The sequence below is a fragment of the Methylophilus sp. Leaf414 genome, from assembly GCF_001425425.1.
In the GTDB taxonomy this organism is placed as follows: Bacteria; Pseudomonadota; Gammaproteobacteria; order Burkholderiales; family Methylophilaceae; genus Methylophilus.
In genome coordinates this window covers 461,373-518,012 of sequence record NZ_LMQQ01000001.1, presented here as the reverse complement: position 1 = coordinate 518,012, position 56,640 = coordinate 461,373, and the positions used below count along the sequence as shown (strand labels likewise).

At 48.3% G+C, this 56,640-nt stretch carries 60 protein-coding genes, 1 tRNA gene and 1 pseudogene (2 of these 62 running past the window's edge); 46 read left to right on the top strand and 16 right to left on the bottom strand.

What is annotated here, in order from left to right:
• A protein-coding gene (locus ASG24_RS02505; RefSeq protein WP_055867481.1) for an ABC transporter substrate-binding protein crosses the window boundary here: on the top strand, positions 1-945 show its 3' portion. Its footprint begins 510 nt before the window's first position; 945 of the gene's 1,455 nt are visible here — the last part of the coding sequence; its start codon lies beyond the left edge, outside the window; its stop codon occupies positions 943-945.
• Here the strand turns inward: ASG24_RS02505 and ASG24_RS02500 are convergent, their stop codons facing one another.
• Complete coding sequence (locus ASG24_RS02500) at positions 946-1,635, bottom strand: VIT family protein (RefSeq protein ID WP_055867478.1); 690 nt, start codon at positions 1,633-1,635, stop codon at positions 946-948.
• A 124-nt stretch (positions 1,636-1,759) separates the two neighbouring features.
• On the opposite strand from ASG24_RS02500, the pseudogene ASG24_RS02495 reads away from it, so the two are divergent.
• The 11 genes and pseudogenes from ASG24_RS02495 to ASG24_RS02445 all read left to right on the top strand — a co-directional run.
• Positions 1,760-2,236: pseudogene (locus tag ASG24_RS02495) on the top strand (L,D-transpeptidase family protein); the annotation flags it as partial.
• 97 nt (positions 2,237-2,333) lie between these two features.
• Positions 2,334-3,245, top strand: coding sequence for a nickel ABC transporter permease (gene nikB / locus ASG24_RS02490; protein ID WP_055867473.1), 912 nt, complete (start codon positions 2,334-2,336; stop codon positions 3,243-3,245).
• A complete protein-coding gene (locus tag ASG24_RS02485; protein ID WP_055867470.1) occupies positions 3,242-4,039 on the top strand; it encodes an ABC transporter permease in 798 nt (265 codons plus the stop codon). Before nikB ends, ASG24_RS02485 begins: the two co-directional genes overlap by 4 nt.
• Complete coding sequence (locus tag ASG24_RS02480) at positions 4,036-4,728, top strand: queuosine precursor transporter (protein ID WP_055867468.1); 693 nt, start codon at positions 4,036-4,038, stop codon at positions 4,726-4,728. The genes ASG24_RS02485 and ASG24_RS02480 overlap by 4 nt, the downstream gene beginning before the upstream one ends.
• A gap of 47 nt (positions 4,729-4,775) precedes the next feature.
• Positions 4,776-5,903 carry a class I SAM-dependent methyltransferase gene (locus ASG24_RS02475; protein ID WP_055867466.1) on the top strand — a complete coding sequence of 376 codons (1,128 nt, stop codon included), beginning with the start codon at positions 4,776-4,778 and terminating at the stop codon, positions 5,901-5,903.
• 48 nt (positions 5,904-5,951) lie between these two features.
• A complete protein-coding gene (gene nagZ / locus ASG24_RS02470; RefSeq protein ID WP_055825997.1) occupies positions 5,952-6,998 on the top strand; it encodes a beta-N-acetylhexosaminidase in 1,047 nt (348 codons plus the stop codon).
• 83 nt (positions 6,999-7,081) lie between these two features.
• Positions 7,082-7,981: a lipid A hydroxylase LpxO gene (lpxO, locus tag ASG24_RS02465; protein WP_055867463.1), complete on the top strand. Its 900-nt coding sequence runs from the start codon at positions 7,082-7,084 to the stop codon at positions 7,979-7,981.
• 125 nt (positions 7,982-8,106) lie between these two features.
• Complete coding sequence (locus ASG24_RS02460; protein ID WP_055825994.1) at positions 8,107-8,793, top strand: Bax inhibitor-1 family protein; 687 nt, start codon at positions 8,107-8,109, stop codon at positions 8,791-8,793.
• Positions 8,794-9,025: 232 nt separating this feature from the next.
• A complete protein-coding gene (locus ASG24_RS02455) occupies positions 9,026-11,590 on the top strand; it encodes a TonB-dependent receptor (protein ID WP_055867459.1) in 2,565 nt (854 codons plus the stop codon).
• Between the two features lie 398 nt (positions 11,591-11,988).
• A complete protein-coding gene (locus tag ASG24_RS02450; RefSeq protein WP_055825990.1) occupies positions 11,989-12,843 on the top strand; it encodes a PEP-CTERM sorting domain-containing protein in 855 nt (284 codons plus the stop codon).
• Between the two features lie 99 nt (positions 12,844-12,942).
• Complete coding sequence (locus ASG24_RS02445; protein WP_055825989.1) at positions 12,943-13,749, top strand: PEP-CTERM sorting domain-containing protein; 807 nt, start codon at positions 12,943-12,945, stop codon at positions 13,747-13,749.
• Positions 13,750-13,846: 97 nt separating this feature from the next.
• Here ASG24_RS02445 and tadA read toward each other — a convergent pair whose 3' ends face one another.
• The 3 genes from tadA to ASG24_RS02430 are packed head-to-tail and all read right to left on the bottom strand — an operon-like array spanning position 13,847 to position 15,738.
• A complete protein-coding gene (gene tadA, locus ASG24_RS02440) occupies positions 13,847-14,323 on the bottom strand; it encodes a tRNA adenosine(34) deaminase TadA (protein ID WP_055867455.1) in 477 nt (158 codons plus the stop codon).
• A 5-nt stretch (positions 14,324-14,328) separates the two neighbouring features.
• The gene (locus ASG24_RS02435; protein ID WP_055825985.1) at positions 14,329-14,784 is read right to left on the bottom strand and encodes a phosphate-starvation-inducible PsiE family protein; all 456 of its coding nucleotides are present in this window, start codon (positions 14,782-14,784) and stop codon (positions 14,329-14,331) included.
• 36 nt (positions 14,785-14,820) lie between these two features.
• On the bottom strand, positions 14,821-15,738 hold the full coding sequence (locus tag ASG24_RS02430) for a LysR family transcriptional regulator (protein ID WP_055867451.1): 918 nt from the start codon (positions 15,736-15,738) through the stop codon (positions 14,821-14,823).
• 105 nt (positions 15,739-15,843) lie between these two features.
• On the opposite strand from ASG24_RS02430, the gene ASG24_RS02425 reads away from it, so the two are divergent.
• The 23 genes from ASG24_RS02425 to ASG24_RS02315 all read left to right on the top strand — a co-directional run bounded on the left by ASG24_RS02425 (position 15,844) and on the right by ASG24_RS02315 (position 36,217).
• A complete protein-coding gene (locus ASG24_RS02425) occupies positions 15,844-16,554 on the top strand; it encodes a pirin family protein (RefSeq protein WP_055825981.1) in 711 nt (236 codons plus the stop codon).
• A 39-nt stretch (positions 16,555-16,593) separates the two neighbouring features.
• Positions 16,594-17,166, top strand: a complete 573-nt coding sequence (locus ASG24_RS02420; protein WP_055867447.1) for a flavodoxin family protein — start codon at positions 16,594-16,596, stop codon at positions 17,164-17,166.
• A gap of 24 nt (positions 17,167-17,190) precedes the next feature.
• On the top strand, positions 17,191-17,763 hold the full coding sequence (locus tag ASG24_RS02415; RefSeq protein WP_055867443.1) for a YceI family protein: 573 nt from the start codon (positions 17,191-17,193) through the stop codon (positions 17,761-17,763).
• A gap of 95 nt (positions 17,764-17,858) precedes the next feature.
• Entirely contained in the window at positions 17,859-18,938 is a 1,080-nt protein-coding gene (locus ASG24_RS02410; protein ID WP_055867440.1) for an alkene reductase, read from the top strand.
• A 138-nt stretch (positions 18,939-19,076) separates the two neighbouring features.
• A complete protein-coding gene (tpiA, locus tag ASG24_RS02405) occupies positions 19,077-19,859 on the top strand; it encodes a triose-phosphate isomerase (RefSeq protein WP_055867437.1) in 783 nt (260 codons plus the stop codon).
• Positions 19,860-19,924: 65 nt separating this feature from the next.
• Positions 19,925-20,269 (top strand): preprotein translocase subunit SecG, encoded by a 345-nt coding sequence (gene secG, locus ASG24_RS02400; RefSeq protein ID WP_055867434.1) that lies wholly within the window; start codon positions 19,925-19,927, stop codon positions 20,267-20,269.
• A gap of 6 nt (positions 20,270-20,275) precedes the next feature.
• Positions 20,276-20,360, top strand: a tRNA-Leu gene (locus ASG24_RS02395).
• A gap of 174 nt (positions 20,361-20,534) precedes the next feature.
• Positions 20,535-20,864, top strand: coding sequence for an NADH-quinone oxidoreductase subunit A (locus ASG24_RS14565; protein WP_055827261.1), 330 nt, complete (start codon positions 20,535-20,537; stop codon positions 20,862-20,864).
• 15 nt (positions 20,865-20,879) lie between these two features.
• Positions 20,880-21,359 (top strand): NADH-quinone oxidoreductase subunit B family protein, encoded by a 480-nt coding sequence (locus tag ASG24_RS14560; protein WP_055825969.1) that lies wholly within the window; start codon positions 20,880-20,882, stop codon positions 21,357-21,359.
• 43 nt (positions 21,360-21,402) lie between these two features.
• Entirely contained in the window at positions 21,403-21,999 is a 597-nt protein-coding gene (locus tag ASG24_RS02380; protein ID WP_055867431.1) for an NADH-quinone oxidoreductase subunit C, read from the top strand.
• A 26-nt stretch (positions 22,000-22,025) separates the two neighbouring features.
• Positions 22,026-23,279 carry an NADH-quinone oxidoreductase subunit D gene (locus ASG24_RS02375; protein ID WP_055867427.1) on the top strand — a complete coding sequence of 418 codons (1,254 nt, stop codon included), beginning with the start codon at positions 22,026-22,028 and terminating at the stop codon, positions 23,277-23,279.
• A gap of 78 nt (positions 23,280-23,357) precedes the next feature.
• Positions 23,358-23,837, top strand: a complete 480-nt coding sequence (nuoE, locus tag ASG24_RS02370; RefSeq protein ID WP_055867424.1) for an NADH-quinone oxidoreductase subunit NuoE — start codon at positions 23,358-23,360, stop codon at positions 23,835-23,837.
• An 11-nt stretch (positions 23,838-23,848) separates the two neighbouring features.
• Positions 23,849-25,183: an NADH-quinone oxidoreductase subunit NuoF gene (gene nuoF, locus ASG24_RS02365; RefSeq protein ID WP_055825961.1), complete on the top strand. Its 1,335-nt coding sequence runs from the start codon at positions 23,849-23,851 to the stop codon at positions 25,181-25,183.
• Between the two features lie 50 nt (positions 25,184-25,233).
• Positions 25,234-27,666 (top strand): NADH-quinone oxidoreductase subunit NuoG, encoded by a 2,433-nt coding sequence (nuoG, locus tag ASG24_RS02360; protein WP_055867420.1) that lies wholly within the window; start codon positions 25,234-25,236, stop codon positions 27,664-27,666.
• Between the two features lies 1 nt (position 27,667).
• A complete protein-coding gene (gene nuoH, locus ASG24_RS02355; RefSeq protein WP_055825957.1) occupies positions 27,668-28,696 on the top strand; it encodes an NADH-quinone oxidoreductase subunit NuoH in 1,029 nt (342 codons plus the stop codon).
• Positions 28,697-28,731: 35 nt separating this feature from the next.
• Complete coding sequence (gene nuoI / locus ASG24_RS02350; RefSeq protein ID WP_055867415.1) at positions 28,732-29,223, top strand: NADH-quinone oxidoreductase subunit NuoI; 492 nt, start codon at positions 28,732-28,734, stop codon at positions 29,221-29,223.
• A 17-nt stretch (positions 29,224-29,240) separates the two neighbouring features.
• Positions 29,241-29,870 carry an NADH-quinone oxidoreductase subunit J gene (locus tag ASG24_RS02345; RefSeq protein ID WP_055825952.1) on the top strand — a complete coding sequence of 210 codons (630 nt, stop codon included), beginning with the start codon at positions 29,241-29,243 and terminating at the stop codon, positions 29,868-29,870.
• 2 nt (positions 29,871-29,872) lie between these two features.
• The gene (gene nuoK, locus ASG24_RS02340; RefSeq protein WP_055825950.1) at positions 29,873-30,178 is read left to right on the top strand and encodes an NADH-quinone oxidoreductase subunit NuoK; all 306 of its coding nucleotides are present in this window, start codon (positions 29,873-29,875) and stop codon (positions 30,176-30,178) included.
• Between the two features lie 4 nt (positions 30,179-30,182).
• Positions 30,183-32,288: an NADH-quinone oxidoreductase subunit L gene (gene nuoL / locus ASG24_RS02335; protein WP_055867412.1), complete on the top strand. Its 2,106-nt coding sequence runs from the start codon at positions 30,183-30,185 to the stop codon at positions 32,286-32,288.
• Positions 32,288-33,796, top strand: coding sequence for an NADH-quinone oxidoreductase subunit M (locus ASG24_RS02330; RefSeq protein WP_055825946.1), 1,509 nt, complete (start codon positions 32,288-32,290; stop codon positions 33,794-33,796). Before nuoL ends, ASG24_RS02330 begins: the two co-directional genes overlap by 1 nt.
• 16 nt (positions 33,797-33,812) lie before the next feature.
• Positions 33,813-35,258, top strand: coding sequence for an NADH-quinone oxidoreductase subunit NuoN (gene nuoN, locus ASG24_RS02325; protein ID WP_055867408.1), 1,446 nt, complete (start codon positions 33,813-33,815; stop codon positions 35,256-35,258).
• Between the two features lie 7 nt (positions 35,259-35,265).
• Positions 35,266-35,547, top strand: coding sequence for a DUF2818 family protein (locus ASG24_RS02320; protein WP_055867406.1), 282 nt, complete (start codon positions 35,266-35,268; stop codon positions 35,545-35,547).
• Between the two features lie 136 nt (positions 35,548-35,683).
• On the top strand, positions 35,684-36,217 hold the full coding sequence (locus ASG24_RS02315; protein WP_055867404.1) for a phosphatase PAP2 family protein: 534 nt from the start codon (positions 35,684-35,686) through the stop codon (positions 36,215-36,217).
• 41 nt (positions 36,218-36,258) lie between these two features.
• Here ASG24_RS02315 and ASG24_RS02310 read toward each other — a convergent pair whose 3' ends face one another.
• The gene (locus ASG24_RS02310) at positions 36,259-36,900 is read right to left on the bottom strand and encodes an FMN-binding negative transcriptional regulator (RefSeq protein WP_055867401.1); all 642 of its coding nucleotides are present in this window, start codon (positions 36,898-36,900) and stop codon (positions 36,259-36,261) included.
• A gap of 332 nt (positions 36,901-37,232) precedes the next feature.
• Between ASG24_RS02310 and ASG24_RS02300 the strand changes: the two genes are divergently transcribed.
• From ASG24_RS02300 to infA, 3 genes are all read left to right on the top strand, one after another.
• On the top strand, positions 37,233-38,642 hold the full coding sequence (locus ASG24_RS02300) for a PLP-dependent aminotransferase family protein (RefSeq protein ID WP_055867394.1): 1,410 nt from the start codon (positions 37,233-37,235) through the stop codon (positions 38,640-38,642).
• Between the two features lie 281 nt (positions 38,643-38,923).
• Positions 38,924-39,130 carry a cold-shock protein gene (locus ASG24_RS02295; protein WP_018985697.1) on the top strand — a complete coding sequence of 69 codons (207 nt, stop codon included), beginning with the start codon at positions 38,924-38,926 and terminating at the stop codon, positions 39,128-39,130.
• 88 nt (positions 39,131-39,218) lie between these two features.
• A complete protein-coding gene (infA, locus tag ASG24_RS02290; protein WP_055825931.1) occupies positions 39,219-39,455 on the top strand; it encodes a translation initiation factor IF-1 in 237 nt (78 codons plus the stop codon).
• Between the two features lie 90 nt (positions 39,456-39,545).
• Here the strand turns inward: infA and ASG24_RS02285 are convergent, their stop codons facing one another.
• The 4 genes from ASG24_RS02285 to ASG24_RS02270 form a co-directional block, all read right to left on the bottom strand.
• The gene (locus ASG24_RS02285; RefSeq protein ID WP_055867388.1) at positions 39,546-39,794 is read right to left on the bottom strand and encodes a DUF2798 domain-containing protein; all 249 of its coding nucleotides are present in this window, start codon (positions 39,792-39,794) and stop codon (positions 39,546-39,548) included.
• Positions 39,788-40,531, bottom strand: coding sequence for an SDR family oxidoreductase (locus ASG24_RS02280; RefSeq protein WP_055867385.1), 744 nt, complete (start codon positions 40,529-40,531; stop codon positions 39,788-39,790). Before ASG24_RS02280 ends, ASG24_RS02285 begins: the two co-directional genes overlap by 7 nt.
• A 351-nt stretch (positions 40,532-40,882) precedes the next feature.
• Positions 40,883-41,437, bottom strand: coding sequence for a TetR/AcrR family transcriptional regulator (locus ASG24_RS02275; RefSeq protein WP_055867382.1), 555 nt, complete (start codon positions 41,435-41,437; stop codon positions 40,883-40,885).
• A gap of 54 nt (positions 41,438-41,491) precedes the next feature.
• The gene (locus ASG24_RS02270; RefSeq protein WP_055867378.1) at positions 41,492-42,235 is read right to left on the bottom strand and encodes a hypothetical protein; all 744 of its coding nucleotides are present in this window, start codon (positions 42,233-42,235) and stop codon (positions 41,492-41,494) included.
• A gap of 202 nt (positions 42,236-42,437) precedes the next feature.
• Here ASG24_RS02270 and ASG24_RS02265 point away from each other — a divergent pair, with 202 nt between their 5' ends.
• The 6 genes from ASG24_RS02265 to ASG24_RS02240 are packed head-to-tail and all read left to right on the top strand — an operon-like array spanning position 42,438 to position 47,701.
• Entirely contained in the window at positions 42,438-43,484 is a 1,047-nt protein-coding gene (locus tag ASG24_RS02265; RefSeq protein ID WP_055825921.1) for a MoxR family ATPase, read from the top strand.
• Entirely contained in the window at positions 43,481-44,341 is an 861-nt protein-coding gene (locus tag ASG24_RS02260; protein WP_055867374.1) for a DUF58 domain-containing protein, read from the top strand. The genes ASG24_RS02265 and ASG24_RS02260 overlap by 4 nt, the downstream gene beginning before the upstream one ends.
• A gap of 9 nt (positions 44,342-44,350) precedes the next feature.
• Positions 44,351-45,247 carry a hypothetical protein gene (locus tag ASG24_RS02255; RefSeq protein WP_055867371.1) on the top strand — a complete coding sequence of 299 codons (897 nt, stop codon included), beginning with the start codon at positions 44,351-44,353 and terminating at the stop codon, positions 45,245-45,247.
• Positions 45,247-46,212 (top strand): VWA domain-containing protein, encoded by a 966-nt coding sequence (locus ASG24_RS02250; RefSeq protein ID WP_055825915.1) that lies wholly within the window; start codon positions 45,247-45,249, stop codon positions 46,210-46,212. Before ASG24_RS02255 ends, ASG24_RS02250 begins: the two co-directional genes overlap by 1 nt.
• The gene (locus tag ASG24_RS02245) at positions 46,212-46,748 is read left to right on the top strand and encodes a hypothetical protein (protein WP_055825913.1); all 537 of its coding nucleotides are present in this window, start codon (positions 46,212-46,214) and stop codon (positions 46,746-46,748) included. Before ASG24_RS02250 ends, ASG24_RS02245 begins: the two co-directional genes overlap by 1 nt.
• Positions 46,748-47,701 carry a VWA domain-containing protein gene (locus ASG24_RS02240; RefSeq protein WP_055867368.1) on the top strand — a complete coding sequence of 318 codons (954 nt, stop codon included), beginning with the start codon at positions 46,748-46,750 and terminating at the stop codon, positions 47,699-47,701. Before ASG24_RS02245 ends, ASG24_RS02240 begins: the two co-directional genes overlap by 1 nt.
• 35 nt (positions 47,702-47,736) lie before the next feature.
• Here ASG24_RS02240 and ASG24_RS02235 read toward each other — a convergent pair whose 3' ends face one another.
• Both ASG24_RS02235 and ASG24_RS02230 read right to left on the bottom strand, forming a co-directional pair.
• Complete coding sequence (locus ASG24_RS02235; protein ID WP_055867366.1) at positions 47,737-48,894, bottom strand: metallophosphoesterase; 1,158 nt, start codon at positions 48,892-48,894, stop codon at positions 47,737-47,739.
• Between the two features lie 129 nt (positions 48,895-49,023).
• The gene (locus ASG24_RS02230) at positions 49,024-49,887 is read right to left on the bottom strand and encodes a zinc dependent phospholipase C family protein (RefSeq protein WP_055867363.1); all 864 of its coding nucleotides are present in this window, start codon (positions 49,885-49,887) and stop codon (positions 49,024-49,026) included.
• A gap of 144 nt (positions 49,888-50,031) precedes the next feature.
• Here ASG24_RS02230 and ASG24_RS02225 point away from each other — a divergent pair, with 144 nt between their 5' ends.
• Both ASG24_RS02225 and ASG24_RS02220 read left to right on the top strand, forming a co-directional pair.
• Positions 50,032-51,231 carry a glycosyltransferase gene (locus ASG24_RS02225; RefSeq protein WP_200934421.1) on the top strand — a complete coding sequence of 400 codons (1,200 nt, stop codon included), beginning with the start codon at positions 50,032-50,034 and terminating at the stop codon, positions 51,229-51,231.
• Between the two features lie 289 nt (positions 51,232-51,520).
• Positions 51,521-51,844, top strand: coding sequence for a DUF1330 domain-containing protein (locus tag ASG24_RS02220; protein WP_055825905.1), 324 nt, complete (start codon positions 51,521-51,523; stop codon positions 51,842-51,844).
• 109 nt (positions 51,845-51,953) lie between these two features.
• On the opposite strand, the gene pstB is transcribed toward ASG24_RS02220, so the two are convergent.
• From pstB to ASG24_RS02195, 5 genes are all read right to left on the bottom strand, one after another.
• Positions 51,954-52,733, bottom strand: coding sequence for a phosphate ABC transporter ATP-binding protein PstB (gene pstB / locus ASG24_RS02215; RefSeq protein ID WP_055825903.1), 780 nt, complete (start codon positions 52,731-52,733; stop codon positions 51,954-51,956).
• 25 nt (positions 52,734-52,758) lie between these two features.
• Positions 52,759-53,697: a phosphate ABC transporter permease PstA gene (gene pstA, locus ASG24_RS02210; protein ID WP_055825901.1), complete on the bottom strand. Its 939-nt coding sequence runs from the start codon at positions 53,695-53,697 to the stop codon at positions 52,759-52,761.
• A gap of 90 nt (positions 53,698-53,787) precedes the next feature.
• Positions 53,788-54,714: a phosphate ABC transporter permease subunit PstC gene (pstC, locus tag ASG24_RS02205; protein ID WP_055825900.1), complete on the bottom strand. Its 927-nt coding sequence runs from the start codon at positions 54,712-54,714 to the stop codon at positions 53,788-53,790.
• Between the two features lie 106 nt (positions 54,715-54,820).
• Positions 54,821-55,813 carry a PstS family phosphate ABC transporter substrate-binding protein gene (locus ASG24_RS02200; RefSeq protein ID WP_055867360.1) on the bottom strand — a complete coding sequence of 331 codons (993 nt, stop codon included), beginning with the start codon at positions 55,811-55,813 and terminating at the stop codon, positions 54,821-54,823.
• A gap of 120 nt (positions 55,814-55,933) precedes the next feature.
• On the bottom strand, positions 55,934-56,640 hold the 3' portion of the coding sequence (locus tag ASG24_RS02195) for an inorganic phosphate transporter (RefSeq protein WP_055867356.1). The gene runs 295 nt beyond the window's last position; 707 of the gene's 1,002 nt are visible here — the last part of the coding sequence; the start codon falls outside the window, past its right edge — the gene reads right to left on this strand; its stop codon occupies positions 55,934-55,936.

Here is a 56,640-nt window from a genome sequence, read left to right as displayed (position 1 = left end):
GATTTTGGTCATGCACCTGTTGGCAGTGGACCATTCAAACTTAATTGCTGGGATAGCGAGCTGGAGCTCGTCAGGCTCAGTGACGGTCTCAAAGTCAGCTTCAATGAAGTCAAGGACCCAAATGTTCGTGTGCTAAAACTCAAGCGAGGTGAAGCGGATCTCATTCAGGGAGATTTGCCGCCTGAACTGGTGAAATACCTGCAAAAACAGCCGGCTATCACAGTGCAAACCGTGGCTGGCGCCAACTATTCGTATCTCGGCTTGAATGTGCAGGCTGAATTCCTGCGCGATGTCAGGGTCAGGCGTGCCATTGCCTATGCCATTGATACCCAGGCAATTATTGATAAGGTCATGGTCAGCCACAGCCGGCAGGCGAATGCCATCCTGCCGCCAGAACATTATGCTGGTAATTCTGCATTACAGCCTTACAGCTATCAGCCGGAACTGGCCAGGCAGCTATTGCAATCAGCAGGCATCAAACTACCGCTAACGCTGGTATACAAAACCAGCACCGACCCGCAACGCGTGCGATTGGCCACGATTTTGCAGGCACAAATGCAGGCAGCAGGCATTGATTTACAGATTAAAAGCCTGGATTGGGGCACTTTCTTTGCCGATGTGCAAAAAGGTAATTTTCAGCTATCAGGGCTGACCTGGGTGGGTATTAAAACCCCGGAAATCTATAGCAAAGTGTTTGGTTCAGGCAGTGCGCCACCCCAAGGCTTTAACCGTGGCGGTTACCGGGATGCTGAACTGGATACCTTGCTGAAAAATGAAGATTGGCCAGCAGTCACCCGCCGCATTCATGAACAGTTACCGTATATACCGCTCTGGTATGAAGGCCAGTTCGCAGCTTACCGCAGCAGTGTCGAAGCCTACCAGCCGATGCCAGACGGTAATTGGGACGGGCTGGCCAAAGTTGTGTTCCAGCCATCCCACGAATAGTTAAGGGTTTACCCCGAACCAATGGCCAATCAGGGCAGTTGCGGCCATAGCCAGTGCACCCCAAATCACAACACGGCTCATTCCTTTCCACACGCTGGCACCACCGGCCTTCGCAGCTACTGCACCCAGTAATCCTAAAAACGGCAAGGTACTGCAGATTAACCATAGCTGCACTTGCGCATAAGGCGCCAGCCAGGCGATGAGCAAGGGCAGGGCGGCACCGCTGGTGAATGCCAGCGCTGAAGCCATTGCTGCCTGCAAAGGGTTGGCCTGGTTAAAGTCATTCAACCCCAGTTCATCGCGTGCATGCGCGGCCAGTGAATCATGATGCGAAAGTGCCTGTGCGACTTGAATCGCAAGCTCCTGGGGTAATCCGCGCTGGACGTAAATGCCGGTCAGCTCGCGCAGTTCACTATCCGGGTCGTCCCGCAATTCCCTGGCTTCACGGGCAAGGTCGGCTTGCTCGATATCCGTTTGCGAACTGACGGATACATACTCACCAGTCGCCATCGAAAGTGCGCCAGCGACCATTCCTGCAATACCGGTAATCAACAATGCATGATTGCCAGCACCTGCCGCCGCGACACCCATCAACAGGCTGGCGGTGGAAATAATGCCATCGTTAGCGCCCAGCACTGAAGCCCTTAACCAGCCGCTGCGCTGTAAAAAATGCATTTCGTGATGCGGCATAAGCAAAACTCATTAAACGTAATGGCAAAGATTGTAATGTAATTTACCGCGTGAAATAGAGCTGCCATTAAATCAGCGGCCATTCTCAAGGCAAATCCCCGGCAAATCGCTTAGAATAATGTATATGCACATTGAAATATCCATCCCTGCACAGACTTTGACGCTGTTTGACGACAGCGGCAAGCAGCTTAGCCGTTATGCAGTTTCCACTGCCGCTAATGGCGTTGGGTGTGTCAAAGATAGCGGTTGTACGCCATTGGGCAGCCATATTATCCGTGCCAAAATTGGTGCTGATGTGCCTGAGAATACGGTATTCAGAGGTCGCCGGCCGACTGGAGAAATATTTACGCCTGAATTAAAGGAGCAATTCCCTGAGCGTGACTGGATATTAACCCGCATTCTTTGGTTAAGTGGCACAGAGCCTGGCAAAAATCGCCTGGGAAATGTCGATACCATGCAGCGTTATATTTACATACACGGCTCGCCGGAGGCGACTGCGTTTGGTGCGCCTGGCTCGCATGGCTGTGTACGCATGCGCAATGCTGATTTAATTGCGTTATTTGACCAGGTGCCGGTCGGTACTACCGTAAATATTCAAGATCAACCGCCACAAGATCAAAAGCGGCCTAATCTATTGCAAAATGATCAACAGACAGAAGCTCGGGGTGTAGAAGGTCAATCTATTCCCCATGGAGTGAATGATTAAACGCCTCACCTCATTATTGCCAGTGATCATTGGCGTACTCTGTCTGACCTTCGCCTTGTTACATATGGTACCCGGCGACCCTGTCGATGTCATGCTGGGCGAATCCGCCAGCCCGGCAGATCGCGAGTTGCTTAAAGTCCAGCTTGGCCTGGATCAGCCTTTGTATCTGCAGTTTGGGCAATATGTTTCGAACATCTTTAAAGGGGATTTTGGCGTCTCTATTCATACCCAAACACCCATCACGCAATTGCTGGCACAGGCTTATCCTGCAACACTGATACTCGCATTCACTGCATTGAGCATAGGCTTATTGATAGGTATTCCGCTGGGGATATGGTCAGCCCTGAAAGCCGGATATTGGCAGGACGTCATGGTGACCATGGTGAGTATCCGTCTCGCCGCCATGCCCGCATTCTGGCTGGGGCCGGTGTTGATGCTGATATTTGCGGTATGGTTAGGCTGGTTGCCGGTCAGCGGCATGGGTAGTCCTGCCTCCATTATCTTGCCAGCGGTGACCCTAGGCTTAGGCCTGAGTGCCATTCTGACACGCATGACACGCACCAGCCTGCTGGAAGTGTTGAACGAAGACTATATCCGAACTGCACGTGCCAAAGGCCTGAACGAACGGCAGGTGTTATTAAAACATGCATTGCGTGCAGCTTTGCTGCCCCTGGTAACCATCGTCGGTTTGCAAATGGGTAGTCTGTTGGCGGGTGCTGTGATTACCGAAACCATTTTCAGCTGGAACGGCATAGGTCGCCTGCTGGTGGATAGTATAGAGAAGCGCGATTACCCGGTGACACAGGCATGTGTGCTGGTGATTGCATTGAGCTATGTGCTGATCAACCAGGCAACAGACCTCGCTTATCGCTGGCTTGATCCTCGCACCAGAGGCGCACGATGAAAACTTTTTCATTGTCTACGCTGGCTTTCTGGCTGTTTGCAGTCATCATGGCTCATATCGTTGGCACAAACCCCAATCACACCGATCTTGAAGCGATTCTGCAATGGCCCAGCCTGCAACACTGGTTAGGTACAGATGACCTCGGTCGCGATATCCTTGCGCGCGTGATCCGCGGCGTAGAAGTTTCTTTTATGGTCACCGTGATAGTCACCGCAGTGACCATGACCATAGGCATCTGTATTGGTTTGCTCGCCGGTTACAAGGGCGGAAAACTTGATCATGCCTTGATGCAGCTTACCAATATTTTCCTGGCATTCCCCGGTATCTTACTGGCGATTGCATTTGCTGCGGTATTAGGCGCGGGTATTAATAATTTGATCCTCGCCTTATGCCTAACAGGCTGGGTGACTTATGCGCGATTATCCCGTGGGCAAACGCTGGCATTGCGGGAACGATTGCATGTATTGGCGGCAGAGTCACTTGGTGCCAGTTCATTACGGGTGATGCTGTTGCATATATTGCCGCTGCTGATTTCTATTTTATTGGTTGAAGCCGCTTACAGCATGGCCAGCGTCATGATCGCAGAAGCGTCACTGTCTTTTCTGGGGCTAGGTATACAAGCACCGAATGCTTCGTGGGGTGCTATGCTGCGGGATGCAGTCAGGTTTATGCTGGTAGCCCCGCATTATGTGTTGACAGTAGGTGTATGCATGATGAGCCTGATTCTCGCAATTAACCTGGGTGGCGATGTGCTGCGTGACAAACTGGATGTTCGAAGCGAATCCAGATCATGAGAAAGCAATATCGTTATTACGACCTAATCATGGCGGCTTTTGCCGTCGTGCTGGTCTGCTCCAATATTATTGGCCCAGGTAAGATCACCGAGATTCATATGCCGTTGATGGGTGCGCTGACGTTTGGTGCGGGCATTATGTTTTTTCCGATCAGCTTTATTTTTGGAGATATCCTCACTGAAGTGTATGGCTATGCCGCCTCCCGGCGGGTGATTTGGACCGGGTTTATTTGCCTGGCTTTTGCCAGCCTGATGGCATGGGTCATAGTAGCACTTCCACCGGCGCCTGAATGGCACGATCAGGCTGCCTATCAATCGGTATTTGGTTCGACAGCACGTATTGCCATCGCCTCATTAGTGTCATTTGTGGCAGGAGAGTTTGTGAACTCATTTGTCATGGCCAAAATGAAAATCCTCACCAAGGGGCGCTGGTTATGGAGTCGTACCATAGGCTCGACACTATTTGGTGAAGCGGTAGATACGATATTGTTTTTTCCTCTGGCATTTTATGGTTCTGGAGAGTTTCCGGATGCTATGATGCCGCAAATCGTGTTGGCGCAATTTGTCGCCAAAGTGCTGGTTGAAATTGCTTTTACGCCAGTTACTTATAAAATCGTTGCGTTTCTGAAGCGTGCAGAAAATGAAGATTACTACGACACGCATACGGACTTTAGCCCGTTCAAACTTTAACGTGTGCCATCCGTCCTATTTTTATCCATATACCTATCGGAACCCCATTGAACCAAATTAACTGGTACGAAAAAAACAAAACACAAGCCGCTGACTGGCAGTCAGAAGCAGGCAATCTGCCGCCAAAAGCCGTAGTCATCGCAGATGACACGACCAAAGCAGACGAGGCCTATCGTCTGGCGTGCGAAGGCACCGCTTTACTTTACCGTGGCGATTTTCAAAATGCCAAACAATTATTGCAGGCGATTACGCGACGTGTAGATCGCAAACCGGTCAAACCCGCCGCTACGATGCTGGAGAGTTTTCACCAGCACCGTGCACGCCAGATCGGCCGTGCCAACATCACGAATAAAGTGTTGATTGAGCTTAAATACGGGCAATGTGATTTACCGCGTGCACCGGATGTGAAAGCGGCAGTCCAGGGCGCATTGATTGTTGATGAGAAAAAAGACAAATTACCCGCACGCCTGGTACTTTCGTTGCGTGAGCTGTTAGGTATGGTCGGCGCGTATGAATGGCGTAAAAAGGGCGTCCCCATCAACGCGCTGAATGCCAATATCCACGCCCATTACGGGGTGTATTCGCCCGTACGTGGTGAGTATCTGGAACTGATTGACCAGGCGCCACTCAATAATCCTCAGGTTGCATGGGATATAGGCACCGGTACCGGTGTCATCGCCGCCGTGTTGGTGACACGTGGCGTAAAAAATGTCATTGCTACGGATACCAGTCCACGTGCTTTAATCTGCGCTGCAGACAACCTACAGCAACTGAATATGCATACCAATATTCAGATTGTTGAAGCAGACCTGTTTCCGGAAGGCAAAGCCGATTTAATAGTGTGTAATCCGCCGTGGCTGCCAGCTAAGGCCAACACGCCGATCGAGCAGGCGGTATATGACCGCGATAGCCAGATGCTGAAGGGTTTTTTAAGTGGTGTTAAAGCGCATTTAAACCCGGATGGTGAGGCCTGGCTGGTCATGTCAAATCTGGCGGAGCTGATTGGCTTGCGCAAACCAGATGATTTAACCGGCTGGATCGCTGAAGCTGGCTTGCAAGTGATTGAGCGTTTAGACACGCAGCCTAAACATGGTAAATCACAGGATAAGCAGGACCCGCTTTTTGCTGCAAGATCAAAAGAAGTAACCAGCCTTTATCGTTTAAAATTGAGCTAGCCTGGGCCAAACAGGTTAAATCATTCATAGAAAACATCAGGAAACTTTATGTCTTTAGGTCCCGTCATGCTGGATGTTGTTGGCAAAGAACTCACTGCTGATGACATCCGCCGTTTGCAACACCCGCTGGTGGGTGGCGTGATTCTGTTCGCGCGTAATTTTGAGAATGGTGAGCAGTTAAAAGCACTGACCGCCAGCATTCATGCCGTGCGACAGCCGCCATTATTGATTGCGGTCGATCATGAAGGCGGGCGCGTGCAGCGTTTCCGCGAAGGCTTCACAAAAATTCCACCCATGCGTGAGTTTGGCCATATCTGGGACAAAAATCCGCGTAAAGCGAAAGAGCTGGCAGTAGAGGCCGGATATATCCTGGCTGCTGAGTTGCGTGCACATGGTGTGGATTTCAGTTTTACCCCGGTGCTGGATATGGATTATGGCGATAGCCTTGTGATCGGCGACCGTGCGTTTCACCGCGATCCGCAGGCCATTAATGAATTAGCCTTTCATTTGATGCAGGGACTTAAAAAGGGCGGTATGGCGGCAGTTGGCAAACACTTTCCCGGGCACGGCTTTGTGGTCGCTGATTCACATGTCAGTATTCCGGTGGATGATCGTGAGTTTGACCAGATTGCGCAAAACGACATGCAACCTTTCCGCCAGATGATTGATGAGGGTTTGCATGCGATTATGCCAGCACACGTGATTTATCCTAAAGTGGATGAAAAACCTGCCGGTTTCTCGCCGCGCTGGTTACAAAAAGTATTGCGTGAGCGCCTGGGGTTTAACGGCGTGATTTTCAGTGATGATTTGAGTATGGAAGGCGCCACCGTAGCGGGCGATGTGACAGCACGCACACTGGCGGCGCTGAATGCCGGTTGCGATATGGTGTTGTTGTGCAACCGCCCAGATCTGGCGGATGAGTTACTGGAAAACCTCGAATGGAGCATTTCTGCACAAACGATTGCGCGCTTGGCGCGTATGCACGGCGCGCATCACCCGGCAGATATGATTGCGCTACGTGAATCGGCTGATTATGTAGATGCCGTAAAACGGGTTGCGCTGGTGGGCTTAAAGGAAGCAGATTTGTTTGCGTGAAGCCTTTCTAATCACGCCAGGATAAAGTAAGCTAAGCACTTAATTAAAAAGTAATTTTTCAAGCTCAATCATCGGTAATTGCTATGAAATGGATTGTTTTAGGGATATTTTTAGCCTCTGTCAGCTACGTGCACTTTCGCGGCAAGGTGCGGCATAAGTTTTACAGGCAACTGTTTGATCACTCAGGCATTGTGGCGCCCTTTAATGTGTTTTTATACCTATTTTCAAAAGCACCGACGACACCTTACGTGCAAGTCAGCGAGTTTCCAGAACTGAAAGTGATCAGCGACCGCTGGCAGGACATCCTCAAGGAAGCCCTGCATGTGCGCGACCAGGAACGTATTGCCGCCGCTAAAAACAATAACGATGCCGGTTTCAATTCATTTTTCAAAACCGGCTGGAAACGTTTTTACCTGAAGTGGTATGACGCGGAGCATCCTTCCGCCAGCATTTATTGCCCGCAAACAGTGGCTTTGCTGCAAAGTATCCCCAGTGTAAAAGCCGCCATGTTTGCCGAACTGCCACCAGGTGCGCATTTGAATCCGCACCGCGACCCGTATGCAGGATCATTGCGCTATCACCTGGGACTGGCAACGCCGAATAATGACTTGTGCTATATCAAGGTTGATGGCGAAAATTACAGTTGGCGCGATGGGCAAGCGGTGATGTTTGATGAAACTTACATCCACGAAGCGTATAACAAAACCGATGAAAACCGCATCATCCTGTTTTGCGATATCGAGCGTCCAATGCGTTATCGCTGGGCACAGGCTGTGAATCGTTTTTTAGCTAATACCATCGTGACGGCGGCCAGTTCACCCAATGAAGATGGTGACCAGACCGGCGTGATTAACCGCCTGTTTCACTACGCCTGGGTAGTTGGACAATATCGTCGCCGCTTCAAACGCTGGAACCGGACAGTTTATCAAATCACCCGAATCCTGCTAATCGCACTAGTGATTTATGCCATCTGGAAAATTTAGGATAAATAGTCTAAAAGTGATGATTAAACTTGAAACTTTGTCCATTTGCCCTTATCTTAGTTCTTGAAAGTTAAAGAGTTTGAAGTTAAAAGCAATAACGTTTTATTTGAGAGGAAGAAAACATTATGTCTGATATGCAAGTTTTAGGTCGTGAGGGTAATGTATCCGATACGCAGAACCGCGTGTTGCGCAACACATATGCACTACTCGGCTTGAGTATGATCCCAACCGTCATTGGCGCCTATGTAGGCCTGCAAATGAATTTTGGATTTTTGGCGGCGCATCCGTTCATATTCGCAATCGGCTTCCTGGCTGTGATGTTTGGTATGTTCAAACTGATTGCTGTTAACCAGAATAGCAGTATTGGTGTGTGGCTGCTGTTGGCAATGACATTCGCATTCGGCATTATGCTGGGCCCAATTCTCCAGTATGCATTGCATTTACGTAATGGTGCCGAGATTGTAGGTTTGGCTGCAGCGGGTACAGGGATTACCTTTTTAACACTGGCTGGTATCGGCTCATCCCCGGCACGTGACTTCAGTGGCATTGGTAAATTCCTGATGGTTGGCTTGGTTCTGGTGATTGTTGCCGGTTTAGCAAACTTATACTTCCAGATTCCAGCATTGTCATTGGCTATCTCTGGTGTATCAGTACTTATTTTCTCAGCTTACATTTTGTATGACGTAAACCAGATTGTACGTGGTGGCCAGACTAACTATGTAATGGCGACATTGAATCTGTACCTTGATGTTTATAACCTGTTTGTTAACTTGTTAAACATCTTGCTGGCTTTGCTAGGTAACCGTGATTAAGCACTAATCACTAGCAATAAAAAAAGAAACCCGCTACGGCGGGTTTTTTATTGCCTGGTTTTATCTTCTTTATGGCTGGTAGTGGTTGTTAAGAACCATGCTGGTTTACTGTAACCAGAATAAAGTGGCTGTAAAGATAAATTAACACGTAACTATATGATTTTAAATAATAAAAAATTTGTATTCTGATGGATTGATTTTTGCACTGCCTTAGCCAACTGGGGGAGACAGTGTGTTAAATAATAAATTGAAGTTCATGTTGCTTCTGGCAACTTATTCTGGTGTCTTGATCGGAGCGGAACCGGATGCCGAGCCTGTAAACAATAAATCCAAAGCAGCAGAACCAAATGCAACTATCCAGCTAGATGAAATTGAAATCAAGGCCAAGCGTAGACGCATCATCACGCCGTTACCTGGGGTACCGATTGATAAGGCTACCGCAACTACTAATATCCAGAGCGCTACTTCGAAAGAAATAGAAGAAACAAAAGCACTGAATGTCACGGATTTCATGAATAGCACCATGCAATCAGTGACAATCAATGATTACACAGGTAACCCTTTCCAGCAGGATTTAAACTTCCGGGGATTTACAGCATCGCCTCAAATTGGTACCCCTCAAGGTATCTCCGTATACCTGGATGGCGTTCGTGTAAACGAAGCATTCGGAGATGTAATGAATTGGGATTTAATTCCCATGAATGCAATAGAAAGCCTGAGCATGATTCCTGGCTCGAATCCGCTGTTTGGGTTAAATACCCTGGGTGGCGCACTTGCAATTCGAACCAAAGATGGTTTCTCGGATAATTACCTTAGAACACAGTATCTGACCGGTTCTTGGGGCAGGGAGCAGGCACAGTTTTCTAATGGCATTAATAATGGAACCGTGGCTTTGTTCACCGCCTATAACCATTTCAAAGAAGATGGCTGGAGAGATAACTCACCCAGTAACTTGCGCCAATTGTTCAATAAAGGGACGGTGCGTCTGGAAAAAGGAGAGCTTAGCTTTTCTGCGATAAATATTGATACGGATCTGGTCGGTAACGGCATGCTTCCCTACGAAATGGCTGAGCAGGATAGAAAGCAGGTCTTTACCTCTCCAGATGAGGTTAAAAATTCACTTGGACACTATAACTTGAGCGGCAGTTGGTATGTCAATGATGTACTGACGCTTTCAGCCATGGGTTATAAGAGACGGATGATCCAGTCGGCTGTTGGCGCTGATGTATATGATGCATACTATGCCGCCCAACAGGTCTGGGATCCCATTAACTATCCGGGAGCGGATAGGGTCAATGGCATATTTAATTATATGGATCTTAATCAAAAAAGCCAGGGTTACACCCTGCAAGCGGCGCTGGATCTTGAAAAACACCAAATGGTATTTGGGGCTTCAAGGGATTCGAATGACATACGATTTCTTCAATCGCAATTGCTAGGTGAGATCAATCAAGATCACGAAGTGAATCCAGTGAATAATCCTGCGTTTGACCCGGTGTTTGATTTTGCTGTATATCGAAAAATCCTAAGGAATAATCTGACCGGTTCGAGCCGTACGAAGAGTATTTTTCTTTTTGATACCTGGTCGCCCGCCGATAATTTGCATGTCAGTCTTGGTGTGCGCTGGAACTGGACGAATGTTAAAAACTATCTGGAATCCGAGGTCGGTAAAGATCCTTACAACTATGTTCCTGCTGATCTTCAGAGATTAAGATGCGCTGTTCCTGGAGAACCGGCCCAGAACAAAGGATTGTTTACGTGCAGCACCGGAGATTATGATTATCGCAGTTTCAATCCATCTCTCGGGGTGACATGGGAGTTTAAAGAGAATGTTTCGGCTTATACCAATGTCAGCAGAGGGGCGAGAGCACCTACAGTGATTGAACTGGGCTGTGCTAACGATAAAACCAAGGACAATACGGTCGGTAGCACGAATTATCAGCAAGGATGCTCTATTCCTACTTCACTCTCTGCTGACCCTTATCTGAAACAAGTCAGATCGACCGCTTATGAATTAGGCTTGCGTGGTGCAGATACTAACCTTGACTGGAACATTGGATTATTCAGAACTGATTTGACAGATGACATTTTATTTGTCCCGCTTGGACGGAAAAACCGTGGTGTTTTTGATAATTTCGGCCAAACGTTGCGACAGGGGTTGGAAATGGGTGTCAAGTGGGCTTGGGGCAATGACAAGTTCAGCCTGAATTACACATTAATGAAAGCTACCTTTGAGTCGTCTGCGAGACTTGTTAATCCTGCAAATAGTAGTAATAGCCAGAACTCCAATGGCGTGAATGCCCAAGCTTATGTCGATATAAAGCCGGGAGATGAACTGCCTGGGATGCCAAACCATATTATGCAGGCAAGCTGGAATCATCGGTTTAACGATAAATTCGATGCTACTTTATCGATGATAATGCATTCATCTTCTTACGTAAGGGGTAACGAAAATAACGAGCATCAGCCAAGGGATAAGCAGGGCATAGAGTTGTATGACTATATAGGGGATGGCACTATTCCTGGGTATGCGGTATTTAACTTCCGGGCTAATTACAAGGTAAGCCCGGGTATCAATATGTTTTTGAAAGTGGATAATATTTTTGACAGAGAGTATTCAACAGCCGGTAATCTGGCATTAACCCCTTTTAATGCGGCTGGCCGATTCATGACAGGTACAAATCAAGCATCTTCTGAATGGAATAACACAACTTTTATTGGACCTGGTGCACCCAGAGCGGCGTGGATAGGGCTTTCGATAGACTGGAACTGGAAAAACAAAGCCTTTAAAGATTAAAAGCAGAGATGATATGAAGAGTCAGCATTAATTGCTGGCTTTTTCTTGGTTGTTTTCGGCAACCAATCGGTGGTTTATAGCAACCATAAATTATGGGTTGAATTAGCATTTAAAAATTTCCTTAAGTATGTTAATAAAATTTAAATTAATGTCTTCCTGCATAAAAATAAAGTCATTATTTATCAGTCACTTATAAATTATCTTTTCGCCGGGAACTTCCTGTGTAAATTTCTGATAACTGAAAAACCGCTGGCACAGGTTTTGCCACCTGTTAAAGACGAAGCTGCTAGAGATCAATAGATTGTTTTAAAAATGCAGCAGGTATTAGTTTTGTTATCTAGCCATGACAACTGGAATTAGATTGAAAACAAATATTCTTTAAATAAAGGAGATTAGTGATGAAGTTAAAGGCAATATTGTTAGCCAGTATGCTTGCATTAAGCGTAAACAGTGCTTATGCAGGGAATTTTGTATCCTTAACACAAGGTGTGGGCGGAGACCTTTCCCTAGCAAATGGTGGTTTGAAAAACGGTATCAATAATCCGAACAGGGACATTTTCTACATTGAAAATCTGACCTCAACGACTTATCTGAGTGGTTATGAGTACGGTTCAGACAATGGTGTGGTTGCATCTGCATTGAATTATAGAACCTTTGCAACTACTACCGGTAATCCAACGATTTCAACAGGTACATTGACCCTGGTTGACTGGCGCGTGACTGAAAACGTAACGTTGCTACCTGGTATTGCCCAGGCAACCGTGTTTGATTATGTCTACCGTGACAGCGCCGACGGCAAACTTGTATTTGGTACGCGTTACATGAACCTGGTTGATAACGATCAGGAAGTTAACTACCTATATCGCCAGGGCGCAGGTGATAATCCTTCAGTCGCCTGGACATTCCTGTCCGACTTTGATTTGCGTATGTATCAGGCCGGCCAGACAAATGATTTTACTTATGACCCGGTTGTGGATTACACCAACGGTATTGTTCGTCAAAAGGCTGATATCAGTGTTTCAGAAGGTAACCCTTGGTCTGGCTTGTATCTGGTAAAAACCGATGCTGTGAATTATGGCCTCGGCGCTAACGCCATTGGTTACTATCAAGCTGGTGAAGAGGGTCAGTCTGTAGTCGGTGGATTCATGACTGGTTTCATAGCCACTCCTGTACCAGAGGCAGAAACTTATGCCTTGATGTTGGCCGGCCTTGGCGTAGCAGGCGCAGCCGCACGTCGTCGTCAATCAAAATAATGGCATAGACATACTTAAATTATAAATGCCATGAAAAAAAGAGCGGGGAGCCAAGGCTACCCCGCCATCTAAATATCTTAATTGCGAGGAAATAATACTATGAAAGCTACTCTTTTGAAACAATCTTTGGCAGCCGCTGCGATTACTTTTGCAGCTGTAGGTTCTGCATACGCAGGTGATTTCACCACTATCTCTAACAATGGCGCCCGTACCCCAGGCAGTACCAATAACCCTGCAACTGATCCGTTCTTTATTAATGATTTGCCATCTTCCTGGACACTGAAGAACTCTGTCACTACGGATGTTTACTCGCCAGTTGCTGGCAGTACAAGCCAGATTGTTGGACAGTTTGTGGATTCTTTCTGGTATGAAGCTTCAAGTAACTCCTACATCATCGGTACTTATTTCCAGTTAACCAATGATGACCATGGTATTACTGAAATCAACTCTATTGTGCGTAGCGGTTTCGCCGACGCGACCGGTGATTTAAGTGCAGCATGGACTTATGCATCCGGTATCTATAGTGGTGCAGAGGCTGGCTATCGTTTGCGTGATCCTTCTCGTTCTGATTACATTGCCTCCTACAATGCCGGTACGGCTGCTACAGGCGCATACTTTGATGCAGACAAAGTAGCGATCCGTACAGACGTAAGCTTGGGCGAAGATAATCCTAACAGTGGTTTGTATCTGATCAAGTTCAGTGCAAATAACTCAATTGTTGAATGGACATCGAACGCTGTACACATCGTACAAGGTGCATCATCTTCAGAAGGTGGCCGTATTCGTCAGGATATGTTCCTGAGCGGTTTCGCTGTGACTATGGTGCCAGAAGCTGAAACTTATGCCATGATGATGGCTGGTTTGGCGATGATCGGCAGTATCGTTCGCCGCCGTAAATCTGCTTAATTTATCCATGCAGTGACCAATAAACCCGCCCTCGGCGGGTTTATTTTTATGCGTCATGTACGCTTGGTTTTGTTTATATCTTTTGAGTTAGCAAGCGCTAGGGCAAGAGTTTGTCTTGTGCTTTATCCAGGCGACGTTGCCTGAAAAAACTGCTTAACAGGGAGCCACATTCATCACCGATTACATTGCTGGTCACTTCACAGTGATGGTTTAGCTTATTTTCTGCCATCAAATTAATGACACTCCCGCAACAGCCGGTTTTGGGGTCGCTGGCACCGTACACCAGGCGGGAAATACGTGCATGCTGGATAGCGCCGCTGCACATGGCGCAAGGTTCTAAAGTCACATACAACGTACAATCCACCAATCTGTAATTACCCAAGTGTTTGGCAGCTTCCCGCATGGCCTGGATTTCAGCATGTGCTGTCGGGTCATTGAGACTGATAGGGGCATTTCTCCCACGGCCGATCACTTCTCCATTCTTTACTACTATTGCGCCTACCGGCACTTCACCCAGGCTGGCCGCTTCTTCAGCGAGCGCAATGGCCATGCGCATGTAATCTTGGTCTTGCATAAATATTATGTGTTACTGGGTTTATCGGCCAAGCGAATAAGGATATATACCAAGCCCATGGTAAAAGCGCCCGCCAGCCAGATGCCGATTTCCTGGTAGGTTGGGGTGGCATCCTGCACAGGTAGCACGATCAGTTTACGTAGAAACATGACAAGGACGACCTCGACAAAGGTTTCAACCAGTAATTTATGGCCGCGCAGGTAGCGGATTTCTGCTGAGATTAACGCTGATATGGACCACAGCAACATTAATGTACCCAGTGCACGTAAAAAACCATGTACCAGGTTGTTGGTCGAAGCAGCTTCTTTTACATCGATAAAGAACAGCCAGGTGAACATGATGACCGAGATGGCGAGTGCCAGGCCAATGATGATATGAGCCAGGCCGTTGAGCCAAAGCATCGCCTTGATGGCGATGCGGTTTAATGGTTCGAACTCTTCAGGCAGTTGTTCTTGTGACATGCTTTTTCCGTTAGGCAATCCAGCCCAAATGATAAATCATTTGGTGAGTAATTGCTCCAAAGTGAGTTCTGAGAGTTGCTTGAGTAGCCATTGCATGGCTTTGCCCATATCGGCAGGACGTTGATGCCGCCAGGCAATAAAAGTGGGCGCAACTGGTTTGGGTTCAGCCACTTGCTTGATCAGCAACAGACCTTTATCAGCTGCGGCTTGCGCCATTTGTCTGGGTAAATAGCCGATCGCGATACCGGATATCTGTGCTTGCAGCTTGGTCTGCATGTCCGGCACGGTTAGGGTATCCTGGCCGGAAAGTATGCCGGAGGTGCGCGGAGGCAGGTTGCGTGAGCTATCCGCTGCAGCGACTACCCGGTGCTGCACAATATCATTGGCGTCTAATGGTTCAGGCAGCGCTGCCAACGGGTGATGTGGTGCAATGGCAAACACAAATTCCAGTTGTCCTAGCAAATGAGTGCCAAAACCATTGCCGGGGGGGGAATCACCCGGTGCGCCGATTGAAATATCTGCACGGTTGGTCTGCAAGGCATCCCAACTGCCACCGTAGACCTCACGCACAAGTTTAACCCGGGTGCCAAATCCCTGCTGGTAGAACGTTTGTAGTAAATTCAGGATAGGCTGAAAATCGAACAGGTCGCTGACAGCAATCGCAATATCGGTTTCAACACCAGTGGCTATTCTGCGCACCCGGCATTCCAGCGTCTGGGCCGCGTCCAGCAAATAACGGCCTTCTTTAAGCAATTCTGCCCCAGCTGCTGTCAGGGTCGCGCGGTGGCCGCTACGGTCAAATAACTCTATGCCTAAATCTTCCTCAAGCTTGCGTACCGTGTAGGTGAGTGCAGAAGGCACGCGGTATAAAGCTTCTGCTGCTGCCGCAAAGCTGCCTTTGCGCGCGATCATGTCAATTACTTCCAGCGCTTCAATGCTGAGTTTGAGGCTCATAAATGCTTAATCAAAAAAATTGAACAAGTGATGCAAAATGTTTTGCTATCAATGGGGTTAGTGTTTTTTTATCATACATTTAATCTTTCAAACGGAGTGAATAAAATGTTGAACATTCGCCCTTCAAACACACGTGGCTACGCCAATCATGGCTGGCTGGAAAGCTTTCACAGCTTTTCATTTTCCAGTTATTACGATCCGGCCCATATGGGGTTTTCAGTATTACGCGTGATTAACGACGATAAAGTCGCCCCGGCAACCGGCTTTGGCATGCACGGCCATCAGGATATGGAAATCATTACTTATATGCTGGCGGGTGAGCTACGTCATACCGACAGCATGGGTAATGGGTCCGTCATTCGTGCCGGTGATGTGCAGCGCATGACGGCCGGTACTGGCGTGCGTCATAGTGAGATGAATGCCTCTGACAAAACCACCGCGCATTTATTACAGATATGGATTGAGCCTGCGACTTTGAATCTGGCGCCAGGCTATGAAGAAAAAACGATTTCTGTAGAGAATAAATTGAATCGCTGGGCTTTGATCGCCTCGCCTGATGCCTGGGATGGTTCATTGAAAGTTCACCAGGATGTGACTTTGTGCGCCACCGTGCTTGAGGCAGAACATAGCCTGCCTCTGGAAGTGAGCGAAGGCCGCAGCGCTTATATGCATGTTGCCCGCGGTGCAGTTGAGATCAATGGTGAGCGATTAGCCACTGGCGATGCGCTGAAAATTGAAGATGCGACTAAACTGGAAATGCGCGCGCACGAAGAAAGTGAAGTGTTGTGGTTTGATTTACCTGGCAATAAAAAATAGGTTTTAACATTCATTATTTAATATGAAGGGAGTAACAACATGACTCAAGTTTCAATTGTTTATCACAGTGGTTATGGCCATACCGCAGAGCAAGCCAAAGCGGTTGCGCGCGGTGTCGAGAAAGTGGCAGGCGTAAAACTGCATCTTTTTACTGCAGAAGAAGCCCAGCAGCAATGGGATGCACTTAAAGCAAGTGATGCGATTATTTTTGGTAGCCCGACTTATATGGGTTCAGCGTCAGCTGCTTTTAAAGCTTTTATGGAAGCCAGTTCGGAGAAATGGTATGTCCGCGAGTGGAAAGACAAGATTGCAGCTGGCTTCACCACCTCTGCCAGCCAAAGCGGGGACAAGCTTAGTACATTAATACAGTTAGCAGTGTTTGCAGCACAACACGGCATGATCTGGGTAGGACAGGATTTATTGCCGGGGAACAATAGCAGTAAAGGGTCGGTCAACGATTTAAATCGTTTGGGTGGCTTCTTGGGCGCGATGGCGCAGGCGAATGCCGATCAGGGGCCAGAGTTTGGACCGATTCCTAGTGATCTATTAACTGCCGAGCATTTGGGTGAGCGCGTTGCCACGATTGCCAAACGGTTTTCTGAATCTAAATAACAATCCAAATTAGGGAGACATTAAGTGAAAAAGTTATTCTTAGCTGTAAGTCTGTTGGCAGCTTCACAAGCCTGGGCCGCAACCGAAACCTACAATATTGATGCTGCACATAGTTTTGCCAATTTCAGCATCCGCCATGTGGTTGCCAAAACTTCCGGCACTTTTAATGACGTGACGGGTGTGATTACGCTTGATCCGGCCAACTTGAATACGGCTACCGTGCGCGCCACTATTAATGTTGCCAGTGTGAACTCTGGTTTAGCCAAGCGCGATGAGCATATCAAAGCCGACAAGTATCTGGATGCCGCCAAATACACACAGATTCAGTTCGAAAGCACCAAGATTACTGCTTCAAACCAGAATCAGGCCATTTTACAGGGCAAGTTGACCATGCATGGCGTCACCAAACAAGTGGATATCCCTGTTCGCGTATTAGGATACGGTTCTGATCCATGGGGTGGGCAACGCGCAGGTTTTGAAGGGCATGTGACTCTGAAAGCCTCAGATTACGGTTATGGCTGGGCGACTGGTGCCAACTCACCAGTAGGCGATGAGATTGAAGTGACCTTATTGATTGAAGGGGTTAAAGCTAAATAACACAGTAATTAGCAATATGAATACGGAAGCCTGGTTTGGTCAGGCTTCCGTATATTCGTTTCAAGATTCGTAAAATGTAAGTATTGGAGATAAGCATGGCATTAGATTTATTTTCCCCATTAACACTGGGCGCAATCGCATTAAAAAATCGCGTAGTGATGGCACCGCTTACGCGGAACCGTGCAGGTGAGGGCGGCGTGCCGCAGGCTATGAATGTGACGTATTACGAGCAGCGTGCCACAGCTGGCCTGATTATTACAGAAGCAACGCCGATTTCACCAATGGCACACGGTTACCCGGCCTTGCCAGGTATTTATACCGATGCACAGATTGCCGGCTGGAAAAAAGTGACCGATGCGGTGCATGCACAAGGTGGCAAAATCGTGATCCAATTGTGGCATGTAGGCCGTATTTCACATCCTAGTTTATTACCCAACCAGTCTCAGCCTGTAGCTCCTTCAGCAATCAAACCGGCAGGGCAGGCGTTTACCTATCAAGGTTTGCAGGATTATGTCACTCCACGTGCCCTCGAGCTGGATGAGCTGCCCACCATAGTACAGGATTATGTACATGCGACGCGTTGCGCCATCGCGGCCGGTTTCGATGGGGTTGAAGTGCATGCAGCCAATGGCTATCTGCTAGACCAGTTTTTGAGAGATGGATCAAATCAGCGCGAGGATGCTTATGGCGGGTCTCTAGAGAATCGCACCCGATTATTGCTGGAAGTGGTGCAAGCGGTAGTGGACACTATTGGAGCGAACAAAGTGGGTGTGCGTATTTCGCCGGTGAATCCGTTCAATGATATGAAAGACAGCCAGCCACAAAAGACTTTCAATTATGTTGCACAGGCATTGAATCAGTTTGATCTGGCATATTTGCATGCGGTTGAAGGCGGCATTCATGGGGGCGGTGAATCTGAGCCGTTCGATTTTGAGGCACTGCGTAAACTGTTCAACAATGGCTATATCGCTAATCTTGGCTATGACAAAGCGCGTGGCAATGCAGTGATTGCCAGTGGGCATGCGGATGCCGTGGCTTTCGGTGTGCCATTTATCGCGAACCCTGACCTGGTTGCGCGCTATGCGAAAGATGCTCCACTGAATGAAGCCGACTCTTCTTCATTCTATGGAGGCACTGACAAGGGATATACTGATTATCCGTTCTTGAGCGCTTAATGATGTTGCCGGGTCTTATTGCCTGGCTTTATACCTAAGTTTTATCACCAGACTTGTCGCTCACGGTGTGCGGGCGTAGAATTCGCGCAAAGCAAATTCAATGGGCTAACGCTCCGTACATTGTGAGTTAATTTCTGCATGTCTCAACCTGATTCAAACACAAATCCCCATAAGTTAATTGTTGCCAACTGGAAAATGCATGGCAGCCTGGCTTTTAACCAGGCATTGATTGAGGGCTACCTGGAAAGCTTAACTTCGCTTACGCAAACAGATGTTGTAGTTTGCGTACCGTATCCATATCTGGCGCAGGCACAGTCGTTGCTGTCCAATTCACGGATAGGCTGGGGTGCACAGAATCTGGCCAAGTTCGAGCAAGGTGCTTATACCGGTGAAGTCGGTGCGAGTATGCTGCGCGATTTTGGCGCGCAATATGTGATTATCGGGCATTCCGAACGCAGTACGGCGTATTGTGAGTCGGATGAGAATATTGCTGAAAAAATGATGGTAGCCAAACGCCATGGCCTGAAGCCGATTTTGTGCGTCGGTGAAACTCTGCTTGAGCGCGAAGCCGGCGTCATGGAGCGTGTGGTGGGTCGGCAGTTAGAAACGATTATTCGCCTGTTTGGTGGCGAAGCGTTTGCCGATACCATTGTTTCTTACGAGCCGATTTGGGCGATTGGTACTGGCTTGGCCGCGACTGCAGAGCAGGCGGTCGCCATGCACCAGTTTATTCGCGAGTCAGTAGCGAATGCCGATAAATCGGCCTCTGCCAGCTTAAAAATCCTCTACGGAGGGAGCGTAAGTCCACAAAATGCGGTACAATTATTAAATCAGAAGGAAATAGATGGTGCGCTGATCGGCCGTTGCTCGCTAGATGTTGGGCAATTTATAAAAATATGTCAGGCCGTTCCTGTAAAATAGCACCTCTAACTCAATAGCAAACGTGCCAAAAGCATCATTGTTATTACATTATCGGATTAAGGAATATGGAAAACGTCATTCTTGTCATTCATGTGTTGGCAGCAGCTTCAGTGATTGGCCTGGTCTTATTACAGCACGGTAAAGGCGCTGACATGGGTGCAGCGTTCGGAAGTGGCGCCTCAGGTAGTTTGTTCGGGGTTTCCGGCTCTTCCAATTTGCTCAGCAAGCTGACATCGATTTTTATTACAGTATTTTTTGCAACCAGTTTGACGCTGGCATTTTTGTCCAGTCATAAAGCGGGTTCCGGCAGCGTGGTTAAATCCCCGCTGACACAACAGGCTCCGGCCAAAGGCGAGGCAGTTGAACCTGCCAAGCCGGTTGAAAATACACCCAAAGATATTCCCAATTAATTTTTAGCCGTCGTGGTGGAATTGGTAGACACGCTATCTTGAGGGGGTAGTGACGAAAGTTGTGCGAGTTCGAGTCTCGCCGACGGCACCAGCGATGTTCATGCGTGATCTATTAATTCAAGGTTTCGCGACGTCGGCTGGTTGGGAAGTGTTTGCTTGGGCGTGTTTGTTGTGTAGTTGCCAGACCTTTGGGTTTGCAGTGAAATGACTTGTTAACATGATCGATTAAGGCAAATCAGTGTTAGAAAATTATTTCCCGATTTTGATGTTTACCCTGGTGGGCTTGGGCGTTGGCCTGGGGCCGCTTATTATTGGTAAACTCGTCTCTCCGCATCGCCCTGATGCGGAAAAAAACTCTCCTTATGAATGTGGCTTTGAAGCGTTTGAAGATGCGCGCATGAAATTTGATGTGCGTTATTACCTGGTCGCCATCCTGTTTATCCTGTTTGATCTCGAAATTGCTTTTCTTTTCCCCTGGGCGATCGTGATCCAGGAAATTGGCCAGGCTGGTTTTTGGGCGATGATGGTTTTCTTGTTTGTGCTGGTGGTCGGCTTCATCTTTGAATGGATGAAGGGCGCCTTGGAATGGGACTAATAGGATTGGTGCATTATGAGCATTGAAGGCGTACTGGAAAAAGGCTTTGTCACCACCACACTGGATACGGTGATCAATTACACACGTACCGGCTCTTTGTGGCCGATGACGTTCGGCCTGGCGTGTTGTGCGGTAGAAATGATGCATGCCGGCGCGGCGCGTTATGACCTGGACCGCTTTGGTATCGTATTCCGCCCCAGCCCGCGGCAATCGGATGTGATGATTGTTGCTGGCACGCTGGTCAACAAAATGGCTCCAGCGTTGCGTAAGGTCTATGACCAGATGGCCGAACCGCGCTGGGTTATTTCTATGGGTAGCTGTGCCAATGGTGGTGGGTATTACCATTATTCATATGCGGTAGTGCGCGGCTGTGACCGTATTGTGCCGGTCGATGTTTACGTGCCAGGTTGCCCGCCAACTGCAGAGGCTCTGCTGTACGGCATTATCCAGCTACAGAAAAAAATCAAACGTACCAATACGATTGCCCGAACCTGATACGCTCACCAGAATCTAAAAAACTCAGTCAAGAAATCAAACTATGTCCGCAAAACTCGAACATTTATCCGCACAGCTCAAGTTAGCACTGGGTGATGGCGTGATCAAGCTGGAACAAAAGCTGGGCGAGATTACGGTAGAAGTGCATGTTAAACATTTGCTGGCCGTAGCGGATAAATTGAAAACGCACGCGGAACTCAAATTCGAGCAGCTGATTGACTTGTGTGGTGTGGATTATTCTGACTATGCTGACGGGCGCTGGGAAGGCCCACGTTTTGCGGTGGTGTTACATTTGTTATCTGTGAGTTTGAATCAGCGCGTGCGTATCCGCGCGTTTGCGACGGATGATGACTTTCCGTTATTTCCTACCCTGGTTGATATCTGGCCGGTTGCCAACTGGTTTGAACGCGAAGCGTTTGACCTTTACGGCATGATGTTTGAAAACCACCCGGATCTACGTCGCCTGCTAACGGATTATGGTTTTGTCGGCCATCCGTTCCGTAAAGATTTCCCCATGATCGGCAATGTAGAAATGCGTTATGACCCGGTACAGCAACGTGTAGTTTATCAACCCGTTTCGATTGATCAACGCAATAATGTACCGCGCCTGATTCGTGATGAAGGAAAACATCATGGCTAAATCTGGCAAGCTAGGGAATTTTTAGTATGGCTGAAATTAAGAATTACACCATGAACTTTGGCCCGCAGCACCCTGCGGCGCATGGTGTGTTGCGTTTGGTGCTTGAGCTGGATGGCGAAGTGATTCAGCGTGCAGATCCGCACATTGGTTTATTGCATAGGGCCACGGAAAAACTGGCCGAGAACCGCACTTACCTGCAAAGCGTGCCCTATATGGATCGTCTGGATTATGTATCCATGATGGCCAATGAGCATGCTTATGTGATGGCGATTGAAAAAATGCTCGGATTGGAAGTGCCTGTCCGTGCGCAGTATATCCGCGTCATGTTTGACGAAATTACCCGTATCCTAAACCATCTGTTATGGCTGGGTGCTCATGCGCTGGACGTGGGAGCAATGACCGTATTCCTGTATGCGTTCCGTGAGCGTGAAGATTTGTTTGACGTTTATGAAGCGGTTTCCGGCGCACGTATGCATGCAGCCTATTACCGCCCTGGCGGTGTATACCGTGATCTGCCGGAAAAAATGCCGCAGCATGAAACGACTAAATTCCGCAGCGATGCAGAAATCAAGAAACTCAATGAGAACCGCCAGGGTTCCATGCTTGATTTTATTGAAGACTTTACCAACCGCTTCCCGACGTATGTGGATGAGTACGAAACATTGCTGACAGATAACCGTATCTGGAAACAGCGTACGGTCGGTATTGGTGTAGTAACACCTGAACGTGCATTAGCGTTGGGACTGACTGGTGCGATGTTGCGTGGTTCAGGGATTGCCTGGGATTTGCGTAAGAAACAACCGTATGAAGTCTATGACAAAATGGACTTTGATATTCCACTGGGTGTGAACGGTGACTGTTATGACCGTTACCTGGTGCGTGTGGAAGAAATGCGCCAGTCAAACCGCATTATCAAGCAATGTATAGACTGGTTACGCGTGAATCCTGGCCCGGTGATCACCAGTGACAATAAGATTGCGCCGCCTAACCGCGAAGGCATGAAAACCAATATGGAAGACTTGATCCACCACTTCAAGTTGTTTACCGAAGGTTTTCACGTGCCTGTAGGCGAGGCTTATGCCGCCATTGAACATCCTAAAGGTGAGTTTGGTATTTATATGGTTTCCGATGGCGCCAACAAGCCTTATCGCTTGAAAATTCGTGCGCCAGGGTTTGCGCATCTGGCAGCGCTGGATGAAATGACCAAAGGGCATATGATTGCCGATTTGGTGGCGATTATTGGTACACAAGATATTGTGTTCGGCGAAATTGATAGATAAATGTCGATAGGTAATCGGATCGATAAGATGGCCCGGATTTCACACTGGATAAGTCGAAAAGATATTTAAGGTACAAGCATGTTAAGTGCAGAATCGATAGAGAAAATTGAATACGAACTGGGCAAGTATCCCAAAGACAGGCGACAGGCAGCTGTGATGTCAGCCTTGCGTATTGTGCAAATGGAGCGCGGATGGCTGTCCAAGGAGAGTATTTCTGAAGTAGCGAAGTATCTGCGTATTCCGGAAATTGCTGCACTTGAAGTGGCTACTTTTTACAATATGTATGAGCTGGAGCCGGTGGGTGAGCATAAGATCACCATCTGTACCAATATCTCCTGCATGTTGCGCGGTTCGGATGAGATTGTCGAACACCTGCAAAACAAGCTTGGGGTTGGTTTTAATGAAGTCACTGCTGATGGCAAATTCTGCCTGAAAGAAGGCGAGTGCATGGGATGTTGCGGCGGTGCGCCGTTGCTGCATGTAAACAATAGTCAAATGCATGAGTTTCTCACCACTGAAAAAGTGGATGCGCTCATCAATGAGTTAAACAAGGGCTGAAGGAACGGGTCATGGCAAGCACTTCAAATACCCCTGCAAACAAAGCGCCTGTGGTCAAAACAGACCTGGCGGGGCAGACCCTGGTCACCTTACGTACACTGACTGAAGAAAATCCTGCTGCACTGGCAACCTATGAAAAATTGGGTGGTTATGTTCAACTCAAACGATTAGTTACTGAGGGAATCAAAGCACCGGAAATCATCAGCCAGGTAAAAGTCTCTAACCTGCGCGGTCGCGGCGGTGCCGGTTTCCCGACCGGATTGAAGTGGAGCTTTATGCCGCGTTATTACGATGGCACCAAGTATCTGGTGTGTAATACCGATGAAGGTGAACCAGGCACTTTCAAAGACCGAGACATTATCCGCTACAACCCGCACCAGTTGATTGAAGGTATGGCGATTGCCGCCTACACATTGGGCGCGCGCGTAGGCTATAACTATATCCACGGTGAAATCTGGCAGGATTACGAAATATTCGAAGCGGCATTGGCCGAAGCGCGTGAAGCGGGCTATATAGGGGAAAACCTGTTCGGCACCAATTTCAGTTTCGATTTATACGCAGTGCATGGCTACGGTGCTTACATCTGTGGCGAAGAAACCGCCCTGATCGAATCTATTGAAGGTAAAAAAGGCCAGCCACGTTTTAAACCGCCATTCCCGGCCAGTTATGGGGTATTTGGCAAGCCTACCAATGTAAATAATACTGAGAGCTACGCCTCGATTCCGTGGATTATGCAGAACGGCGGCCAGGCGTTTGCAGACCTGGGTGTGCCTAATTCCGGCGGCAGTAAATTGTTTTCAGTCTCCGGCCATGTCAACAAACCAGGTAACTACGAAATCAGAATGGGCACGCCTTTTAAGGACTTGCTCGAAATGGCCGGTGGTATCTGGAAAGGTCGAAAACTAAAAGCGGTTATTCCTGGTGGACCTTCTACGGCGGTTATGCCAGCCAGTGCGATTGAAAATGCCACCATGGATTACGATGGCTTGAGTAAAGCCGGTTCCAGCCTGGGTGCCGGGTCCATGATTGTGATGGATGAAACCACTTGCATGGTTAAAACGCTTAAACGATTAAGCTATTTTTTCTACGAAGAAAGCTGCGGCCAATGTACGCCATGCCGCGAAGGCACTGGCTGGGTATATCGCATTATCGAGCGCATCGTGAATGGCAAAGGCAAAATGGAAGATCTGGATTTGCTGACTGATTTAAGCAATAACATTTCCGGTCGCACAATTTGTGCGCTGGGTGATGCGGCAGCAACGCCGGTGTTGAGCTTTATCAAGCATTTCCGCCCCGAGTTTGAGTACTACATACAGCATGGAAAATCCATGATCGACGGTAAATAAAAATCTATTTTTGAGACCAGCTCAACAAATAAATTTTAGAGATTGCAGACATGTTAAATATTGAAATTGATGGCAAACCACTAGAGGTCGAACACGGCAGCACCATTATTGATGCTGCGGATGCGGTAGGCATTGCCATCCCGCGTTTCTGCTATCACAAGAAACTGTCTGTAGCTGCCAACTGCCGCATGTGCCTGGTACAGGTGGAGAAATTCAATAAACCTTTGCCTGCCTGTGCCACACCGGTCGCCGATGGCATGAAGATTTTTACACGCAGCAAATCTTCCGTTGAAGCACAAAAAAGCGTAATGGAGTTTCTGCTGATCAATCATCCGCTGGATTGCCCGATCTGTGACCAGGGCGGTGAATGTGATTTGCAGGATATCGCAGTCGCCTATGGCGCTTCCGGTTCACGTTACACCGAAGAAAAACGCGTGGTGTTCAACAAAAATATCGGGCCGCTTGTTAGTACCGATATGACACGCTGCATTCAGTGTACTCGTTGTGTGCGCTTCCTCAAGGAAGTTGGCGGTATGCAGGAGTTGGGCTTGGTCAACCGTGGTGAGCATGCAGAAATTACAGCTTACGTTGATCAATCAGTTAATTCAGAATTAAGCGGCAACATCATTGATTTATGCCCGGTCGGCGCGTTAACCAGTAAGCCGTTCCGCTATTCTGCACGTAGCTGGGAGTTAGTGCGTCGTCCTTCAATTGCCCCGCATGATGGCCTTGGTTCTCATGTTGAAGTGCATGTTAAAGATAACAAAGTCATGCGCATACTGCCGCGTGAAAAAGAGTCAATCAACGAATGCTGGTTATCTGACCGCGACCGTTTCTCTTACGAAGGCCTGAACAGTCCGGATCGCCTGAAAGTGCCGATGATCAAGCACAACGGGCAATGGCAGGAAACAGATTGGAAAACAGCGTTGGAATTTGCTGCAGGCCAGCTCAAAGACATTACCAAACAACATGGTGGCGAGGCGCTCGGCGTGCTGGTTTCCCCAAACAGCACCATGGAAGAAGGTTACCTGATCAAGCAACTGGCTGATGGCCTGGGTTGCGGCAACGTCGATTACCGATTGCGCCAGACGGATTTCCGTCTCGATGGTAAGCGTACCGGTACGCCATGGATGGGCTGCAATATCCAGGAAGTTGAAGAGCTGGACCGTATCCTGTTGATCGGCTCCAATATCCGTAATGAACACCCATTGCTGGCACAGCGTATCCGTAAAGCGGTAGCGAATGGTGCCGAGCTTAGCATTGTCAGCCCGCTGGACAATGATCCGTTGATGGATATTGCGCACAAAGTGATTGTGCGCCCGAATGATATGGTCAATGTATTGGGCCAGATTCTGAAAGCCATGTCCGGCCTGCAAAAACTGTCACTATGTTTGCCGCCGGCATTGAATGAGTTGCTGGAAGAAATCAAGATACGTCCAAATACGCAAAAAATTGCGGAAAGCCTGGCCGGTATCCGTGAGGACTTGATCCTGATCGCGCCTAAGGTCGGTATTTTCCTGGGCAATATGGCATTGAGTGATCCGCGTTTTACCGAAATGTATAGTATGGCGGAAGCGATTGGCGGTATCAGTGGTGCCAAGGGCGGTATTTTACCTCCGGCAGCAAATAGTACCGGTATGCATATGATAGGCGTCATGCCTTCAGCCACCGGTATGCATGCGCGCGCCATGATTGAAATACCGCGTAAAGCTTACCTGTTATTGAATATCGAACCAGAGCTGGATTGCCAGCATGCGGCATTGGCTAACGAGGCGATGGCTAAAGCCGAGTGTGTAGTGGCATTAACAGCGTACAAGTCTTCTGCCCTTGAAAACGCCGATATCCTGTTACCGATTGCACCATTTACTGAAACTTCCGGTACTTTTATGAGCATGGAAGGCCGTGTACAAAGCTTCCAGGCTGCGACACGTCCGTTAGGCGAATGCCGTCCTGGCTGGAAGGTATTGCGTGTGTTAGCGAATACACTGGGACTTTCCGGTTTTGATTACAACAGTTCGGAAGAGGTTAAAAATGCACTGTTCAATGGTGAGAAGCCCTCGGCAGTAGTATGGCGTAGTCTGAACAACAACCTGAAAGAGCTGGTTGAAATCCAGGTGAATATCAAGAAGACAGGTTTGCAGCGTATCGGTGAAGTGCCGCAGTACGAATTTGACCCTATCGTGCGTCGCTCTGCACCACTACAAAAAACCAAATACAACATCCGCCCGATGGCGCGTATTCACGGCGACCAGCTGGCCGAATTAGGCTTGCAGGATGGCGACATCGTGGTTGTCCGCCAGAGCAAAGGCAGCGCGGTGCTGAAAGTGCGCGCAGATAATCATGTGGCAAAAGGTTGCGTGCGTGTAGCCGCAGCACATCCGCTGACAGTCGGTTTGGGTGATCTGATGGGTGATATTACGATTGAAAAAGCGGCAGTCGAGCAAGTGGCGATTTACGAAAAACAACTGACGGAGATGGCATAACATGCAATTCTTCGCTGACTTATTTGGATCCTACTGGCCGGAAGTGCAACTGGTGTCATGGACACTGGTGAAAATCGTCGCTATCGTGCTGCCTTTGATGGTATGCGTAGCTTACCTGACCTATTTCGAGCGCAAGGTGATTGGCTATATGCAGGTGCGTATCGGGCCTAACCGTGTTGGTCCATTCGGTTTGTTGCAACCTGTGGCAGATGCATTAAAACTGTTATTCAAAGAAATCATCCTGCCTACCGCTTCGAATAAAGTGTTGTTTTTTATTGGCCCTATCCTGACAATTGCACCTGCCTTTGCCGCCTGGGCTGTGATACCGTTTGATGCGACACTGGTGTTAGCTAATATCGATGCTGGTTTGTTGTATATCCTGGCCATGACTTCAGTCGCGGTCTATGGCGTGATTATTGCCGGTTGGGCATCCAACTCCAAATATGCTTTCCTGGGATCTTTACGTTCTGCCGCACAAATCGTTTCTTATGAAATTGCCATGGGCTTTACGCTTGTCGGTGTGCTCATGTGTGCAAACTCCCTCAACCTGGGCAAGATTGTCATGGGGCAGGAGGGTGGTTTCTGGCACTGGTACTTTATTCCATTGTTCCCGCTGTTTATTGTGTATTTCATCAGTGCCGTCGCGGAGACTAACCGCGCACCGTTTGACGTCGCTGAAGGTGAGTCGGAGATTGTGGCTGGCTTCCATGTGGAATATTCCGGTATGGCTTTCGCGGTCTTCTTCCTGGCGGAATATGCCAACATGATTTTGGTGTCCATGCTGGCCGCACTGATGTTCCTAGGTGGCTGGTTGTCACCAGTACCATTCTTGCCAGACAGTGTTTTGTGGCTGTTAGCCAAAGTCGCATTTTTATTATTTTTATTCTTGTGGTTCCGTGCGACCTTCCCGCGCTACCGCTATGACCAGATCATGCGTCTGGGCTGGAAAGTATTTATTCCGATCACGCTGGTGTGGATTGTCGTAGTTGCCGCCATGATGCAGACCCAGTGGGCGTACCTGTTCCATTAATAGGATGTACGGACAAAGAATTTGGAAACCTTACCATGTTGAACGCGATTAAAAATACATTAGGCAGTTTGATGTTATGGGAAATGCTGAAAGGCATGGCCCTGACCGGACGCTATTTCTTTGCCAAGAAAATCACTATCCAGTACCCGGAAGAGCGCACGCCGCAATCGAACCGATTCCGTGGTTTGCATGCATTGCGCCGCTATCCGAATGGCGAAGAGCGTTGCATAGCCTGCAAATTATGCGAAGCAGTTTGCCCGGCAATGGCGATCACGATTGAATCTGACCAGCGCGACGATGGCAGCCGGCGTACTACGCGTTATGACATTGATCTGACCAAGTGTATTTTCTGCGGTTTCTGTGAAGAGTCCTGCCCGGTAGACAGCATTGTTGAAACGCGAATTTTTGATTACCACGGTGAGCAGCGCGGCGACCTGATTTACACCAAAGAAATGTTGCTGGAAGTGGGCGATAAATATGAGGCGCAAATTGCTGCCGATCGCACACAGGACAAGGCTTATCGCTAAGCGCGGACAGGAAAATTATGGTATTTACTGATATTGTTTTTTATGTGCTGGCAGCTATCCTGCTGTTTTCCGGCATCCGGGTGATTACTACCCGCAACCCGGTGCATGCGGCATTGTTCCTGGTATTGTCGTTTTTTACCGCAGCCGGTATCTGGTTATTGCTTGAGGCAGAGTTTCTCGCTATCGCGCTGATCCTTGTCTATGTCGGCGCGGTGATGGTGTTGTTCCTGTTTGTGGTCATGATGCTGGATATCAACCTCGACAAATTACGTGAAGGTTTTTGGGAATATCTGCCAATGGCAGGTTTTATTGGTTTGCTGATGGTGGTTGAAATGACACTGGTGCTGGCTGACAAAAACCTGCAACCAAGCCAGGCGGTAGAGTTACCTGCTAATTACAGCAATACCGCGGCATTGGGTAAGGTGCTGTATACCGACTATTTGTTACCTTTCGAGTTAGCCGCCGTGGTACTGCTGGTCGCCATGATCGCTGCTATTGTGCTGACCCTGCGAGAGCGCAAGGATAACAAATCCATGAACCCATCCGAGCAGGTGAAAGTGAAGCGTAATGACAGGCTTAGAATTGTTTCCATGCCTGCCGAAGTTGAACCGCCAGCGCCAACACCTGTTGCCGAGGAGAAAAAATAACCATGGTCGGCTTGTCTCATTACCTGATTTTGGGCGCGCTGATGTTTGCAATCAGCGTAATCGGTATTTTCCTCAATCGTAAAAATGTCATCATCCTGCTGATGGCGATTGAGTTGATGCTGTTAGCGGTAAACCTCAATTTCATTGCTTTTTCACATTACCTCAACGATATCGCCGGCCAGGTATTTGTATTCTTTATCCTGACGGTTGCAGCGGCTGAATCGGCGATTGGACTGGCAATTCTGGTGGTGCTATTCCGTAATCTTCACACTATCAACGTCGATGATCTGGATCAGTTAAAAGGCTAGTGGCATGACAATAAAACAAATCTTGATATTGATCCCTTTGCTGCCGTTATTTTCGGCAGCCATCGTTGGTTTATTCCGCAATCAACTGCCACGCTGGACTGCGCATGCCATTACCATCGCCGGTGTCGGTGCAGCTTTCGTACTATCCGTCACCATACTCAACCAGACACTGGATGGATTTACCCTGAATGAATCCGTATATACCTGGCTAAACTCAGGCGATATCCATTTTGAAGTCGGTTTCCTGATCGATAACCTGAGTGCCATGATGATGGTAGTCGTCACTTTCGTGTCGTTGATGGTGCACGTATATACCATAGGCTATATGCATGAGGATCCGGGCTATAGCCGTTTCTTCAGCTATATCTCGCTGTTTACCTTCTCCATGCTGATGCTGGTGATGAGTAACAACTTCATGCAGCTGTTTTTCGGCTGGGAAGCGGTAGGCCTGGTGTCTTACCTGCTGATTGGCTTCTGGTTTACACGTCCAACAGCCATTTATGCTAACCTGAAAGCTTTCCTTGTGAACCGGGTAGGGGACTTTGGCTTCCTGCTGGGCATAGGTATGGTGCTGTATTATTTTGGCAGTGTGGATTACGCCACCGTGTTTGAACGCGCACCATCTATGGCAGATGCACAAGTGAACATCCTGGGTAGCAGCTCATGGTCTCTGATGACAGTCACCTGTCTGCTATTGTTCGTGGGCGCCATGGGTAAATCGGCACAAGTGCCGTTGCATGTCTGGTTGCCAGACTCGATGGAAGGCCCGACACCAATTTCTGCATTGATTCACGCCGCGACCATGGTAACGGCAGGTATTTTTATGGTGGCACGTATGTCGCCGCTATATGAACTGTCAACAACAGCCTTATCCACGGTGATGGTGATCGGGGCCATTACTGCCTTGTTTATGGGTTTCCTGGGGATTATCCAGAACGATATCAAACGTGTGGTGGCATATTCCACGCTGTCACAACTCGGTTATATGACGGTCGCGCTGGGTGCTTCGGCATACTCAGTGGCAATTTTCCACCTGATGACACACGCATTCTTCAAAGCCTTGTTATTCCTGGGTGCCGGTTCTGTGATTATGGGTATGCACCATGATCAGGATATCCGCAACATGGGTAACCTGAAAAAATACCTGCCGATCACATGGATTACTTCGCTGATAGGTTCGCTGGCCTTGATCGGTACACCTTTCTTCTCCGGTTTCTATTCAAAAGACAGCATCATTGAAGCAGTAGAGTTATCGCATATTCCAGGCAGCGGGTTCGCCTACTTTGCGGTGATCGTTGGCGTATTTGTGACAGCATTCTATTCTTTCCGACTGTATTTCCTGGTGTTTCACGGTGAAGAGAAATGGCGCCAGGTAGCGCATGGAGATGCCGGACACGCAGATCATAAGCATGTCGCGCATACTAACGATGCCCATGGTACGCACGATGCGCATGCAGATGACCATCATGAAGATCATGCACATGACGATGCGCATCATCACGGCCTTGGCCCGAATGACAATCCGCATGAGCCAGGCTGGGTAGTCACCTTGCCATTGATATTATTGGCAATTCCATCACTGGTCATTGGTTATTTTGCGCTGGAGCCTATGGTGTTTGGCGATTTCTTCAAGAATGTGATTTTCGTGAATCCTGAAGCGCATCCGGCGATGGAGCATCTGGCACATCATTACCATGAGTTTATGCACAGTCCGGCTGGTATGGCGATTCATGGCTTTGCCAGCCTGCCATTTATCCTGGCTGCTTCTGGCGTGTTTTTGTCCTGGTTCTTCTATATGAAGCGCCCGGATATTCCGGCGGCGATCAAACAGCGATTCGACGTGATTTACCGCATATTGGATAACAAATATGGTTTCGATAGTTTTAACGAGAAATTTTTTGCCGGCGGTTCCCGTTGCTTGGGCCGTTTGCTGTGGAAGTTTGGCGATATCACTTTAATTGATGGTGCCATGGTGAATGGCACCGCCAAAACCATGGGTAAGATTGCTGCCAGATTACGCAATGTGCAATCAGGGCTTATTTATCACTACGCTTTTACCATGATTATTGGCGTGTTTCTTCTTATGACTTTCTTTGTAAAAATTAATTGATGATGCAAGCCGACCTCACAAGTATTTCATGGTTAAGTCTCGCCATCTGGCTGCCAATATTATCCGGTGTGCTGGTATTGCTGCTGGGCGGTGACCACAAAGCGACTTTAACCCGCTGGCTGGCATTGGCAGGTAGCCTGGTCAGCTTTCTGGTGACCATACCTCTGTACACATTGTTTGATGTGCAGGATGGCTTCTTCCAATTTGAAGAGTTGCTGCCATGGATCCCTGCGTTTAATATCCATTATCACCTGGGTATCGATGGATTCTCCATGCCGCTGGTGCTGCTGACCAGCTTTACTACCGTGATTGTAGTGCTGGCCGCATGGGAAGTGATCACCAAGCATGTTGCCCAGTATATGGCCGCCTTCCTGATCATGAGCGGGATTATGATAGGTGTTTTCACGGCACTGGATTCAATGCTCTACTATGTGTTCTGGGAAGCAATGCTGATCCCGATGTTTCTGGTGATCGGTGTGTGGGGCGGTCCTAACCGCGTATATGCCACCGTCAAGTTTTTCCTGTATACCTTGCTCGGGTCCCTGTTGATGCTGGTGGCATTTATCTACCTTTATCACCAGACCGGTAGTTTTGAACTGGCCGATTACTACTTGCTGCCTTTAAGCATGAAAGCGCAGATTTATATTTTTATTGCTTTCTTTATGGCCTTCGCTGTGAAAATCCCCATGTGGCCAGTGCATACCTGGTTGCCGGACGCCCATGTGGAAGCGCCAACAGGTGGTTCTGTGGTACTGGCGGCAATTGCATTGAAACTTGGCGGCTATAGCTTCCTGCGTTTTGCGATGCCGATTGCGCCGGACGCGTCACACTACTTCAGTACCGCCATGATCGTGCTATCGCTGATCGCAGTGGTGTACATCGCCCTGGTTGCCCTGGTGCAGACCGATATGAAGAAGCTGATTGCTTATTCTTCAATTTCACACATGGGTTTTGTCACTTTAGGCTTCTTTATGTTTGGCCAGCTGGCGTTGGAAGGCGCTTTGGTGCAGATGATCTCGCACGGCTTTATTTCTTCTGCCATGTTCCTGAGCGTAGGCGTATTGTATGACCGCGTACACAGCCGTGAAATTTCGGCATACGGTGGCGTCGCCAACAAAATGCCGGTGTTTGCCGGGTTTGCCGTGCTGTTTGCCATGGCTAACAGTGGCTTGCCAGGCACGTCGGGCTTTGTTGGCGAATTTATGGTGATTCTGGCCGCAGTCAAATTTAATTTCTGGGTTGGTTTCTTTGCAGCCACAACTTTAATTTTCGGTGCTGCTTATACCTTATGGATGACCAAGCGCGTATTTTTTGGTGATGTTGCAAACCACCATGTAGCTGAGCTGACAGATCTCAATAAACGCGAATTTCTGATTCTGGGTATTCTGGCAATTCTGGTCATTGGGTTCGGTGTGTATCCACAGCCAATTACTGAGGTGATGCAGGCTACCACTAGTGAATTCCTGAAACATATGGCGATTTCCAAATTGCCGGTCACTGGCTATTAAGGCAGGATGTTAGAAAATGGATAATATGCAATTCGATTTGCTCGCCCTGTTGCCGGAACTGGTGTTACTGGGCATGGCCATGTTTATTTTGCTGCTGGATTTATTTATCCTGCCGCAAAACCGCTCCATCATTTATGGGTTGAGCCAGTTCACCTTGTTTGCCGGAGCATTCTTTACATTTAAAACCCATACGCCTGCAGTTGGCTTTGCGTTCTCCCACATGTTCATTGACGACACGCTGTCAGACGTGATCAAAATGATGATGTACCTGGGTACTTCGCTAATTTTTGTCTACAGCCGCAAATACCTGCAGGACCGCAGTTTGTACCGTGGCGAGTTTTATGCCATGGTGCTGTTTGGCCTGCTGGGTATGATGATTATGGTGTCCGGCCATAACTTGCTGACTATCTATATTGGCCTTGAATTATTATCTCTCTGCCTGTATTCGCTGGTTGCGTTTGACCGCGATAATCCGCGTGCCTCAGAAGCAGCCATGAAGTACTTTGTGCTGGGAGCCCTGGCTTCCGGCATGTTGCTGTATGGCATGAGCATGATTTACGGTATGACCGGTAGCCTGGATGTGAGTGACATCGCCAACAGCATCATGCAGCAGAACAAGAGCCCTGTGCTGATTATGGGCCTGGTATTCCTGGTGTCCGGGATTGCTTTCAAATTTGGTGCCGTGCCGTTCCAGATGTGGGTACCGGATGTTTACCAGGGCTCGCCAACGCCAATGACACTGTTGATCGGCTCTGTGCCGAAACTGGCAGCATTTGCGATGACCGTGCGGTTGCTGGTACAAGGTCTGCATCCGCTCGCACAAGACTGGCAGGATATGCTGATGCTGATGGCAATCCTGTCTATCATTATTGGTAACTTCAGTGCCATCGTCCAGACCAACCTCAAGCGTATGCTGGCATATTCCACCATCTCGCATGTCGGTTTTATCATGTTCGGCATGATGAGCGCCAATGCCAATGGCTTTGCCTCAAGCTTCTTTTATATCAGCACCTATGTCCTTACCTCAATCGCCGGCTTCGGTATTATTTTACTGTTAAGCCGTCAGGGCTTTGAAGCGGAAGAGATCGACGACCTTAAAGGTCTCAATCAACGACATCCTTGGTTTGCTTTCATGATGCTGATCATCATGTTCAGCATGGCGGGCATTCCGCCTACCATCGGTTTCTATGCCAAATTTACCGTGTTGCAAGCTGCATGGCAGGCCGGATTTACCTGGCAAGTGGTCTTGGCAGTATTAATGGCAGTGATTGGCGCTTTCTACTATCTGAATATCGTGCGCAAAATGTACTTTGATGCACCAGTTGATCATTCGCCACTGACTGCGCCGATCGATATGCGTTTTGTATTAAGCGTACATTCACTGGCATTATTAGGGTTGGGCTTATTCCCGGAAATCCTGCTGAGCGTCTGTGGCCGCAGCCTGTTAATGAGTCTGCAGTAATCACATTATGCTAACTAAACTGCTGTACCTGGTATTAATACTTTTCATGGCCAACCTGGGCTGGATTTCAGACAAGTGGTTGGGTATCGCTGGTCGCGTCAATCAATTATGGCAACGCTTCGCTGCTTTGGTGCCTGCTTACCTGATCACACTGGTGATTGCCTACTTTGTGGAACAACTGGTCATGGGTCAGGTATGGCCGCAAGGCTGGGAGTTTTACAGTATCACTGTCTGCCTGTTCCTCGTATTTTCCTTCCCGGGTTTTGTTTACTGCGTACTCTGGAAATAGTTCCTGGCACTATAAGCAAGTCACATTAATTTCACGAATTCTTCACTATAGTTTCAAGCATCCTGGTCATACTAAGCTCACCTAAGTAGTCGGCGCACCCCGTTAAAGTCGGGGCAAACCGCGGAAAGGACCTGAGATGCTGAAATTACAACAAACTTTGGGATGGGTGCAGTCGGTTGATAGCCGTGTGTGTGTCAAAGTAAGTCATACCGGCCAATATCGATTGATCCGCAACCTGTTTCGCGCCATCTCGCGCATGGGCGATGGCATGTTCTGGTATCTGTTGATGCTGGTGATTGCAATCACTCAGGGCCAAAGCGGCTTATACGTATGCCTTCAAATGCTTACCGTTGGCCTTAGCGGTACCCTGGTGTATAAGTGGTTGAAACACCGCACTAGCCGACCAAGACCGTTTCAAGTCCGACAGGATGTACTCTTAAGCGGTACACCGCTGGATTATTTCAGTTTCCCTTCCGGACATACCTTGCACGCAGTGGCTTTTGGGATGGTGGCTGTGCAACATTATCCGCAACTGTTTCCTATTGTTTATCCTTTTGTGGTGCTGGTAGGAATATCACGGGTTGTACTTGGTTTGCATTATCCAAGTGATGTGCTGGCAGGTGCCGGGGTAGGGTATTTACTGGTAGCGGCGTATTCACCCTTTTTTTAAAGCAGTGAAAGGAGAATGGCAGCTATTGGCGCCATTCTTACTCAATGACTGGTTATTGATTTTTCAATAATCGTGGCCATCTCGCATTGTTCAGGGCTGGTGTCTTCACGTAGCCCTTGAATAACACCCAACTGATTTTCCAGTGACTGGTTCTGGCTAGCCTTCCACTTACCCTTCAGTTGAATGATCTCAATCTCAATTCCCACCACTGCAAGTATCAACTTATCGATAAAGCTTGCCGGTGCATCTTCAATCAGCCAAGGATGTTCAAATTTGGCTTCCTGGTCAATGGTCAATAATGAAAGATGTGTGCGTAACCACTCCTTGTTTTCAATCACCTTTGCTCTGCCATGCGCATGCACTGCGACATAATTCCAGGTGGGTACCACCATGCCTGTTTTCGCTTTGCTCGCATACCAGGAAGGCGTCACATAAGCATCCGGGCCGTGAAAGATGGCTAGCACTTGATAATTGGCAGCAAGGTCTTTGCACAGCGGGTTAGCCCTGGCTATATGTCCGCTGAGAGTGCCATGTTTACCGTTGGCAGTGTCAAGATATAAAGGTATATGATTTGCATTTAAACCGTCTTCTGACATTAAAACCAGCGTAGACAGCGGATAAGCGCGCATCAGCGTATGCAATGCATCAATATTCGGCTCGGAGAAGTGTTGAGGGACATACATAATGTTAAATAGGTAACGGTTGACCTCTGACCAGCACGAACTTTTGTGTTGGTTGGGATAAGTCCTTGCAATCAGCTGGAGCGCTTAAATGCACAATGCAAGGTGATAGCTGATCTTTCTGCTGAGATTTAGCAGTTTGAGCCATGAGCGTTGCTTTTAGATGCTCTGTTCTGGCTAACCATGGCGAAAATGTGACTGCAACAATCAAGAGTGCTATTAACGATTTCATAATATTTGCTTTATAAATTTTAAAAGCATCATATCGTTATCATCATGTACACTACATGTACAATTTTTATTTCAGTTAATAGAACTGTACAGGTTATATTGCCATGCCAGTAACACCGATAATCACAGTGAATACTTCAGATTCTGTTCCTTTGGTTGAGCAGGTAGTCACCGGTATCAAAAATCTGGTTGAGCAACGTGTGCTGCGCGCAGGCACACGGTTACCATCGATTCGGGAGTTCGCAATCCAGCATGGCATTAGCCGCTTTACCGTTGTGGACGCTTATGATCGGTTGGTAGCGCTTGGCTATTTGTTATCACGTCGCGGATCAGGATTTTATGTGGCTTCCCTCACTCAAACCGAAGAGGCGATTCCGCAAACCACTTTTTTGGAACGTGCCGACGACGTATTGTGGTTGTTGCATAACACTTTTCGTGATGTTCCAAATATCATCCGTCCGGGGTGTGGCTGGTTGCCAAGTGACTGGCTGGATGAAAAGGTCATTCAAAAGAGCCTGCACGAGCTTTCGCGCAAGCCCGGTGCATTTTTAACGGGCTATGGCGATATCCGTGGTTATTTGCCCTTGCGTCAACAACTGGCACAAAAGAACCTGGCGGATATAGGCATCAGCCTGGAGCCGCAACAGATCATCATGACTAATGGTGCCTCGCACGGGCTGGATTTGGTGGCGAGGCTATTTATCCAGCCTGGGGATGTGGTACTGGTGGATGACCCTGGTTATTACACTTTGTTTGGATACCTGAAATCGTTGGGTGCGAAACTTATCGGTGTGCCGCGCTTGATAAACGGGCCTGATATCACTGTGCTTCAAAAGCATCTTGAAACCTATCGCCCCAAACTTTTTTTCACCAACACAGTGTTGCATAACCCAACCGGTACCAGCACCAGCATGGCGATTGCCCACCAGATATTGCAGCTGGCTGAAAAGTCAGGCTTATATATTGTTGAGGATGATATTTACGGCGACTTCCACTCAAATCATGTGCCACGTTTGGCCACGCTGGATCAGTTGAATCGGGTCATTTATGTCAGTAGCTATTCCAAAACCATTTCGGCCAGCCTGCGTGTAGGTTTTGTGGCTTGTCATAGCGAACTGGCCATGCGATTGCTGGACCTGAAATTACTCACCGGGCTAACCAGTTCAGAAATTAATCAACGTGTGATGTACCAGATACTTGTCGAAGGGCGCTACCGTAAGCATATGGAGAAAATTCGTTCCCGGCTTGAAGTCGAAAGAGGGCGGGTAATCAGCAAGCTAGAGGCTTGTGGCTTAAGTGTATATGCAGAGCCTGCAGGTGGTATGTTTGTATGGGCGCAGCTTGCAAACGAAGGTAACGCAGCTGAAATTGCGACGATCGCAGCAAAACAAAACATCATGCTGGCGCCCGGCAATTTATTTAGCCCCCATCAAGCACCTTCTTCATGGTTGCGTTTCAATGTAGCGCATTGTGACGATGAAAGGATTTTTGAAATACTAAGTACTTTTAAATAAAAAAGTCATCTGGAATAATCATTTCCCCTATGTTTTTTAAAAGCTAAATCGTTGTTTTATCAGCGTGTACACCATGATATCTAATGATTTTTTTGATTTTTTAGCGGTTTATCAAATACTAGTTGCCAATATTCAAGATTACGTGCATAGTGTGCCCTCACGAAGTTCAAGTAGTGTCGTTGTTCTATGGTTCTATCTTTTGGTGTATCGTTACTTCCCGCCATCTTGATCCTCGTTATGGGCATTAGCCCAAATTTTTAATTTTCATTCAAGGATTTATCATGGTAACAGGTTCAGTTAAATGGTTTAACGATTCAAAAGGTTTTGGTTTCATCACTCCTGACAACGGCGGCGAAGATTTATTCGCACACTTTTCTGCAATTCAATCTGCAGGTTTCAAAACTTTGAAAGAAAACCAACGCGTTAGCTTTGAAGTAGCTACTGGCCCTAAAGGCAAACAAGCTGCAAATATTCAAATCATTGAATAATTAATTGCACGTCCGCAGGGCTGGTTAACGGCCTACCGGAAAAGGGGCCCGGAATCTCCGGGCTTTTTTTATTTTTAGAGGATGCTGAATGGCAAAAGAAGAGTTAATTGAAATGCAGGGCGCAGTCACCGAGATTTTGCCGGATGCGCGCTATCGTGTGAAACTGGAAAACGGTCATGAGTTGATCGCTTACACAGGTGGCAAAATGCGTAAACATAAAATCCGTATTCTGGCGGGCGACAAGATTACTATTGAGATGTCTCCTTATGATATGGATAAAGGTCGTATCATTTTCCGTCATCTGGAACCGCGCAAGCCTTTCTAACCTGCCCGTCAGTTTAAGCGAGCAGGTCTGCCTATTGAGGGCAGCCAGACTCGCTCTCCATGCTTCCTCACTATAGCAGAGGAAACAAGGTTACTTATGGTCTTTTACCAGCCATTCCGTCAGCCGTAACAACCACGGCGCAACCATCAAAATACTCACAAACACGATCGGCCAGGCCACTGTGATGCTGGTTAGCCACTTATCAAGCAAGAGCGCCCTAGGTACGTGATTAATCAGCAGGATGGAGACGCTCACGATATTCACGGTCACCAGTGACATCAGTGCTGCGAATAGCAGTTTACGTTTGAAGGCCACGCGTTTGTTTGTGCTATTTACCATGGCAAAGCCTGGTCCTCATGAAAGTAACCACCGGTAGGGCCGTTATCGTCCAGTGTAGCTAACCTGACTGAAGTCTTCCAGCTGTCACTGATTTCCATTGGCGCATTAGGCCCGCCCAGTTCAGTCTTCACCCAGCCAGGGTGCGCAGAATTGACTTTAATGTGGGTGTTTTTTAGGGCATGTGCCAAGTGTATGGTAAACATGTTCAATGCTGTTTTCGAGGCGTTATACGCCAGTCCTTTTGCAACCTCAATAGGCGAGTCTGGCGAACTGTGCAGTGTTTGTGAAGCCAGAATGCTGGATAGGTTAACAATTCGGCCCGCTGGAGATTTTTGAAGCAAGGGCAGCAGGGCTTGAGTTAACGCCACCACTGCAAAAAAGTTGGCATCAAAAGTAGCTTTAAGTGTGTCTTGGTCAACAGTTAACGTATTGTTCTGGCCGATCAATTCTTCTTTCAGTATCCCGGCATTGTTAATCAGGATATCCAGTTTCCCAAAGCGTGATTGCAATGCTTCAGCTACTGTTTGAGGAGCATTTGTTAATGCCGCATCGTAGTGCAAATATTCCGCATCAATGCCCGCGGCTTTTAATTGCGCTACTGATTCCAAGCCTTTGACTTCATCACGCGCCCCAAGAATAATTTTGATGCCTTGTCCGCCTAAGTGCTTGGCCGTTTCAAAGCCGATACCGCGATTAGCGCCAGTAATAAATGCAATACGTTGCTGTGGTGTGCTCATTTTAAAGTCCTTGTAAAATTTGATTTACTATTTAATTACCATTCGGTATATAAATAGTAAAGAAGACGTTTTTGCTTGTCAACATATTTATTACCAATAGGTAAATAATTTAATATTTTATTTGAAATTACAGGTGTGAGGCTTGAAAAGGCATTGCTTTTGAAAAGTGAATCCCACTCTTTTTAAAAGCTCAAATGCGTAGCCAAATCTCATTGGTTAGATATTTAATTCTAAGTGAGATCAGGCAGGGTATGAATAAAAAGTGAGCTCAGAGGTGTTAGCAGAGATGACTAAAGAAACTGTAAAAACACCAATGTGCCACCAGGTTAGCACATTGGTGTTTTCACGTGATCAGGTAGCGTGATGCACCAGGGTAATCGCTGCTAGTTTTGCACGAGTAGCGGCACCGGTGTTCGGGGCAAGTCGTTCTACTAATGCCGCCCCTTCAAAAAGAATGGTTAATTGCTGACCCAATGCTTCCGGATCCTTAGCGCCGGCATTGCGGGCAATTTTACATAGATAGGTCTGCAGCTCTACCGAAAGAACGGCTGAATATTGGTTAATCGGATGCTCAGGATCCGGAAACTCTACTGCAGCGATATGGAATGGCAAGCCATGAAATTCTGGCTGGGTAATCCATTGTTCCAGTAACTCACACAATTGAATCAGCAACTCAATCGATTCACTTTTACCAGTAGCCAGCTGGGCATTCAGCCAGCCATAAAACTTGTCTGATTTTTCGCGCAAATAAGCCGTAATCAACTGGTTTTTGCTGGGAAAGTGCTTATACAGCGTTGCCTTAGCGACGCCTGCCTCCATAATAATGGTATCAACGCCAGAAGCCTGAATACCTCTGGTATCAAACAGGCTGCTGGCAATGGTTAAAATTTTCTCACGCATGTTCATCATTTATCCTTTTCCCATTCGATGGGAGATCCCGATTTTTCTGCTTATGCTGGTTTAAAAACGTTCACGTCCTTGCGGGCGCATGAGTTCTTGTGGGTACAGGCAACTCACGTATCCAAGCGCTTGCCGCAACTGTTCCACATGGTCAACATCTACCTTGCCATTGGTGACAAACATAATAAATGCCTGTCGCTGCGCATCTGGCAACATTGCTGCCTGTGGTAGTTGGCAACTGCCGTTTTGCATTTTCTGGTAAGCCAGGTTTAGCAAGCTGAGCGTGACTGGATCAGCGGTCGCACTTGACTCAAATTGTGTTTCTTCCAATGGTGACCATTCAGTATGCGTCGGCTGATGCATTGGCGTTACCATAGTCATCCAGACCACACTGAGCGTCACCACCAAGCCAAAGGACAATGAACGGCTAAATGACTGGCTCCCTAGTTGTTCATGCACGGACTGCTCAAACAAATGCCAGGCAGTATCGACACCTGTTTGCGATTGCACACGGATGGCGCCTATGGCCTGGAAAAACCATTGGTCCAGCAGGGTTGGCGACAGTGCCACATCCGCTGTATGTTGAGCCCGTTCTATCAGCTGCCGAATATGCAGGATGTCCTGCGTATTTAAAGCAGCACTGGCACCATGCACATGCATGCGCTGCGAGTTCCAGGCTACCAGCTGTTGGCGCAACATGTATAACGGCGCATGTCGACACCACTGCTTGAATCCCAATTTCCAAAGGCCATAGAGCGCGTAGGTTTTCACGCTGCGTGCGCCACGCTGTCCTGTCTTCTTCATTATCGCTAGTACGTTCACGCTGGTAACCCCATAAAAATCTTCTTGCTTTTTTTTCGATGGCTGCAGTAGACTAGAAATAAGTGAACAGACCTGTCTGCATATTAACGTGGCAAACCACAAATTGCAACCAGTTCTTCCACACCTTTTCCAGAAGCTACTTTGGCATCATAGCCCCGGCTGAATTTGTAAACAAGGGATAACCATGACATCCGTATCAATCGAAACACAATTGACCGAGTGGCGCGACCATGCGCTTAAGCTCGAAAACGAAGTGAAAAAAGTAGTGGTCGGCCAGGACAAGGCAATCCGTGCCATTAATATTGCCATTTTTGCCCGCGGCCATGTGTTACTCGAAGGCGGTGTAGGTGTGGGTAAAACGACGTTGTTGCAGTCGATTGCCCGTGGTTTGGGGGGGGCTTATGAGCGTATTGAAGGCACCGTTGACCTGATGCCTAACGATCTGATCTACCACACATTCCTTGGCGAGGATGGCCGTCCAAAAGTGGAAGAGGGTCCGTTGCTGCGGGCAGGCGAGCAGTTGTCTGTGTTCTTTTTTAACGAGATCAACCGCGCCAGGCCGCAGGTACATGCATTGATGCTGCGTGTGATGGCTGAGCGACATATTGGCGCGTTCAAAAAAGAATATCGTTTGCCGCACATGCTGGTATTCGCCGACCGTAACCAGGTAGAAAAAAATGAAACCTTTGAGATTCCATCCGCTGCGCGCGACCGCTTTATGATGGAAATCCCGATTGAAATTCCTGAGGATCGTGCATTACGCAAGGCCTTGATGTTCGATGTGAAGTTCCAGCATGCCGAGCGCCTGACCCAGCAAGTGGATGCCGGCGTACTGGCTTATGACCAGCTGAATGCTTTTTCTGACGTATTGCAAAGCCATATCCGCGCCAGCGATGTGCTTGAAGATTATGCGCTGGATTTGTGGGAATCTACCCAAAAACCATCTGCTTACGGCATTCAGCTTGATAGCGTGGATGTTAACCGCCTGATACATACCGGGGCCAGTCCGCGTGGTATGGGTATGTTATTAAAAGCAGCCCGTGTGCATGCCTGGCTGATGAATCGTGACAGTTTATTCCCTGAAGATATTCATGCGGTGTTCCATGAAATCATTGCGCACAGACTGGTGCTTAACCCGATGTTTGAAAGTCGTCGCACCGAACTGTCCCGCGAACTGACCAACCAGATACTGGCCTCAGTGAGCGTGCCATCCAAGGCGAAAGCGGCATGATTCCCGACTACGCCCAGCCCTTTTTCTACCAGGTGCCCTGGCGCTCTGCGAGCGTGCATACTGGCGAACATCTGGGCATACAGCGTGGTCCGGGCGATGAATTCAGCAAGCATGTTTCGCTAGTTGATTATCCGGATGCCAGGCGCGTGGATTTGCGGCAAACGCTGCGCGATCCTTATGAGCAGATTCAGGTGCGTGTATTCAAGCAGGAGGCATCGTCTCCTCTGTATGCCGTCTGTGATCTGTCCAGTTCCATGCAGTTTCAGGGGCAAGTGAGCAAGCTGGATACGGTGAAAGCGGTGGCAGCATCAATTGCCTGCTCGGCCCATGAGAACAGTGACCTGTTTGGCATGGTTTCTTATGACCATAGCGTGATTCCGCATTTGAGCCTGTCAGCCGGGCACCATGCGCACCAGTCGTTTGCCACCATCGCCGAAATCGGTGATTTTCGCAGTACGCGACGAGATGGCAGTGGCATCGTCGAGGCGGCCGGATTACTGGGCCAGCAAAAAGGACTGGTGTTCTGGATTTCCGATTTTCATTTGCCGCTGTCACTGATTGAGCATGGCTTGAACCTGATGGCCAATCACCAAATGATTCCCATCGTATTATGGGATCCGCTGGAATATCAGCGTTTGCCGCGCTTTGGTTTCGGTAACTTGCAAGACCCCGAAACCGGCCAGCAAAAAACCATTTTCTTCCGCCAGTCCATCCGCGCGCAGTTTGTCGAGATGTTTGAGCAACGTAAACAGGCGCTGGACCAGCTATTTGCGCGCTTTGATATTCGTCCGCTGTATGTCGATGGACGCTTCGATTCGGCCTTGCTGTCGGATTATTTTGAACAACTTATCCATTAGAGTGTGCTGATGAAACAGATTTTTTTATGGTGGTTGATGGCTGCTGTATGCCCAAGCCTTGCCTTGGCCGAAACACCAGCGGCCAAAGTGCAAGTACTTAGCGTGCAAAACCCGGCTTCTTATGCTGGGATACAGATCGGTGATGTATTGCAACGCTCCATCGAGGTTTCGGTGGCTGCAAATGATCAGCTCAATGACAACAACCTGCCACTGAAAGGCTTGCAACGTAACGGTGTTGAACTGCGGCAGTTGCAAGTCGATAGCCGCAAGCAGGGAAATCAACAAGTTTACAAGTTGGTATACGATTACCAGGTATTCGCCGGCAGTGGCAAACCTGTGCAGTTGCAACTGCCGGCCGAACAAGTGACATTTAAAAGCGGTGCCAAGGTTGAATTACCTTCATGGCGCTTCTGGTTGATGGCGCAACTGCCAGACCAGTTACAAAAAGCCAAGCAAAGTGTGGTTGCACAACACCGCCCGGCATTACTGGATACACAAACGCCACACCGAGGATTGCTTATCAGCCTGTTACTAGCGGTGATTGGTGGCCTGGTATTGCTTTACCGGAATTCCGACTGGACTTTATTGCCTATGGTGAACGGGCACTTTGCCCGTGCTTACCGCAAACTAAAAAAACTGCCAGCAAACGCTGAAGGCCAGAAGCAGGCAGCCCTGATTGTGCAAGATGCATTGAATCAGCGCTTCGGTCAGCAAATGCTGGCGTCACATGTGCCGCAGTTTGTCGCGCAACAACCTGGTTTTAAACCACTAGAACAAGCGCTTCATGCTTTTTTTGCCGAGTCCAATGCGGTGCTGTATAGCGGGCAAGCCATCGACGCTGCCGGTTATTTAAAGCAATGTAAAACATTTACGCGCCAGCTGCGCGATTGTGAACGGGGCGTCTGATGCATTGGTTACACCCGTGGTTCTTGCTGCTGTTGCCAGTAGTCGCTGTCCCTTTCCTATTGAAAAGCCGGCATGCACAAACTTATTCATGGTTGCAAATGGTGCCTGCAGACCCGTTTTCAGATACCGCCAACCGGCTGGTTAAAGCCGCTACTGCACTGATGCTGCTATGCCTGGTGTTAGCTTTGGCTGGTCCACAGGGCGATAGCCACCAGGAGCAAAAAGTCGGCAAAGGGGCGCAAAGTGTATTTGTGATTGACCGCAGCGTGAGTATGGATCACCCGTTTGCCGGGCAAAGTACCGGTGGGCATGCGGCAGAAATCAAGTCCATGGCGGCAAGGCGATTAATTACTGCATTTATCGATTCCCGACCGGATGACATGATGGGCGTGGTTGGCTTCACCAACTCTGCCCTGTATGGCATGAAAATCACCACCAATCGCGATGGCATCCACTCGGCAATTCAGGCCGCGACTGGCCCGGCCTTGAACCAGACCAATATCGGTGCCGGCATCACCAATGCAGTAACATTGTTTGAAAACATTGCCAGCACCGGCTCGCGCGCTATCGTTTTGCTGTCGGATGGTGCCGGTAAATTAAGCCCGCGCGTGAAATACCAGATCCAGAAACAGTTGACAGGTAAAAAACTCAATCTGTACTGGATTGTGCTACGTGAACCTGATGACATCAGTATTTTCAGTGACAACGTCTATGAAGAAGAGCGCGTACCGGAAGCCATAGCGCTGGATAGATTTTTCCGTTCCTTAAAGATCAAATACAAGGCATTTGAGGCAGATAACGCCACGGCGCTGGAATCTGCCCTGCGTGAAATCGATGCCAAGGAAAAGAACGTCATTCAATACGCCATCATGATTCCCGGGCATGACTATGCCAAAGACTTAATCTTGCTGGCATTGGTACTGGGATTTGGGTTGGTGCTGGTTAAACATATAAGGATGTACTAATGGCAACACATGCAAAAAAAGCCAATTGGCTGTGGGGTAGCATTACCGTGGCAGGAATCATTGGTGCGATGTATTTTGGCTGGCAGTTACAGTCATTACAGGCGCTGAATCAAAAAATCCAGAATGGCACGTTGATTAAAGAGAAAGAATATCCGTATTTGCAACGGTTTACTGCGGCCTATGACCAGGGCAAACATGGCGATTATAAACATGCAGTGCAAACCTATGGCCAGTTGCTGGAAGTCGGTCCGCCAGAAGCCGAGCTGCCGCATATCCATTTCAATATCGGGAATAACCTGTTTTTGTCCGGCTTGGTGCGCACAGTGAATGAAGATGGTTCGTTTCAGGATGAGGCGCGCTATGCATTTACACAGGCAAAAATCGCTTATGAACAGTCATTACGCCTGCAGCCTGCAGATAAAGCGGCCAAATTCAATTTGAGTCTATTGCACTCGGTGATGGCGCGCGGCATGCAGGCGGGCACTAAAGACCAGTCGCATATGGAACTCAGTAATCTGCCGATCGGGTTGCCATAATGAAAGCGATAGCATGGCTGAAACAGTACTATGAGCCTGTGCTCTACGCACTCGCTTTGAGTTTGCTGGTATTGGCACTGGTCAAGCCCAGCATACAGCTCAGGCAGCAGGTGCAGCATTATTTGCTGATCACCGATGTGTCACAAAGTATGAATGCTGAAGATGAAATGCTGAACCAGAAAAAAATCAGCCGCATTGCCTACGCACAACATTTGATGAAACAGATCGTGCATAAAGCACCATGCGGCACGTATTTCAGTTTAGGCATTTTTGCTTCTGATAACGTGGCGATGTTGCAAACACCGCTGGAAGTATGCAAGAACCTGGATGTGATTACCGATGGTATTGATCACCTGGAATGGCGCATGGCATGGAAAGGCAATAGCCGCCTGAGTTTCTCCGTACATGCAGCGACCCATATTTATGATGCACTGAATCAACCGGCACAAATGCTGTTTTTCACCGATGGCGATGAAGCGCCACGCGTAAACGTGACCATCAAGCAGGATTTAAGCGGGGTGCAGATCGGCGAGTTTTTCACGTTTGTCGGGGTAGGCGGTCCAGAAAAGGTGGCGATTACCCGCTATAACACTGCCAATAAACCAGTGGGATACTGGCCAGTCAGCGAAAATAATAATGCAGGTGCTGTAGGCGTGACTTATGCGGACCCAAGTAGTGATGAACCGGATCCACCTGTGGCTTATGCCGAATATGACCGCATGCTGTCGCAACTGGAAGAAGAATATTTGAAAGAGCTGTCAGCGGAATTCAAAGGCAGTTATGTGAAAGGGCAAGACCAGGAAGCGTTTTACCAGTCTATTGCCGCAAAAAAAGCCACAGCCAGTTTTGTCACAGACTACCCGCTACGCGTCGTGTATCTGGTGCTGGCGATACTGCTAGTGTTGGCTAGCTATGTGCCAGATGTGCTTTACCGCAGGCGCGTTGAGGGTTAACAGCGCCAGGTATTGATTAGAACGTCAATGACGCTCTAATCATTTGCCGGTACTAGTGTGAGGCAGGTGATCTCCGACGGCGAGCCAAAGCGGTTGGGTGGGCCCCAATAACCGGTCCCCCGATTCACATATACCCACAAATTTTTCAAACGGTGCAGGCCAGCTACATAAGGCTGTTGCAGTGGCACCAGGTATTTCCATGGCCAAAACTGGCCGCCATGCGTATGTCCGGATAACTGTAAATCAAAACCTGCTGACTCGGCTTCTTTGGAACTCAGTGGCTGGTGCGCGAGCAGGATTTTTGGTGCATGCAGGGGCGCACCTGCAATCGCTGCATGCGGGTCACTCTGATGATGGTCATAGAACCCGCCTGCGGTTATGTCTGTCACCCCCGCCAAAACCAGCGTTGCGCCATCATGTTTCAGCTGCACGTGCTCATTGAGCAATACCTGTATCCCTAAGCGCTTTATTTCCTGAATCCAGTCCAGTGCGCCAGAATAATATTCATGATTCCCGGTAACAAAAAAACTGCCGTGGCGCGCATTCAATTGCGCCAGCGGTTGGGTATGCGTTGAGAGTTCACTGACGCGACCATCCACCAGGTCGCCGGTAATGGCAATCAGGTCGGCGTCCAAGGTATTGACGCGGTTAACGATGCGCGAAAGATAGCCTTTTTTAATGGTAGGCCCGACGTGGATATCGCTGATCTGCACAATACGGAAACCATTCAGCGTGGCAGGCAAATTGCGTAAAGGCACTTTGATTTTAATCACCCTGGCTAATCGACGGGCATTGAAAAAGCCGATCACGCTGATTGCCACTGCGCCTGTGATTGCCAATAATGCAGTGTTCTTCTCCAGCGTGAAAAAGTTCGCCTGGAAAAAGTGGGAAGCATCCATGCCAGCGACCACCAGCAAGAAAATATCTCGTATTACTGTCAGGACCAGCAACGAAGAAAACACGCCCATCAGCGTCATTGCGACCCAGCTGGTGGTATCACGCAAAGCATGGTTACGCAGCCCGCGTGCCAGGAAAGCGACTGGCTGCAGCAACGTTGAAATGACCAGGAATATCCAACCGGCCCACAGCACCCAATCAGCCCAGGCAACCGAGTTTAGAAGGCGTGAACCGATGTAGTAATGCAAGACACTGACCATGGTGGTAAATGTGAGCAGGAAGCGTAGAGGTGGCATGTATTATTTTTGTTGGCTGGAGGATGGGTATTCGTTAGATGGAGCCAGCGCCAATAGATTCAAGTCATCATGGTATTTAAAGCATAACCGCTAGCTGTTAAAGCAACAGCGGCAGCTTGGCTTTGTGCGCTAGCAGTCTGGCTGGTTAAACCACTGATGATGGTAATGCTCAAACGCTTGTATGGCACGGGTAGGGCGCAGCCTGGCATCTTGCAGGCATTTTTGGCGCCAGTCATCCAGTTGTTCCATGCCTAAATTGACATGCTCGGCATGCAATGAGGGAAACGACCCGTTGAGTAACTGAGGCAGGTCTTGCAAGGCCAAACTCACCTGGTCGCGGTAATAGGCCAGTTTGTGTTCAAACTCGTTATCCAGCCTGCCGTAACGGCGCAACAAATATTGGGGAATACGCGACAGGCGCAATGCCTGGTCGGCAGTAGCTAACCTGGAAACAGCTTTTTCCACGATGCCGGAATCACATTGCATCGCTTGCGTTAACGTTTCTACAATGGTTTTGCGGTGTATACGCAATAGTTTGGAAGGCGAAGGAATGTTTGTCGTTTGCAGGTAAGCATCCATGGCCCATTCAGCAGCCGCATGCGTGAGCAGACTGTCATGCTGCCACTTGGCTTCAAACGTGGGTACGAAATGCTGGTGTGCAACGACATCGGTCAGCAGGTGAACGTTATAACCTATCCCCAACGCCAGTTGTCTCTCATTTTTGGTATGCAGTAATTGCTGGCCTATTCCCCAGCCATGGCTGTGATTAAAGGTACGGGAAACTACTGCCAGATCCGGAAGGCAGGCACCAGCCAGCACCAGGGTCGGGTAACGCCGCATCACGCCTAACCAGGGCAAGGGCAATAAAGGTAATGTCTGTAACCAGCTATGGGTATAAGCCACATGGGAATACAACCCCCAGGCATGTGCTTCGCCGGGTATGGCAATCAGTAATAGCAGTACGGCTAAACATCTGAAGATACTTTTTTGCATGTGCGCACTCTGCGCCTGGTAGATGACAGATGCATGATGATTGTATGACATTGATATGAAAGGGATTTGGTCATAAAAGCATCACGAACCCTTGTTAAAGTATGTGAGAATTGTTTACATGGAACCGCTTAAACGGAACTTTGCATGAAAATATTGATGATTTCAGATGTGTATTTCCCACGCGTAAATGGCGTTTCAACCAGCATCCGTACCTTTGCAGAAAGTCTGCGTGCAGATGGGCATAGCGTACACCTGATTGCGCCGCAATACGCGCAGTCCCTCGATCATGCTCTGATTGGTGATGAAGCCTGGATCACGCGCATAGATGCGCGCAAGATTGTGTTTGATCCTGAAGATTACTTAATGAAGTGGTCGGCACTGGTGGCCTATATTGAAAGCCTGCATCCGGGGGATTACGACATGGTGCATATCCATACACCCTTTATCGCGCACTATGCCGGGCTTAAAATCGCCAAGAAACTGCAAGTGCCGGTGCTGGAAACCTACCACACCTTCTTTGAAGACTATATGCACCACTATTTGCCGTGGGTACCACGCAAGTTTGCGGTGAATATTGCGCAATGGGTATCTCGTAAGCAATGCCAGCAGGTGGATACCGTGGTGTCACCTTCAGGGCAAATGCGTGATGTCCTGCAACAATACGGGGTGACCACACCAATTACCGTGATTCCTACCGGCCTGGATGCCTCACGTTTTGTACCTGGTGATGGCGCAGCCTTCAGGGAGAAATATGGCATCCCCGCACAAAGGCCTTTGCTGATGTTTGTTGGCCGCGTTGCACATGAAAAGAATATCCAGTTCTTGCTGGAAATGTTGTCGCTGGTCATCCAGGATCACCCCGAGGTTTTACTGGTGATCACGGGTGAAGGCCCGGCCGAAGCGATGTTGAAAAAAATGACAAAGGATAACGGCCTGCAACAGAACGTGATGTTCCTGGGTTACCTGGACCGTGCTGTCGGCCTGAATGCCGCTTACCGTGCTGCGGATATCTTTGTGTTTGCTTCCAAGAGTGAAACACAAGGGCTGGTATTGCTGGAAGCCATGGCGCAGGAAACACCGGTGGTTGCCATCGCTGAACTGGGCACTGCCTCCATCTTGCGCCATGAGCAGGGCGCGCTGATTGCACAAGATGACGAGTTGCACTTTGCCGAACAAGTACAAACCTTGCTGATTGACCACCAGTTGCGTGAGCGTGTTGGTAAAAATGGCAAACGCTATGTGGAACAGGTATGGTCAAGCGAAGCACAGGCCAAGAAGTTGCTGGAGTGCTACGAGCGTTTGATGCTGGCCAATTTTCCGCTGTCAGCTTCTGCAGCCGCATAATTCAGGCAGCACACACTTACTGTGATGCTGCCATCCCTGCTGATTTTCCGGAATTTTTCCTGGACCACTTGACGCTTGCCAGCTGGCGCGCCAAGATACCGGCAGCCTTGCACTCGAGCAAGCAGCACAATCTCAGGATAATCTAATATGTTAACTCAACACCTGCCGCACGCTGGTTGCTTTTTTGAGTGCAAGCCAGAATTTGGCAGTCTTTAAATTTCTCATTGATTTAAACAATAGAGTTTAAACTCGCACTAATTGATTATTTCTACACATCCAAGGAGTAAAAATGGCAGCATATTTAATTGCAGATGTACTACTTAAAAATGATGAATGGGTTCCTGAATATGCAAAGCATGTTCACCTGATTGCGGAAAAACATGGTGGAAGATATTTGAGTCGAAGTGCCAATATTGATGTGCTTGAGGGTAAGCCATTGGAAAACACATTGATTGCTTTAATTCAGTTTCCTAATAAAGAAGCAGCATTAGCATTTGCGAATGACCCCGAATATGCGCCATTCTCAAAAGCCAGGCAAGAGGGTACTGAAAGCCGTTTCCAGTTGATAGATGACACTGATGTTGCAGGTGCCATTCCTTACCTTCCTAAATAACGGATCAGTTTCATCTGAGCAAGTTATCGAAGGTTAATGCTTGAGCATGTTGTAAGTGTCCAATAAAAAACGCCGCAATTTGCGGCGTTTTTTTATTGGAAAAGTGGAGTTAACCAAATTTACCGGTAATGTAATCTTCAGTTTCCTTACGGCCAGGGTTAGTAAAGATTTTGTCTGTATCATCGTACTCGATCAGTTCACCCAGGTACATATACGCCGTGTAATCGGAAACACGTGCTGCCTGTTGCATATTGTGTGTCACGACCAGGATCGTTAATTTGCTACGGAGCTCAACCATTAACTCTTCAATGTTGGCCGTTGCAATCGGGTCCAGTGCTGAAGTCGGTTCATCGAACAACATGATTTCCGGATCAGTGGCCAGCGCGCGGGCAATACACAAGCGTTGTTGCTGACCGCCAGACAGGTTGAATGCCAGATCATGCAAACGGTCTTTCACTTCGTTCCATAAAGCAGCACCTTTCAAGGCTTCTTCCACTTTGTCATCCATGATGCGTTTGTTGTTTTCACCACGCACGCGCAAACCGTAAGCCACGTTCTCATAGATCGATTTCGGAAACGGGTTAGGTTTCTGGAACACCATGCTGATACGCATGCGAACTTCAATCGGATCCACGCCGCTATCGAGTACGTTGGTGTTATCCGGGTGCATTACAATCTGGCCCTGGTATTTATTACCAGGATACAGGTCGTGCATGCGGTTGAAACAGCGCAGGAATGTGGATTTACCACAGCCTGAAGGACCAATCAGCGCAGTGATTTTGTTCTCGTACAAAGGCATGGAAATACCTTTGAGCGCGCGGGCACCGTTGCTATAAAAGAAGTTTAAATCGCGTGCTTCGGCTTTAATCGGGGTCGTTATTGTGGCCATGATATTTTCTAAATCCTGTGTGGCATTACCATTTAATATTTTTACGAATTTTGTAGCGTAACCAGATTGCGCCACCGTTCATCAACAAGGTGACAACAATAATGAGAGCACCAGTGGCGGCCGCATTGACATGAAATGCGTGGTCAGGGCGGGACAACCAGTTAAACATCTGGATCGGCATCACAGTAAAGCCGGAGGATAACCATTCAAAGTTAATGAATGGTGCTTCTGTAGTGATTGGTGAGGGTGGCAGAAAGGCGATGAATGTCAGCGCACCAATGGTGATAATTGGTGCAGTTTCACCTAAAGCGCGGGACATACCGATAATCACACCGGTCAAAATGCCGCCGTAAGAGTATTTGAATACGTGGTCATACACCACTTGCCATTTGGTCGCGCCAACGCCGTATGCGGCTTCGCGGATAGAAACCGGGATAGCACGAATGGCTTCGCGGGTAGACACAATCACAATTGGTAGAATCAACAGACCCAAGGTTAAACCGGCCGTCAGGATACTTTGACCCAAACCCAGGATGTACACAAATAAACCTAGCGCCAGCAAACCGTAAATAATGGAGGGTACGCCAGCCAGATTGGAGACGTTGATTTCAATCAGGTCAGTAAAGAAATTTTTCGGCGCATATTCTTCGAGGTATAAACCGGCGGCGACGCCTATAGGCACCGCAGAAAGGAATGTCACAATCATCACCAGCAATGAACCTACCCATGCGGAAAGCAAGCCGGCACGCGCTGCACGACGCGAAGGGAATTCAGTCAGGAATTCAAGGTTGAATTTAGGATAGCCATCAGCAATCAACTGCCAGAACAGCAACATCAGTGTCATCAGGCCTAGCATCAGACAGAGTAGGCCCAGCGTTGCAAACAACGTGTCGTTACGCTTGTGGCGTTTAATCATGGCGCGCACTTCGGCCAGATTTTCAAGTACAGAAGCTTTATGTTCCATGTTGGTATTATTCCCGCATCGTCCGGTAGTCGGTTACCGGCAGTGTATCGTTGTTATATGTCAGTTTTGCGTCAGGGTATATCTTAAGAATTAGTAACTCTCGCGATAGCGTTTGCGTACCCAGTGACCGATGATGTTAAAAGTTAACGTCATTGCCATTAACACCAGTCCGGCGGCAAAAATACTTTGGTAACCAATGCTGCCATGCGGCAAATCGCCCATGGCCACCTGCACAATGTAAGCAGTAATCGTCGCAGCGCTTTCCAGTGGATTGAATGTCAGGTTAGGTTGCTGGCCCGCAGCAATCGCCACCACCATGGTTTCACCCACCGCGCGGGAGATCGCCAGGATATAGGCAGCCACAATCCCGGAGATAGCCGCTGGCGTGACCACTTTAACCGCAGTCTGGAAACGGGTTGCACCCATAGCATAAGAACCTTCACGCATGCTCATAGGCACCGCGCGCATGGCATCTTCAGACAGTGAGGCAATGTAAGGAATAATCATGATGCCCATCACAATACCGGCACCAAGCATGTTGAAGCTAGGCAAATTCGGATAGATGGTCTGCAGTAATGGCGTGACAAAGAACAAAGCAAAATAGCCGAACACTACGGTTGGTACACCCACCAGCAATTCCAGGATAGGCTTCACAATCTCGCGTGTTTTGTGTGTGGCAAATTCAGACAGGAAAATCGCCGATATGGTACCGATAGGCACGGCCACTGCCAGGGCGATGGCAGAAGTGGTTAATGTACCGGAAACCAGTGGCAAGATGCCGTAGTGTGCATCTTCAAACAGGGGTGTCCATTCGGTATCGGTGAAAAACTCAACCACAGACACGGTTTTGAAAAAACTTAAAGACTCATACAGCAACACGCCTACAATCGCGAATGTAGTGGCTACCGCTACCAGTGCCGCCATCATCAGTATCAACTCAATGATGCGTTCTTTGACATTTCTACGGATGTTTTTAGCCAGTCTGGGGCTGATGGGCAGTTCCACGGGTGCTTGCATTGCTTGAGTCGCCATAGTGATTATCTGTCGGGTAAGAATTTTAGCGGATAATCCGCGGTACAGGCCGAAAGTAACGAAAAAAGGGGCTATTGCAGCCCCTTAATCATTATTTGATTCGGGATAACAGGTCAGTAATCTTGATGCCGACTTCTGAAGAACCGTTAAAGCCGGTACCTGGTTTCATCGCTTTGAAATGTGTTTTAACTGCATCGTAATCTACTTTTGGCAATGGTACATATTTCACTTCTTTTACCAGTTCCGGTGCGTTTTCCAGGTAGAAATTCACAAACGCCTTGATTTCCGGTTTGAATGCAGCTGAAGTTGCGTTCACGTAGATAAACAATGGACGGGCCAGTGGTTGGTAAGTACCGTCCATTACCGTAGCTTCAGAAGGCAATACAGGTTTGCCGCCTTCTTTTGCAACAATAGGAATGGCTCTCAGTTTGTCTGTGTTTTCCAGGTAGTAAGCCAGGCCAAAGTAAGCCAAACCACCTTGGTTACCTGAAACGCCTTGTACCAGGACATTGTCATCTTCTGATGGCGTGTAATCTTTACGGCTGGCTTTGGCTTTGCCGTTCACCGCTTCAGTAAAATAATCAAAGGTACCGGAAGAAGTACCAGGACCATACAGGTTCATCGCTTTGTCCGGGAAGGTTGCATTCACTTGCTTCCAGTTTTTAACAGAAGAGTTTGGCTCCCAGATTTTTTTCAGTTCTGCGACTGTCAGTTGTTTTACCCAGTCATTTTTACTGTTCACCACTACAGTCAACGCATCGTAGGCGATTGGTAACTCGATAAACTGTACGCCGCCTTCTTTACACAGGTCTATTTCTTTTTGTGTGATTGGGCGTGAAGCATCTGAAATGTCAGTTTCGCCACGGCAGAATTTTTTGAAACCACCGCCAGTACCAGATTCACCTACAGTCACCTTGATACCTTTGGTACGCTGAAACTCCTCAGCGACGGCTTCGGTAATCGGGTATACAGTGCTCGAACCGTCAATTTTGATAATCTTGTCCGCTGCATTAGCTGTTGAAAAGCTGAATGTTTGTACAATCAATGAAGCGATTAAAGTAGTGCGGAACAACGTGGTATTCATTTATACACTCCTGTGTGTGGTGTTATCTTGCAATGCGTGAATCTTAGAAACTTTATATGACAGAAATGTGACAAAAAATAAAAAAGGCGCACCAGGCGCCTATTTTGCATGACATTTTTCTTACAACACACTTTCACCGATATGGTACGCAATTGCTGCCATAATCGCTGCGCAGGGGATAGTCAGTATCCATGCCCAGACAATACGCGAAGCTAATCCCCAACGTACAGCGGTCATCCGGCGTGATAGTCCTACGCCGACAATGGCGCCGGTAATGGTGTGGGTGGTTGAAACCGGTATCCCCAGGCTAGTGGCCAGGAATAACGCAATCGAGCCGGAGGTTTGTGCTGCAAAGCCACCGGTCGGGCGAATCTTGGTAATGCCCATGCCCATGGTGCGCACGATACGCCAGCCGCCAAACAGGGTGCCGAGACCCATTGCCAGCTGGCAGGCAATCACCACCCAGAATGGCACATGAAAGTCACCTTGCAGGTAGCCATTGGCAAACAGTAAGACCGTAATAATGCCCATGGTTTTCTGCGCGTCATTGGCACCATGCCCAAGGCTGAATAACGAAGATGAAATAAATTGCATCTTGTTAAAGCGGCTTTCGATTTTATAAGGTGATGAGCGCTGAAATGCCCACATGATACCGATGGACAACAGTAGCGCCAGCAACATGCCAAACAATGGCGACAAGATAATGGCAATACCGGTGCTGATCAGTTTGCTGCCTATGATCACGCCTTTAGTGCCAGAATGCGCCATGCCTGCGCCGATCAGGCCGCCAATCAGCGCGTGTGACGAGGAGGAGGGGATGCCGAACC

What these genes read in the sequence shown, in the direction of transcription:
- ASG24_RS02500 (WP_055867478.1), bottom strand. Translation starts at nt 1,635, where the DNA reads ATGCCGCATCACGAAATGCATTTTTTACAGCGCAGCGGCTGGTTAAGG.
- nikB (WP_055867473.1), top strand. Translation starts at nt 2,334, where the DNA reads ATGATTAAACGCCTCACCTCATTATTGCCAGTGATCATTGGCGTACTC.
- ASG24_RS02485 (WP_055867470.1), top strand. Translation starts at nt 3,242, where the DNA reads ATGAAAACTTTTTCATTGTCTACGCTGGCTTTCTGGCTGTTTGCAGTC.
- ASG24_RS02480 (WP_055867468.1), top strand. Translation starts at nt 4,036, where the DNA reads ATGAGAAAGCAATATCGTTATTACGACCTAATCATGGCGGCTTTTGCC.
- nagZ (WP_055825997.1), top strand. Translation starts at nt 5,952, where the DNA reads ATGTCTTTAGGTCCCGTCATGCTGGATGTTGTTGGCAAAGAACTCACT.
- lpxO (WP_055867463.1), top strand. Translation starts at nt 7,082, where the DNA reads ATGAAATGGATTGTTTTAGGGATATTTTTAGCCTCTGTCAGCTACGTG.
- ASG24_RS02460 (WP_055825994.1), top strand. Translation starts at nt 8,107, where the DNA reads ATGTCTGATATGCAAGTTTTAGGTCGTGAGGGTAATGTATCCGATACG.
- ASG24_RS02450 (WP_055825990.1), top strand. Translation starts at nt 11,989, where the DNA reads ATGAAGTTAAAGGCAATATTGTTAGCCAGTATGCTTGCATTAAGCGTA.
- ASG24_RS02445 (WP_055825989.1), top strand. Translation starts at nt 12,943, where the DNA reads ATGAAAGCTACTCTTTTGAAACAATCTTTGGCAGCCGCTGCGATTACT.
- tadA (WP_055867455.1), bottom strand. Translation starts at nt 14,323, where the DNA reads ATGCAAGACCAAGATTACATGCGCATGGCCATTGCGCTCGCTGAAGAA.
- ASG24_RS02435 (WP_055825985.1), bottom strand. Translation starts at nt 14,784, where the DNA reads ATGTCACAAGAACAACTGCCTGAAGAGTTCGAACCATTAAACCGCATC.
- ASG24_RS02430 (WP_055867451.1), bottom strand. Translation starts at nt 15,738, where the DNA reads ATGAGCCTCAAACTCAGCATTGAAGCGCTGGAAGTAATTGACATGATC.
- ASG24_RS02425 (WP_055825981.1), top strand. Translation starts at nt 15,844, where the DNA reads ATGTTGAACATTCGCCCTTCAAACACACGTGGCTACGCCAATCATGGC.
- ASG24_RS02420 (WP_055867447.1), top strand. Translation starts at nt 16,594, where the DNA reads ATGACTCAAGTTTCAATTGTTTATCACAGTGGTTATGGCCATACCGCA.
- ASG24_RS02410 (WP_055867440.1), top strand. Translation starts at nt 17,859, where the DNA reads ATGGCATTAGATTTATTTTCCCCATTAACACTGGGCGCAATCGCATTA.
- tpiA (WP_055867437.1), top strand. Translation starts at nt 19,077, where the DNA reads ATGTCTCAACCTGATTCAAACACAAATCCCCATAAGTTAATTGTTGCC.
- secG (WP_055867434.1), top strand. Translation starts at nt 19,925, where the DNA reads ATGGAAAACGTCATTCTTGTCATTCATGTGTTGGCAGCAGCTTCAGTG.
- ASG24_RS14565 (WP_055827261.1), top strand. Translation starts at nt 20,535, where the DNA reads ATGTTTACCCTGGTGGGCTTGGGCGTTGGCCTGGGGCCGCTTATTATT.
- ASG24_RS14560 (WP_055825969.1), top strand. Translation starts at nt 20,880, where the DNA reads ATGAGCATTGAAGGCGTACTGGAAAAAGGCTTTGTCACCACCACACTG.
- ASG24_RS02380 (WP_055867431.1), top strand. Translation starts at nt 21,403, where the DNA reads ATGTCCGCAAAACTCGAACATTTATCCGCACAGCTCAAGTTAGCACTG.
- ASG24_RS02375 (WP_055867427.1), top strand. Translation starts at nt 22,026, where the DNA reads ATGGCTGAAATTAAGAATTACACCATGAACTTTGGCCCGCAGCACCCT.
- nuoE (WP_055867424.1), top strand. Translation starts at nt 23,358, where the DNA reads ATGTTAAGTGCAGAATCGATAGAGAAAATTGAATACGAACTGGGCAAG.
- nuoF (WP_055825961.1), top strand. Translation starts at nt 23,849, where the DNA reads ATGGCAAGCACTTCAAATACCCCTGCAAACAAAGCGCCTGTGGTCAAA.
- nuoG (WP_055867420.1), top strand. Translation starts at nt 25,234, where the DNA reads ATGTTAAATATTGAAATTGATGGCAAACCACTAGAGGTCGAACACGGC.
- nuoH (WP_055825957.1), top strand. Translation starts at nt 27,668, where the DNA reads ATGCAATTCTTCGCTGACTTATTTGGATCCTACTGGCCGGAAGTGCAA.
- nuoI (WP_055867415.1), top strand. Translation starts at nt 28,732, where the DNA reads ATGTTGAACGCGATTAAAAATACATTAGGCAGTTTGATGTTATGGGAA.
- ASG24_RS02345 (WP_055825952.1), top strand. Translation starts at nt 29,241, where the DNA reads ATGGTATTTACTGATATTGTTTTTTATGTGCTGGCAGCTATCCTGCTG.
- nuoK (WP_055825950.1), top strand. Translation starts at nt 29,873, where the DNA reads ATGGTCGGCTTGTCTCATTACCTGATTTTGGGCGCGCTGATGTTTGCA.
- nuoL (WP_055867412.1), top strand. Translation starts at nt 30,183, where the DNA reads ATGACAATAAAACAAATCTTGATATTGATCCCTTTGCTGCCGTTATTT.
- ASG24_RS02330 (WP_055825946.1), top strand. Translation starts at nt 32,288, where the DNA reads ATGATGCAAGCCGACCTCACAAGTATTTCATGGTTAAGTCTCGCCATC.
- nuoN (WP_055867408.1), top strand. Translation starts at nt 33,813, where the DNA reads ATGGATAATATGCAATTCGATTTGCTCGCCCTGTTGCCGGAACTGGTG.
- ASG24_RS02320 (WP_055867406.1), top strand. Translation starts at nt 35,266, where the DNA reads ATGCTAACTAAACTGCTGTACCTGGTATTAATACTTTTCATGGCCAAC.
- ASG24_RS02315 (WP_055867404.1), top strand. Translation starts at nt 35,684, where the DNA reads ATGCTGAAATTACAACAAACTTTGGGATGGGTGCAGTCGGTTGATAGC.
- ASG24_RS02310 (WP_055867401.1), bottom strand. Translation starts at nt 36,900, where the DNA reads ATGTATGTCCCTCAACACTTCTCCGAGCCGAATATTGATGCATTGCAT.
- ASG24_RS02300 (WP_055867394.1), top strand. Translation starts at nt 37,233, where the DNA reads ATGCCAGTAACACCGATAATCACAGTGAATACTTCAGATTCTGTTCCT.
- ASG24_RS02295 (WP_018985697.1), top strand. Translation starts at nt 38,924, where the DNA reads ATGGTAACAGGTTCAGTTAAATGGTTTAACGATTCAAAAGGTTTTGGT.
- infA (WP_055825931.1), top strand. Translation starts at nt 39,219, where the DNA reads ATGGCAAAAGAAGAGTTAATTGAAATGCAGGGCGCAGTCACCGAGATT.
- ASG24_RS02285 (WP_055867388.1), bottom strand. Translation starts at nt 39,794, where the DNA reads ATGGTAAATAGCACAAACAAACGCGTGGCCTTCAAACGTAAACTGCTA.
- ASG24_RS02280 (WP_055867385.1), bottom strand. Translation starts at nt 40,531, where the DNA reads ATGAGCACACCACAGCAACGTATTGCATTTATTACTGGCGCTAATCGC.
- ASG24_RS02275 (WP_055867382.1), bottom strand. Translation starts at nt 41,437, where the DNA reads ATGAACATGCGTGAGAAAATTTTAACCATTGCCAGCAGCCTGTTTGAT.
- ASG24_RS02270 (WP_055867378.1), bottom strand. Translation starts at nt 42,235, where the DNA reads ATGAAGAAGACAGGACAGCGTGGCGCACGCAGCGTGAAAACCTACGCG.
- ASG24_RS02265 (WP_055825921.1), top strand. Translation starts at nt 42,438, where the DNA reads ATGACATCCGTATCAATCGAAACACAATTGACCGAGTGGCGCGACCAT.
- ASG24_RS02260 (WP_055867374.1), top strand. Translation starts at nt 43,481, where the DNA reads ATGATTCCCGACTACGCCCAGCCCTTTTTCTACCAGGTGCCCTGGCGC.
- ASG24_RS02255 (WP_055867371.1), top strand. Translation starts at nt 44,351, where the DNA reads ATGAAACAGATTTTTTTATGGTGGTTGATGGCTGCTGTATGCCCAAGC.
- ASG24_RS02250 (WP_055825915.1), top strand. Translation starts at nt 45,247, where the DNA reads ATGCATTGGTTACACCCGTGGTTCTTGCTGCTGTTGCCAGTAGTCGCT.
- ASG24_RS02245 (WP_055825913.1), top strand. Translation starts at nt 46,212, where the DNA reads ATGGCAACACATGCAAAAAAAGCCAATTGGCTGTGGGGTAGCATTACC.
- ASG24_RS02240 (WP_055867368.1), top strand. Translation starts at nt 46,748, where the DNA reads ATGAAAGCGATAGCATGGCTGAAACAGTACTATGAGCCTGTGCTCTAC.
- ASG24_RS02235 (WP_055867366.1), bottom strand. Translation starts at nt 48,894, where the DNA reads ATGCCACCTCTACGCTTCCTGCTCACATTTACCACCATGGTCAGTGTC.
- ASG24_RS02230 (WP_055867363.1), bottom strand. Translation starts at nt 49,887, where the DNA reads ATGCAAAAAAGTATCTTCAGATGTTTAGCCGTACTGCTATTACTGATT.
- ASG24_RS02225 (WP_200934421.1), top strand. Translation starts at nt 50,032, where the DNA reads ATGAAAATATTGATGATTTCAGATGTGTATTTCCCACGCGTAAATGGC.
- ASG24_RS02220 (WP_055825905.1), top strand. Translation starts at nt 51,521, where the DNA reads ATGGCAGCATATTTAATTGCAGATGTACTACTTAAAAATGATGAATGG.
- pstB (WP_055825903.1), bottom strand. Translation starts at nt 52,733, where the DNA reads ATGGCCACAATAACGACCCCGATTAAAGCCGAAGCACGCGATTTAAAC.
- pstA (WP_055825901.1), bottom strand. Translation starts at nt 53,697, where the DNA reads ATGGAACATAAAGCTTCTGTACTTGAAAATCTGGCCGAAGTGCGCGCC.
- pstC (WP_055825900.1), bottom strand. Translation starts at nt 54,714, where the DNA reads ATGCAAGCACCCGTGGAACTGCCCATCAGCCCCAGACTGGCTAAAAAC.
- ASG24_RS02200 (WP_055867360.1), bottom strand. Translation starts at nt 55,813, where the DNA reads ATGAATACCACGTTGTTCCGCACTACTTTAATCGCTTCATTGATTGTA.